Consider the following 47,953-nt stretch of genomic DNA (forward strand, 5'->3'; position numbering starts at 1 on the left):
ATCGTTGGTATTGACGTAGATTACGAAGTTGTTCGTGATGGAATGTTAATGGTTGCTGTAAGTGGTACAGCTGTACGTATATAAGCAAATAAAAAAATGGTTCCCCCCTTGAAATTTATACTTTGAGGGGAGATCCTAGTTCTGTTGCAGATTTTAAAGAATAAAAAGAGATGTTGATAAATTATTAGACAGTGACTAATGATTTATGTAATTCATTATACGTCGAAAAAACACAGTTTGAGTGTGAACTGTGTTTTTTTATATAGAGGCCCCATCACTATCAAGCTAAAATTTTTTAGTGCCTCCAGAACGAAATTTTGTATTAACTTGTAACAAAAAGTTCATTTTTAGTTTTAGGTTAATTCTGAATCCTTAAGTTGATAGGTATGTGGCGGTACACTAATACGGTACAACTTTTTATAAACGGTTGTAAGATTCTACGTTTTTGACCATTCTGTACAACGATAACTTTGGTTTATTAATTTCACCTGTAATCTGGTAGCCTATCCTCTGATACAATTTAATGGCAAGTTGGTTCTCTTTCTTTACCGTCAGAGAGCATTTGGAAAAGCCTTGCAGGGAAGCTTGTTCCTCGGCAAACTCAAGTAGTCTGGTACCTATCCCTAGTCCTCGACTTTCCGGCAATAAGGCAATTGTTCCGATGTGAAACTCGTCATCTTCTCCCTCCTTCAAGGTAAACATGGAATAAAGCATTTTGATATTCAGAATGTTATAAACAACAAAGTCCAGCTTTCGGAATGAAAGCAGCTGTTTAAAAGTGGACCAGGCAAGACGATTTAAAACGGGTATGGGATAGCAAGTAATCATCCCTAAAGTTTTCCCGTCCATTTGAGCTTCATAAGCGTATTGATGACTAAAACGGTTGTTCCCCTGCCGCCATAGCGTACAAAATGTCCCTTCGACTGTGTTCTTCTCCTCAGATCCTGCAAGTGGAAACGCCATGTATTCCAATGCCATTACATTTAACTGGGCGCCGACCATGGATTGATGAACAGCCTTTACAATAGAGATTTGATTCATTTCCCAGTCCTCCTTTTTGCTTTCTATATTATTGATATTAATTATCATGGATTTGAATCAGTTCACTTCCCTCTCAACTCATCCTTAGCTTTGAAACCATAATAAAATGTATTTAAAACAAGCTCTGCAGCAGATTTTTTAGCCACATTTCCTTCATGTACCTGTTCCCAAGTATGGAAAAGCAGAGCATAAAGCGTATTCAAAATCCATTCGCTGCTAACCGTTTGCTGAAAGTAACCTCTTTGTTGTAACAGCTCAATAATGCGTCGTAAGGGTTCCCTCAGCTTCTCTTCTGCTTCACCTAATTCTTTGTTGTTAAATACAGTTGCATCATGACCTAGAAAATAGATTTTGTCACCTAAAGGAATTAACGCTTCAATGAGCTCCGGGATATAGTTTTCGCTTCTTTCCTCATCCAGTGGAATCTGGTTTACGGTATCACTTACCAGTTGGATAGCCCGATGGCCCAAGAACAGCATCAATTTCTCCCTGCTTTCGACGTAGCGATGGAGTGTAGCAATTCCAATTCCCGCATATTCCGCAATTTCATTCATCGAAGCAGTAGGATTTTCAACAAGTAATATAGTAGCCGAATCAAGAATTGCATTAAATCTCGCTTCCTTCAACGCTGACAAGTCTTTCTTCATCGTCAATCTCTCCCTTTTTCTGTATAAATTCGTCATTTTTTGATAGATAAATGTATCATTTGATATTATAATAAACATTCTGAAACAAAGTGTCCAGCTGTTGAATGTAGCTTTTCAAAAAGAATTATATTACTGAAACTGATAGTACTTTGAATGTTTCATTTTTAGTATTTCATAATTTAGATAACGATGAAGAAATTAAATTCTTTAATGTAATAAATACAAAATCCAAAGGAAATGGTACGAGTTACTTTCAGCATAAAGTTATCGGTTTACTTTAAAATTCACTTCCGGGTATTTGGTCATCAGCCTTTTAAGGGCTGAGCCGTCATCCTTCTGTTTTACATACTGATCAAAAAATGCCAGGCTGAATTCGTTGATAATACGATGAACCTCCTTTAGATTTTCACCTGGGCTCTGCAACACAGGGGAAAACAAATGTAAATCAGTGAAGCTTGTATGATCCGTATGAGGAATGACCATTGACATACCACCACCAGCTAATCCACGTCCATATCGCTCCCTCACTTTATAGGGATCTGCTTCATCAGGCTCTTCTGCACTCATGAGCAGAAATGGTTTTCCAATCCCACTTTCAGGTAAAGTTTCCCCATACAATGCGCCATCCATATTAATAGCTGCTTTGACACGAGAATCTTTTGCAAGTATTTGTGCTGCGGTAGCTCCACCGTAAGAGTGCCCAAACATTCCAATTCGCGAGGTATCGATCCTTCCTGTAAAGAAGCCGGCTTTATCGTTTTGGTTAAGTTTCTCGATCTGATTAAGCACAAAGGTAACATCTTCCTCCCATAATTTTATGTGGCTATCCCCTTCATCAGTTAAATTGACGGGCTGTACGTAAGCAGTTCGACCATCTGGAAAGACAGTAGCTGCAGCATCAAAGGTATGATCGATACTTAGAACAATATACCCTTGACTAGCCAACTCCTCAACTTCAAACGTGTTTTGATTACGAAAACCATTAAAACCATGAGAGAAAAGTAGTATGGGATAATGATTCTCTGAGTCTGACAGTTGTAAATCCATAAACGAATGAGATTTTACCAATCCCATGTGGCTGAATGCAAATGCAGGAATGGACAATGTTTTTTCCAATCCCTTGGAGAGCCCATTTATGTTACGAATATAAGGTTCTGGATCCCCCTTGCTTTTTTCAGCTGCAGGATACCAAATTTGCACCATCAGTTCGCGCCGATCGGTTGGATTTTTCGAATATGGTTCATTTCTCTGATGATCAATCCAATGATATACCTTCGTACCGATCCTATGTGGCCCAGTTGGTTCTTCAAATGAAAATACTGGCATAAGTAAGGGTAGCGCTACTGCTACAGACAAATAGATGCACAACAACAAAGTCTTAACTATGAGTATCCCCCAGCTTCTAAAGTCCTTTTTCCGCCCAGCTAATAAATAGCATAAAATTAAGATAACTGGGGATACATATGCTGGAATCATCTGCCATCTAAAACCTTCTGCTAATAGCTGCACTGTAACCATTACAACGGCAACCAAAGTAGCTAATTTAGACCACTTTTTCGTTTCCCCGCCTACTAACAGTACCCAACTCAATAGACTAAAATTTACAACTATCAAAACAACTTCCCAGAAATTCATTGGCCTATCTCCTTTGAATGCATTTTACTTCTAATTAAAGAGGTAGTTTTCAGCCTGAACAAAAGCAGATGAAACACCTATATAGTTGTACCGATTATGCTTAGTAATCGTTTCATCCACTCTACTTCTTTCTTCAAATTAAAAACTTAAAATGCCCAGCTACCCTTACAAAAAATTGGCTCTACAGTTCCATCTGGTAGAATACCGTCGATGTCCATCTCACTGCTGCCAATCATAAAGTCCTCATGTGTTACTGAAATATTTGCACCTAACGTTTCAAGCTGATCGTTTTCTAAATCTCTTCCACCCTCTAAGCAAGTTGGATAAGCTTTACCAATCGCTAAATGGTTCGATGCATTTTCATCAAACAATGTATTAAAATATAAAATTTCCGATGCTGAAATTGGCGATTTATGTGGCACAAGTGCTATCTCACCTAAATAGCAAGAGCCTTCATCCACATTAATAAGCTCCTGTAATAAATCATTTCCTATCTGTGCTTCAGCTTTAACAATTTTTCCTGCTTCAAATGTCAGTTTAAAGCCATCGATAATATTCCCTTGATAAACTAATGGCTTTGTATTGCTTACATAGCCATTTACACCTTGTTTCATCGGTAACGTATAAACCTCTTCTGTCGGCATATTGGCCATAAAGATAGTATCATCTGGCGTTTTACCACCTCCAGTAATCCATTTATGCTGTGGTGCTAATGCAATTGTTAAATCAGTACCGGGCGCTGTATAGTGAATCTTCATATATTTTTTATTGTTCAGTAGGACCGCACGAGATTCTAAATTTTCTACATGTTCACGCCATTTTTCAATAGCATTACCTTCACCAATACGAACAGCTTTAAAAATAGCCTCCCATAATGCTGGTACTTGATCCCCAGGTGCTAAATCCGGGAACACCTTCGATGCCCACTTTGATGAAGGAACTGCTACCATCGACCAAGCTATTGAATCCTTCATTACGGCGTTGCGATTGTTTCTCAGAGCAGCTCCTGCTACCTTTTGATAGGTAGCTAGACGATCAGATGAAATACCTGCAAATTTATCAGGATCTGTAGCATCTATCATTAATAGTGCTCCTTTACGTTCGATCAGCTCATCATTCATTTTGACTATCCACTCTGGGAAGCGATTAAATTCTTCATCTGAGGCATGATCAAAGTAAGCACGTTCCATTTCCTCATCCGAAAAATTAACATGAACACGCCCTGCCCCAGCCTTATAAGCCTCTTTCACAACTATACGGGCGAAATCCAATGCATCCACTGATGTATTGACTAATAAGTATTGCCCTGGTTGAATATTGACACCGATTTTCACCGTAAGTTCTGCATACGCTTGTAATTTTTCTTCAAAAGTCATATTAATTACCTCGCTTTTATCAAATTGGTTTTGAATTCCCCTCACTAACTTGCTTTTATACCATACTTTCTGAACAGGTTTTCCCGGATTTTCTCTTGTCTATTTTTTTATGTTTTTCATCAAGACATGATAACAACTAATGGTTTTTTTCTACTACTCATATATTTACTTTCTAAACTTTGATTCAATTAATATTGGTTTATTTTTCAAAAAATCTAATCGAAAGGTATCAAACACTACATAAAGTTATAGAGTTTTTTATTGTGAAAGCTCACTCATTTCTTCCTAATCTTTTCAATGCTGCTGCACCTAAAGGCTTTCCATCAATGTGGCGTTTAATATTCTTAATCACTCCTTTCTCCTTATAAAGTTATTTTTGATAGATAAATGTATCATTTGATACAAGAATAAACCATTTAAAACGAATTATCAAGCCGTAAAATTAAATTTTTAAAAAATTCGGTGAAAAACCTATATGAAAATGGATTCTATCAAAGGGAGTGATAACGAAAAGATTTTTACGCACACATGGATACGAAATTACTGCTCAAAAATACCCCCTTACATTTATCTGCGAGGGGGTTTTCTTTTTATTCATTTTGCAAATAAACAAACGTGTTTCCGATTTACCAATTTTTTTATGTTTACTTTATATTTATATATCTTACAGAGGTAACACCACATACCTATCAAGTTAAGAGTTTAATTTTCCCCCAAAACGAGAAAAATGAACCGGATTTTTATGAATAATTATGAAGAGATAGAATTTTCGTTTTGGGGATATTTCAGAAGTTTAGCTTGATGGGTATGTGAATCTCCCCCTATAACAAATATTTTTTAGTAAATGTTAAAAATTTTACGAGAGTGTAAATTTTTAACATTTTATTTTTTCTCAATTGTATAATTTCATTTCCGAATTATACTTAATTCGTAATCCCAAAATTAGGAAATGATCTTTAAGATAGGCCATCTATCTTAAATGTTTACTTAGAGGAGTGATGTAAGAAATCAATGAAGGTAATATGTTTCTAGATTAATCAGGAAGAAAACTGATATTTCGTATGTAAGTAATAATGAATTTGAACGAAAGGACTGATCTATATGAACAGAAAAAAGAATTGTAGATTCCAAAAAACTATAAAGGTGTTTGCAACATCCGCTATTTTAGCAACCACGTTAGTTGCACCTATTATTTCAAACAATTTAGATGTGCATGCAGAAACTGCACAAACTGCAACTCAATTTGAACAAAGAGAGTTTGACCTTCCAGGTACAGGAAGTTTTTGGGATGAAGCAAAAAGAGAAAAAAGAAGTGAGCAAAAAAATTATATGCCAACAGGCATATATGTGAAACCTAATGAACAGGTTACAATTACAGTATCAGGAACGCAAAAGATTAGAGCCATTATTGGGACACATCAATACGATAAAGAATGGGGAAAAGAAATTGATCTTTCACCTGGCTCTAATACCATCTCTTCACCAAACGGTGGCGTATTAGGGTTAGATAATTTTCAAAGCACAGGAACAGTTAAGGTGCAAGTAACACAAGGCGGTAGTCCTATTCCTTTCTTTGTATTAGGGAAACACACAAAAGCAGACTGGATTGCCATGATGAACAACTATCCAAATGCACATGCGGTACAATTAAAATCAGAACGAGCTGTACTAACTGTAACTCGTGATAGTGCCAATAAATATATTGTAAATCAAGATCCTGTGCCCCTATTAACTAAATACGATGATATGATTAAAGCGCAAGACAAGTTAGCAGGGCTATCTGAAACAGATCCTAATCCTTTACATCGTTCAACACGCCGTATTTGGGCCTTTGTAGAAAATCCTAATGCACAAAGTTGGGGCATGTATGCAAGTTGGGATGGAGCCGTTTTTACGACTGCTGGTGAAGCAATCAAAAGTACTTTGGATGTCAATGAGTTTGGATGGGGACAAATGCATGAAGCGGGACATGCACGACAACAATATCCATGGACGTGGAATGATTTAAGAGGTATGGGTGAAGTAACTAATAATCTATATTCATTAGCTGCATTCAAGAAAATATACCCAAATATACCAACACGATTAGATACAGAGGGAGATTATAATAGAGCTTTTGCGTATTTAAAACAAACGAATAAAGAATATAAAAATATTGACGACCTGTTTGTAAAACTTGTTATGTTGTGGCAGCTTCATTTGGCATATGGGGATGATTTTTATCCAAATCTCCACAAATTATATCGCGAAATACCAGAGGATCAACTTCCTAAAACAGACGAAGATAAAATACAAACATTTATTTATAATACATCGAAAATAGCAAAACAAAATGTACTGCCATTCTTTGATAAATGGGGATTGAAAGCAACACAAGAAACGAGACAAAAAATAGAAGCTTTAAACTACCCAACATTAATTGCACCTATATGGGAAGCGACGGATGCTAAACCTGTTAAACCACTTGCTGAATTGTCCAAAAAAATAATGAAGGCAAGTGCAAATAGCGAGGAATCAACGGGCTCAGCTAGTAAGGCGATAGATGGAAAAACAGATACATTTTGGCATAGTACTTGGACACCAAATCAATATCCGTACAATTTGACACTAGAGCTTGGTGATACACGTACCATCTCACAATTGGGATATCTCCCAAGACAAGACGGATCAGAAAATGGCCGTATTTTAACTTACAATATTTATACAAGTGTAGATGGCGTTTCGTATAACAAAATATCATCAGGAACATGGGAAAATAATAGTAATAAGAAAACAGCAACATTTACCCCAGTTACTGCAAAGTATGTAAAAGTGGAAGTAACGAAAGGACAGAATGGATTTGCTTCAGCAGCTGAAGTAGATATTTTAGGATATTGATTATTTTCACTTGTAAATGAGTATATGATCACAGGGTTGATTTTGAAATATTTCGAGAATCTGCCCTGTGATATTTTTTACGTATTTCATGTTCTATTTTTACTTTATAATTTCTGATAGGAAATTAAGTGAATAAGTTACAGTTAGTATCAATAAAATAAAAGTTTATAATGATTCTTCAAAAATTTATTCCTCAAAAAAACAGGATAAAAAATAAACAGCAGAACTAGTCCACTGTTTACTTTGTCACACCTTCATGTAATTTTTCTGTATAATCCTTTACATCCTTCCAGCTATCTTTCGCTGTATGTAAATCTTCTTTTATAAACGTAAACTCTTCCGGACTAATTCCTTTTACGTTTTGTAGTAAATTCTTATATTTTGCACCTACTGTATACCATTGATTTGATATATTTTGCAGTGCTGTAATCGCTGCATCAATTGTTTCTGTCATGTTTGTTGTTTTATTTTTTACATCAGCCAAAATTACGACTTCTGCTTGTGCTCCTGAAATTCTATCTTTTAAATTAGCTATTTCTCTTTCTGCATTTGCGATATCTTTTTTCGCAACCGCAATCATCGGCCCGCCAGCAAGACATGTTATTAGCGCTACGCAAAGTACGCCACCAGCAATGACCATATCATTACTCTTTTTAATCGAATCGTTATATGTATTTATTTGTTGCTCTAGAGCTGGAATACCAGCATTCGTACTTGCCAATATCGCTGTTAATTGATTTGTATCCTCTTTAAAACTATTTGTATCTTTCGCCATTCTATCGCGAAAAGCTTTCAAATTCCCTAATAATACATCTACCTCATTTTGATTCTTTACAATATCCGCATACAACTTTTCTAAATCCACTTTTAATTTACCGCTATCCTTTTGATCAACCGCTAGTAACATGTCATTATAATACGTTTGAAAAGTATTGTTGTACTCGATAATATTTTGATCCGTTTTCATAATTTGAGGCTTCATATTATTTAACCAATATGCCGCGTTAATTTTTGCATCTCTTTGGTGCTGAATCATATTCCCTTTAAGCTCACCATTAATCGAACTTATTTTACTCAAATCAGTCTCTTGCTGATTTTGAATTAATTTTGCATACGAGTCCATTGCAAATATGCTCGATGTCGTTTGTGCCATTACATCTTGGAATCCTGCTGGTCCGAGAGAATAATCTTTCGCATTTTCTTGTAGTGTTTTTGTATTCTGTTCTGCTGCAAAAGGATGTAAAGGAAGTACGTTACTCGTTGCCACCCCAGCAATCATTACCGCTAAAAGACATTTTTTATAAAATCGTTTCTGCATATTTTTCACCTATTCTCTTTATAAGGATATCAAAAGCTCCTGCTCACAATTGAACAGGAGCTTCAACTCATTCATCAATACTTAACGCTCTAACGATTCGTATTCGATTATGCTTTTTTCGTATCTACTACTTTAATATCCTCAGCATAAATCTTTTCTGCATAGTCTTTAATATTTTTCCAGCTATCTTTAGCGATATTCAAATCTTCTTTAATGAAAACAAGGTCATTTGGACTAATTGAATCTACATTTTGAAGTAATGAATTGTATTTTGATCCCATTGTATACCATTGATTTGAAATATTTTGCAATGCTGTAATTGCAGTATCAATTGTATTTGTTAAATACTCAGTTTGTGTTTTAATGTTCGTTAACCCAGCTACTTCTAATTGAGCAGTTGTAACTTGCCCTGTTATTTTTTGAATTTCTGCCTGTGCATTATCAAGTTCTTTCTTCGCTAATACGATTCCAGCTGTACCACCGCCTACAGCTGCTGCACCACCTGCTATTAATGCGACTCCTAGCGGCGTTCCTGCACCTGTAGCGATAACTACTGCACCACCGATAATGGCAATTGGTCCTAGAGCTGTCGCAACAGATGAACCGATAATAATTGCATTATATTTACTAATTGCTTCATTATACGTTGTAATTTGATTTTGCAGAAGCGGAATTCCAGCATCTTGACTAGCTAAAATAGATGTAATTTGATTCGCATCTCCCTTGAAATTTTGCGTATCCGATGTCATTTTATTTCGGAACTTCTTCAAGTCGTCTACTAACTGATCTACTTGCGCTTTATTTTCATTAATACTACTTGATAATCTAGTTAAACCTTTCGTAAGAGTTGCTTTATCCTTTGTATCAACCGCAGTAACTAAAGTATCATAATAGTTTTGGAATTTCGTATTGTAATTAATAATGTTTTGATTCGTTGAAATAAGCTGTGGTTTTAATACATCTAACCATTGCTTCGCATTTCCTCTAGCTGTATCCTGGTGCTGAATCACTTTTCCTTTTAAAGCCGCATCAACAGACGATACATTACCAAAGTTAACATTACCCTGTTTAATAATTGTTAAAGCATACAGATCCATTACTAAAGCGTTTGAACCTGTTCTTTCCATTGCATCTTTTAGACCTTCTGGGCCTAATGAGTATTCTTCATAGTCGTTATAAGCTTTTGCTACCGCATGAACTGGAGCTTGTTTCACTGTACTTTCAGCTGCATACGTATGGGCCGGCATAATATTCCCTGCTGTAAATACTGCCATAAGTGCTGATAGAGCCATTACTTTATAAGGTTTTTTTGTCATTTTTCTTCTCTCCCTATATCGCTAATTATTTTTCTGTTTAATGTACTTCCACGTTTGTAACGTAATCTTCAAATTGATTCGTTTGTTTATTCATTTCATCACTTACTTTTTTAATTTGATTGAAATGTTTTTGAAGTAAACTACTGTCTGTATACGTACCTGCTTCAACATTTGTTTGAATTTGGATCATATTATTGTTTAAAACTTTCCAATCCGTTAATAACGTTTCTAAAGTTGAGATTTGACGATCAATTAGTTCTGTAAAGCTACTTACTTGATCTTCAACGAATGTAATTTGAGTCGCCTCCGCTTCAGTTTGTGATAACTTTTGAATAAGTGGTAGTAGCTCTTTTTGCTTTTGTTGAATACGAAGAGCTGCTTCCCTCGTTTGACTATCTGCAGCATTTACAATTTCATTACTTAAAGTACCGATAGAAACGAAATCGATAGTTTTCGTTTGTGCAGTTTGATTTGTGATTGTAAATACTTGTTTACCGATATTAATAGAACCTTTAATGATTTCTTGAGGTCTATTCAAAATATTAGTAAGCTCAGCTTGAATTTCCCCTTGAATTCTTTTAATGTCTTCTCTTAATTTCACAATATCTCCACTTGATCCTTGCATTGTTTTTATTGCTTCATCAGCTTTAATTGATAAGTTGTTACTATCTTTATCCAATACGGTTTTAAATCGATTTAATTCTAATAAATCTTGTTCCATACTCTCTTGAATGCTTTGTACTTGCAATTGTAATTTGCCATATGCGCTTGTAAAATCTGCTTTTGCTTGCTGATCTTCATTTACGTTTCCTGCTAGTTCATAGAGCTTACTATAATAGCTATTAAACCTAGCACTATATCTCATCATCTCTTGATTTAAGTCAATTAGCTTCGGATTATATTCATCAATCCACTCTCGTACATTCGCCTTTGCAAACTTTTGATGATTCGTTAAGCTACTCATCGCGTTCACCTTAATGTCTGGTTGTTGTAAAATCACTAATCCGTATGCTTGTATAAGCGGTGACTGTGATCCTAACATTCTAATTGAATTGGATAATGTATTTGGAGCAATTACATTTTGCGCATATACTGTCTTCACTTCTGTTTGCCCCTCCTTAGCGTAAGCGCTTACAGGAATGAAGCAACTCGTAGATACTGCTGTAACCAATAACCCTGTAATTAAAGTCTTTTTCACTTTAACTCCTCCTATGTATTAGCAACTATTACTATCGCATTTTATTATTCTATTTTCTTACACATAATTTGAGATGGTTAAAATAGAGAACATTCTCACCGTGATTCATTTACGAACCAACTCTCTCAAATTGTATTTCTACAGTACTTACTTATCGTTATAAAACATTTCACAACTTTTCATATGAGTTTAGTATGAATAACATTGCATAAATTTTCTATCACATCGCATTTTCCACATTCACACAGTGAATATATTACATAAAAATATTATTCATTTTAAACTATTTAATGTACGAAAGTATGAAATTTCATTTTGTTTTCATATAAGTTTTGTACTGTAAGGTCATTTAAACACAGCTATTTATCACCGTAAAGAAGTATTTTCATTCCCTTTATTTTCAAGACCTTATGTCCTTATCTCAAAATAAAATCTAATTCACTTTCCCGATGAAAATATCCATATATAACAACAAAAAACACCGCTTGCTCACAATTGATAAAATTATATTAAAATATTTTTTAACCTCATATGCAATTATGCATAGCATATACACAAAAAGGATAGCTTCAATTTCCTGAAGCTATCCTTTAAAAATTTCCTTACTTTTTCAAATGATATGGTACTGTCGTAATAACAACATTTCTTTTATAGAGTAAATACGCACGTATGAGTAAACTAGATTGATTATGAAGAATGTTATGCCAACCTTTTTTCGGAATGAACTGTGGTATAACGACCGTAACTCGGTAATTTGATTCACTAGCTTTATATTGCACTGTATCAATGAACTTTGTTAGCGGCTGAATAATACTTCTATAATGAGAATGTAATGTAACAAGCCTTACTTCAGGCTGCCACTTCTTCCATTTCTCTTCAAATTTCTTTTCCTCTTCTCTATCAAAAGCAACATATACAGCAATAACTTGATCTGCCGAAAGAGCCTTCGCATAGTTCAATGAATTTTCTACTACGTGAGTCATACCAGCTACTGGAACGACAATTACATTTCCCTTAATTGGAACAAGTGGTTCACAAGTTTTTAAACTTAACTGATCACCTACCGCATCATAGTGCTTCTTAATTCTGTGGAATAAGAATATAATTGCAGGTAAGAAAATAAGTATCGACCAAACTTGTGCGAACTTAGTTAAAAAGAACATGCTCATTACGATAAAACTAATGACTGCGCCAATTAAATTGACCGTTAATCTTAAAGCCCATCCTTCAGGTTTTTCACGAAGCCACTTTAATACCATCCCAGTTTGAGAAAGTGTAAATGGAATAAATACACCTACTGCATATAACGGAATTAAATGTTCTGTTTGACCTTGGAAGGCTACAATTAAAATAATCGATGCGATTCCAAGTATAATAATACCATTTGAGTAACCTAGGCGGTCACCTCTTATTGTAAACATTCTCGGTATGAACTTATCTTTCGCAAGGTTAACTGCTAACAATGGAAATGCAGAATACCCTGTGTTAGCAGCTAAAATTAAGATTAAAGCTGTTGTACCTTGTATGAAATAGTACATGAAATTACGTCCAAATGTTTGTTCAGCAATTTGGGATACCACTGTTACTTCTTTACTCGGTGTAATTCCGTAATAATAAGCTAAAAATACAATTCCTGAAAATAACACAGCAAGTAAAGCTCCCATTGCAAGTAATGTTTTCGCTGCATTGTTTGGTGCAGGGTCCTTAAAGTTTGGAATTGCATTTGAAATCGCCTCAACACCTGTTAATGCAGAACTACCTGATGCAAATGCTCTTAACAGTAAAAACAAACTAATGCCCGCAACCGGCGTTCCGATCGGCGTGTGTAAGGCCTGCGAAACGTGACCAGTCAAAATATTATATATGCCTACACCAATTAATATAAATAGTGCTAAAACAAATAAATAAACCGGATAGGCTAAAACGGATGCTGATTCCGTTACTCCTCTTAAATTTAAAATCGTAATCAATATGACAAATATAACCGCAATAATAACTTTATGCGCATGTAAGCTAGGAAAAGCAGATGTAATCGCATCTGTACCTGCAGATACACTTACCGCAACAGTTAAAATATAATCGACTAATAAGGATCCTCCTGCAATTAAACCTGGATTCATCCCTAAATTTTCTTTTGATACAACATACGCGCCCCCACCATGAGGGTAAGCAAAAATAATTTGACGATAAGATAAAATAAGAGCTGTTAATAATACTAATACTCCAACAGCAATCGGGATGGAATACCAAAATGCTATTGCCCCAAGCCCTGCTAAAGCAATTAAAATTTGCTCTGGACCGTAAGCAACTGATGACAATGCGTCAGAAGATAAAATAGCTAAAGCTTTCGTTTTATTAAGCTTTTGTTCTCCAAGCTCCGTTGATTTTAACGGTCTTCCAATTAAAAATCTTTTAATAGATGAAACCACTGCTGTCCACTCTCCAATAATTTTGTACGAACTTTTCTGCTAGTTACAGCCAGCAAACTATTTCTTCAGAAAACAAAAAATGTCTACAAGCCATAGCGAAATAGACTTGTAGACATTATTTTTTTTGTCGCACAAGCTCCACCTTCCTTCTCAATATAACGCTTACGAGGTTAGCTGTCGGATTCGGGCCTATGAGTAGCCCTACCTTTTTCAAGGATTCACCCCATCGGATTATGTACTAATCCGTAAGAACGGGTCCCCCGCACCATGCGGTTTCAGCGATTTAGAAAATTGAAACTGTGGATTATAATACTCCTTTATTTTCAAAATGTAAACAAAAATTTTAAAAAATAAAAATTTAAAATGATTGCGCATAATCCGCCCGTAAAAATACATAATGAATACTAAAAAATTGATAAAGGAGACCCATATGTCTAAAGAAAAGAAGCCTATTTTTTCTGATTCATATTTAGATGCATTAGCAAATGAAATTAATCAGTTATATGGTAACCGTGAAAAAGAAAGAAATACGACAGAAAGAACGAAAAGAAACGAATAAGTTGTCAAAAATGAAAACAAAAAAGGATAACAACATTTATATGTTGCTATCCTTTGCTCTTTTTCATACCATTTCTTTAGTTAAAATCACTTTTTCATATACATTTAAATTTTGATATACAACCCCTAATAATGGTGCTTCTATAGAAAATTGCTCTGCTAAATCCAGTAAATACCCTTGTAAGTGCTCACCCTCAATAAGCGAACCTTTTTCCATATCGCGCTGCATCGATGACTTCATATCATACGAAATTTGATCAATCGTTTTCATATGTTCCTGGGCAATATTAGCCTTTACTGGAGCTCCTAATCCTCTCATGATTTGTACTGATTCCTCGAACACATTACGGATAAAATCACGGCCACCTTCACTTTCACGAATTGGACCTATTGGCGCACGCATTAACGTTGTAACGCCTGACATGACAGTAATAAACAAATATTTATGCCACATATCTTGCGTAATATTTTCACTTAAAACAAAACTAGACTTCGTACCTGCAAATACTTTAGAAATACGCTTTATTCTCTCTGAATCTTTGGATTTAATTTCTCCAAATACAAGTCTGTTGGCAGCACTAGTTTGTACAATTTCTCCTTGATCGTTTAACGTCGTCTCAATAAAACATAAACCACCAATTACTTTTTCTTCGCCGAATTCCTTTTGTAATCGTGATACATGTGCGATACCATTCAATAATGGAATTATTACTGTATTCTCACCTACAAACGGCTTCAAATCTTGAATTGCCTCGTTTAGATGATACGCTTTTGTTGAGAATAAAATCACATCAAAAGGAGTGGTTCTATCTTCCTTCGTTATCAATTTCGGTTGAAATGAAAAATCTCCATTCACACTACGAATAACAAGTCCTTTTTCCTCTAATTGCTGTTTTCTTTTGCTGCGAACGAGGAATGTAACATCCTCCCCCTTTTCTACTAAACGACCACCAAAAAATCCTCCGACGCCACCAGCGCCTAATACTAAAATACGCATACTACATCCCCCTTCTCATCGTACAATCCTACTAGTTGCAGTATACGTAATATTATACATGTCTCCTGTTAAATAAGCTGAATTTTCATTCTCAATCTAGTGAAAACGAGAGGTTATTTTCAATAAAAATTGGGCATGTTGTTTCTATAGCTTATATGGAAAGGAAACAATGTAAATGGAGGCAATACAAACAATCGAGGAAAAAGATGTAACAACAGCTATATTTCAATTTATATTTCCGTTTTCGTTTAAAACTGGATATGAACAAAGTATGTTCCCTTTCTTACACAAAAATAATTTCCGTCCTTTTCGACTCGATCATCTTGAAGATGAAAATACATATTACGGAAAGTTTCAAGTTTCACATCAAAATATGGAAGCATACTATCTTTCATTTACAAATAAAATTCTTTTTCCACATTCAGAACATCAAAAAGGATTACAGCGCTATTCTAAAGACCTTAATTTAAATGGACATTTAACAACAAATCTTATCTCAGTTCCATTCACAGTACACTCAATCGATGTAACATTATGCCCTTATGAACTTGGATTTTTAACAATTCGAACCGAAGTTAATACTTCTCCTAATATGACACTATCAGAAGCAGTCGAATTCGCAGCTCGCTTCCGTGTACTTGAAACTAGAAATAATACAACTGAGACTATTTGTATTGAATGTAACGGCAATAAGTATTCCCAAGTTGAAAAGTTCATTTTTGGTTATTTATTTCATGGCGTAACAGATTTCTTTGAGAAAAAAAGATTAAGAAGTTCTTACTTTCAAACCTTCCCTTTCTTTGAAGACCAAAGAATGTACGTTCAAACTTTATTATCTATAAAAGAGGATATGGAACTTAATGAAGTGGATGTTTATCGTACTTCCAGTCTTTCCGGGTTAACAAGTGATGGTAAGGCCTATGTGAGTGCAAATAACCTTCCTTATATTCATGATTATTTAAAACAACACGCTTATCAAAGATGGGCTCCAAATCGTTATTTCATAATGGAAGAACATATTTTCACATGTGTAACAAATGAAGGAGAACGTGAAATCGCTAAGCTTGCTAGTCAAATGTACGGGGAATTTTATTACGCTTTATTATTAAATCTATTCCATAAAATTGTTTTATTAAAAATGGCAAACGCCTATGCTGAGCTAAATATTGAGCAAGATACGAATGAAATAGAGAAATTAATTTATTCAATCAATTCGTTCACGGCTAATTATTTTTCTTTAGAACTAGTATCCCAGTCACAAAGTGAAGATATTTTCTTCCGCTTAAGAAAAATTTTTAATATTGAGGTTTTATACTCGAACGCGAAACAAAATCTAGATAGTTTGTTTAAATACCAAGAAAATGTCGCCTCTAAAAAAGATAGCCTCTTATTATTAATTTTAACGCTCTACTCTGTATTAGGCCAAATGTTAGGTTTTACTATGATCGACCTTTTAAGAAACACCGATTCAAACAAAATATCGTCACCTCTTGAATTTTTCGCACTTTTAATAGCGCTCAGTGGCATAGTCATTTCACTTATTTTAGGTGCACAAGGATTATATCAATGGTCTGTACAGGTTAAAAGAAGAAGAGCCTGGGTAAAACAAACTGTACTTTCTGCGGTTAAAGAAAAAGAAGATAAGAATTAAAGAGGATTATTTTTAAATCACTCATATATGATACACTTCAGTAAATGAAATTTCCACTCGCTTTTTTTAAGATATATCGATTTATTGATAAAAAAGAGCCACATTATAAAAAAGTACTCCAAAATAAAATTTGGAGTACTTTTTTATTACACTAATTTAGCTTACTTTCCTGCTTCGATTTTCTCTAATGCAGCAGCTACTTGCTCTTCTGTTAATTCGTGTTGCACGATATAACGATTACGTGGGTGTACACGACATTCATGAGAACATGCACGTAAATGTTTTGCTTCACTTTCTTCAGAACATAAAATCTTCTTATTACATTCTGGATTTGCACAGTTTACATAGCGCTCACAAGGTTCACCTGTAAAGTGATCTTTACCAACGATAACATGTTCTTTTTGGTTTACTGGAACAGCGATACGCTCATCAAACACGTAACATTGTCCATCCCAAAGCTCACCTTGTACTTCTGGATCTTTTCCGTACGTTACAATTCCGCCGTGAAGCTGACTTACATCTTCATAACCTTCACGAACTAACCAACCTGAGAATTTCTCACAACGAATTCCACCTGTACAGTACGTTAAAATCTTTTTACCTTCAAGTGTTTCTTTGTTTTCTCTAATCCAATCTGGTAATTCACGGAATGATTCAATATCAGGTTTAATCGCACCTTTAAAGTGTCCTAAATCAAACTCATAATCATTTCGTGCATCAATAATAACTGTATCTTCTTGTTTCATTGCTTCATAAAAGTCTTTTGGCTCTAAATACTTCCCAGTTATTTCGTGCGGGTTAATGTCATCTTCTAGACGAAGTGTAACTAACTCTGGACGAGGACGTACGTGCATTTTCTTGAATGCATGCCCTTCTTCTTCATCTATTTTAAATACGATGCCATCAAAGCGTGGATCGTTGTTCATTGCTTCCATGTATTTCTCTGTTTGCTCTACAGTTCCAGAACAAGTTCCGTTAATACCTTCTTTTGCTACAAGAATTCTTCCTTTTAATTCAAGTGAATTACAAAATTCTAAATGCTCTTCCGCAAATTCTTCTGGGTTTTCAATTGTTGTGTACATGTAATATAGTAATACTCTGTATGGTTTTGTAGTTGCCAATGTATTTCTACCACCTATCTAATTTTTAAAATCATGTATAAGTTAACGTTCATATCAAAACATATATAATAAGAAAACGAATCCCATTTTCTTTTCTTTATACTATTTTCTATAAGTTAACAAAAATAAAAACAAGATTACACACCAAAACACTATGGTTATGTTGTAATCCCAATATATTATATATCATACAAATCCATTTCCAGCAATTAATATGCTATGTTATCAGCTTTATGTTCACATAAATTTCAAAATTTACCCTTTAATTTATTATGTTTCCCCACGTCATCACACCATAAACTCCCAATTTATTTTACGGTATTACACCATCCATTGCACAAAGGCATATAATTTGCATTAAGGAAACTTTTATGTTCAAATAAAATCGACACTTATTATATCTAAATGTATTGAAATAATGTGTAAGAATAAATACAATAATTTCATCAAGTTAACATTTTAAAGGGGAAAACTACTATGAATAAAGATATAACAAAAGATGAACATCTCCCTTCTGAAAGTACAACTGTACAATCAGCTCACTTAGCTTTAAGTGGAGAAACGAAAGGTTGGAAAAGACTGTTACCATTTTTAGGACCCGCTTTTATCGCGTCCGTTGCTTATATTGATCCTGGCAACTTTGCTACAAATATCGCAGCTGGTTCACAATATGGATATTTACTATTATGGGTTATATTCGCTTCTAACTTAATGGCTGTATTAATCCAAACTTTATCAGCTAAATTAGGAATTGCTACAGGAAACAATTTACCCGAAATAGCTCGTGAAAACTTTCCAAAGCCTGTGTCTATCGGCTTATGGATACAAGGTGAACTCGTTATTATGGCTACAGATTTAGCGGAATTTATTGGAGCTGCATTGGGGCTTTACTTACTATTTGGAATCCCGATGCTACCTGCCGCTTTAATTACTGCAGCCGGATCATTTATTATTCTTGAGTTTCAACGTAGAGGATTTCGTCCACTAGAAGCTATTATTACAGGAATGATTTTCATTGTAGTAATCGCTTTTGGCATTCAAGTTTTTTATGCAAAACCAGAATTAAGTCCCCTTCTTTCAGGACTATTTATTCCAAAATTCCAAGGTGTAGACAGTATATTACTTGCAGCAGGGATTTTAGGTGCGACAGTTATGCCGCATGCAATATACTTACATTCTGCATTAACACAACGCCGCGTGGTCGGGACAAACGACGAACAAAAGAAAAAGATTTTCCGTTTCGAATTTATCGATATTATTATTGCAATGGTCATCGCTGGAGCAATTAATGCAAGTATGTTAATTGTAGCAGCTGCACTATTCTTTAAAAACGGTATGCACGTTGAAGATTTAGATGTTGCTTACACTCAATTTACCAACTTAGTAGGTCCTGTATCGGCTGCATTATTTGGGATTGGACTTTTATCAGCAGGTTTATCCAGCTCTTCTGTCGGTACAATGTCAGGTGATATTATTATGCAAGGATTCATTCGCATGCATATTCCGTTATACTTACGCCGCTTTATTACAATGATTCCACCGCTAGTTATTATTGCTTTAGGTGTAAATCCAACTTACGCTCTCGTTATGAGTCAAGTTGTCTTATCGTTCGGTATTGCATTTGCATTAGTACCACTTATTATGTTTACAAGTAACAAAAAGATAATGGGTGCACTCGTTAACCACCGTATAACAACATTTATCGCTTGGATAATTGCAGCACTCGTTATTGCTTTGAATATTTTCTTACTGTATCAAACGTTTGTAGGGTAATGAAAAAAGGTATTCCAAGTTTAATTTGGAATACCTTTTTTCAATTCATTATTTGTATTAATCCTATAAACTCTTTTTAAAATAAATTATATAATCTATTTCCAGACAATAACTCCATTACAGCTTGAATAATCTTTATTTTCAGATTAAATTATATAATAACAAATACATATGATTGGGAGTGAAGACATGTTTCCTTTATTAAAAACGAAGCGCCTTATTTTAAGAGAACTTACCGAAGAAGATGCACCAGGTATACTACAATGCTTTTCTAATACTGATGTACTGCGCTATTATGGCCAAAAACCATTACAAAATGTAGATCAAGTAAAGCAAATTATTCATAATTTCAAGTTGAGCTACAATGAACGAAACGGTATAAAATGGGGAATCGAATTAAAAGACACGAAAGAGCTCATTGGAACAATTGGTTTTCATGATTGGTCTTCTGAGCATAAACGAGCAAATATAAGTTATGCCCTTCTGCCTGAATACTGGGGAAATGGATATGCTACTGAAGTAATTTCTGAAGTTATATCATATGGTTTCCACACACTTCATTTAAAACGGATCGGAGCCATTGTATTTCTTGAAAATGAAGCTTCCAATAAAGTGCTATTAAAATTAGGGTTTGAAAAAGAAGGGGTTCTAAAAAATTATATGTATCAAGATGATATCCCATATGATACGAATTTTTATGCTTTATTAAAATCGGTTTAATAGAATTTAAGTGTAAAAAACCTTACTTTTAAAAGTAAGGTTTTTTACACTTATTAATTAGTAATATAAGCATTCTTATAAGTATAAACACCACCAAATTGATGTTTTTCAATCCCTTTTACGTAATCCTTTTGTACATAAGCTGAACCAATATGATACAGTGGTGCCACAGCTGCATCTTCTAATAATACCTGCTCGGCTTCTCCCAACGCTTCCCATCGTTTTTCCGGTTCTAGTACAAAATCCGTTTTCGCTTTCTTTATTAATTCATCGTAATGAGAATTAGAGTAACTCATTTTGTTATTCGGATTATCCGTCATAAATAGCTCTAAATAACTAATTGGGTCTTTATAGTCAGGCCCCCAATTTGCCATAGTTATATCGTAATCGCCTGTTTGTTCTAACTGTAATTTTTGCTTAAATGGCTGTTGTTTAATTTGTATCGTTAACCCTTGCAAGTTCTTCTCTAAATCACCTTTTATATATTCCGCCATACGTATTGCGTTATCTTGTTCGAACGTTAAGAACTCTAGATTTGCTTGTTCTACCCCAAGCTCTTTTTTCGCTTCTTCCCAAATCTTTTTCGCATTTTGTAAATCATATGAAGAAAGATCCCCGTTTTCTTTTCTAAAATCTTTACCAGTCTCTTCATTCACATGACCAACTGGTACAAGTCCACTTGCAGGTTTTGCTCCGTTATTAATAAAGTGGGCAACGAAATCATCTTTATTTAACGCTAATGAAATAGATTGACGCACCTTTTTATTTGCTAAAACATTATTTTGTTCATTAAAACGTAGCATAGCAATTCCAGGATCACTCGACATATGTAATTCCTTGTTCCCTTTATACTTGTCTACAACTTGCGAATTAATAGGTACTCGATCTAAATCTCCGGATTCATATAAATTTACGGCTGTCATGGTATCCTTTACGATATGAAAGTTTATTTCGTCTAATTTCACTTTCTTTTGATCCCAATATGTAGCATTCTTCTTTAATCGAAACTCTTGTTCATGCTTCCACTTCTCTAATACAAATGGCCCGTTATATATGAGATTACTAGGTTCCAGTCCATAGTTCTTTCCTTGTTCTTTAAAAAATGATTCATGCTGTGGTAAGTAAATCGGTAACGCTAACAACTGTAAAAAATACGGAATTGGCTGTTCGAGTTCAACTTCTAACGTATAATCATTTATTGCTTTAACCCCAAGTGCATCAAGAGGCATTGTTCCTTTATTAATTTCTTTCGCATTTTTCACATGAAAGAGCATATATGCATATTGTGATGCCGTTTCAGGATTAATTGTACGTTTCCATGCAAACATAAAATCATTTGCTGTTACATTGTCCCCATTTGACCATTTTGCATCTTTACGCAAGTCAAATGTATATTTCTTACCATTTTCACTTCTTTTAAAAGATTTTGCTATGGCTGGAGTAGGCTGATCTTGATCATTTAATACATATAACCCTTCAAATATATTCTGCATAACGTGTGCTGATGTACCATCCATCGTTTTTGCAGTGTCCAGAGAAGGAATTTCTTCTGATACTGTTACATTTAACACTTGTTTTTTAGCCTCTGTATCACTTTTATTAGCTTTATTATTACAAGCTGTTAAAAATAAAGCTGTAACAAGTGCCATTACCATTAAATGGCTCTTTTTTCGCTTCATGAATTGTTCTCCTTAAATATAAAATATTATAAAGCGTAATATATTATAGCAGAAATACTAACAGAAAGATGCGACATTATATTGAATATTTATTCGTTCAAGAAAAAAACTATTTTTTTAAAGGGAACGGATTATCTTGGACTCTTTTCGATTTTTAACGAAAAAAACATATAAAATAATAGGAGCGTAACTTTTCCACAATAAAATCGAAACGAATTGTCGCTTCAATAAATATTTTTCGCTTTAATATATCTAAATATCGATATATCAATTTGATATTTATGGCTCTTTTGCAAAGTTTGAAAAAATTAAGATATCCATTCTGGACTTATCGTTCCGAAATATTTATACTAAATTACATGAATAGAGGTGTTATTAATTGGGTAGAAAAATTAGTTTTAACAAAGAACACGCTTTAAATAAAGCTATGCATTTATTCTGGGAGAAAGGTTATGATGCTACATATATATCAGATCTTATTGAAACGATGGGTATAAGTCGATCTACTCTCTACGATAGCTTTGGAGATAAGGATGCACTATTCAAATTAGTTTTGGAACATTATAAAAATTATGGCTCTCGAAAGAGAAATTTACTTTTTAGTGGTATAAACACAAAAGCATCACTTAAATCCTTTTTTTATCAACATATTGAAAAATGTTATTCAGATGAAATTCCAAAAGGTTGTATGATAACTAATTCTTCACTGCTTATTGGACAAATTGATCCTGCCATAGAAGAAATACTCATAAATGATTTTAATGAACTTGAAAAAGTATTTAAGCAAGTTATCGAAGAAGGAAAAAAGAAAGGAGAAATTTCACAAGAGGTTGATACTGAATTAGTTGCATATTCTTTATTAAGTTTAAATCATAGTTTGAATGTAATGTCTAAATATAAAAAAGAGAAAAATTTAGCCTATCATCTAGTAGATAAGACTATTGCAGACCTATAGTCTTTCTTTTTTAAAGTTTTTGGAACGAACGTACCAAAATAATAATAAAAATAAATAAAAGGAATGATAAAATTGACTAAAAAGACAAATTTTCTAATATTTATTTTAGCAATTAGTTGTGGTTCACTTGCTGTAAATATTTATTATGCACAACCAATTGTACAATTCATTGCAAAAGATCTGAACATTTCTTCTGATTTATCTGGATTGCTCACTACTTTGACACAAATTGGGTATGGATTGGGGTTATTTTTTATCGTCCCAATGGCTGACTTATTTAAAAGTAAGAAAATAATAGGAATTCTTATCGGGTTAACTATTTTTTCATTAATTGGTACGCTAATTTCGACAAACGGAATTATTTTTTTACTATTAACAACTATAATTGGCATTGGGGCCTGCGCAGCTCAAATGTTAGTTCCACTAACAATGAGAATCGTGCCGATTGAAGAGGCAGGTAAATATGTGGGTAAAGTGATGAGTGGTTTATTGATTGGGATTATGATTGCTCGCCCATTATCTATCGGAATAACAGAGTGATTTGGCTGGAGAATGGTATTTCTTTTTTCATTAATAACCCTAGTTACTGTATTACTGTTAATTCTAAAATTTTTACCCAACTATGAAGTTATCTCAACTAGTAACATGACATATCCAAATTTAATAACTTCCATGGTAAAGCTACTAATAAATACTTCTCCTTTACAACAAAGAGCTTTTTATCACGCATGTTTATTTGCTGCATTTAGCCTTTATTGGACAGTTATTCCAATTTTATTAAGGTCAGAGCCATTACATTTTTCAAATAATGAAATTGCATTATTTGGCTTTGCTGCAATTGCTGGAGCTTTATTAACTCCTACTATTGGTACAATAGCAGATAAAGGTTATATTTTTACAATGACTAATGTATCAATGGCACTCGTACTATTATCGATCGTACTATTATTCTTTGTTCAAGACCATTCACTATTTAGCATAATTTTAATTCTTATCTCATGTATCTGCATTGATATTGGTGTAGCAGGAAATTTATTATTAGGCCAAAAAATTATCTTTGGTTTGAATCCCGAGATAAGAAACAGACTTAATGGATTATATATGACTATTTTCTTTTTGGGAGGAGCCTTTGGTTCATGGATTGGAAGTTACACTTACTATAAATTTAATAGTGAAGTAACTTTACTCATTGGAGCTGCTTTACCTTTAATTGCCTTAATAGTTCATTTAATAAACAATAATACAATAAGTTTATTAAAAACCAAAAATAAATACATGTCCTAACTATCAATGTCCTCTAAAACTAGCGTCAACATCTAATTTTTTGGGTAGTATTAGCATTATCACTTCTGTTGCAAAGTAAAAAAAAATATAGTGAGGTTTACAAATTAGAAATAGGCTGTGGAGAAAATTCTCTCCACAGCCTAAAAAAGTTATCTTTGTAAACCTCGTTTATAACGACTTGCTTCAAATATAATACGCTCTTCATCTAATGTTTTACATTCACCATTCCAAACGACACGTTTTCCGTTAATAATTACATCGCTTATATCTTTTCCACTAGCTGTATACACAAGATGTGATAACACTTCATCTGCCGGTTGTAAATGTGGCTTCTTAGATGGATCAATCGTAATAAAATCGGCACACTTACCAACTTCAAGTGATCCCGTTTGTTTCATCCCAATGACTTCAGCAGCTCCTTTTGTCGCAAGAGAAAGAGCTGTTTCAACTGGTAATGCTGTTGCATCTTGGTGTATACCTTTTTGCAATAAAGTTGCTATACGCATTTCTTCAAACATATCTAAATTATTGTTAGACGCAACACTATCTGTTGCAATCCCTACTTTTATTCCGGCTTCTAGCATCGCTTTTACATTCGCTATACCAGAACCTAATTTTAAATTACTATTTGGATTATGAGCTACTCGAACATCATGCTCCGCTAAAAATGTACGCTCATCGTCATTTAATACTACACCGTGTGCAATAACTGTTGGGCGTTTAAACAATCCGCAGCTTGCTGCATATTCTACTGGACGTTTTCCGTACTGCGCTTCAATATCACGTACTTCACGCTCTGTTTCAGAAAGGTGGATATGAACCATCGTTTGATTCTCTACTGCAATACGTGCGCACTCTTCTAACAATTCTGTACTACATGTATATGGACTATGCGGTGCAACCATCGTAGTTAACATGCCACTTTCTTTATAATAACGCTTCACATATTTCTCAGCTTCTTCAATCGCTTTCTTTTCATCGTCTTTCGTTCCAAAGCTAAATAAAGTTCTTGAAACAGCAGCTCGCATTCCGCTATTTAATACCGTTTCCATAATAGCATCTTGATCTACTCCAATTGGATTAAACATGTCAGAAAATGATGTTGTACCACTTTTCACCATTTCAAGTAATCCTAATTCCGTACTAGCGACCGCAAGCTCTGGAGTAAATTGACTTTCAAGTGGCCAAATTCTCGTCTCAAGCCATGGCTGTAATAACATATCATCGCCAATACCTCTTAGGAGACTCATTACTACGTGTGTATGTGTATTGACAAGACCAGGTAAAACCCACTTTCCTTTCATGTCAATTACTTCATCTACTTCAAAATCATTAGCGAATTCCCCGCTATTTACATCTATAATTTGATCATTTTCTACGATAATATATCCATTTTCTATCACTTCATTTTGTTCATTCATCGTTACGATTGTAGCGTTTACATAAGTTGTTTTCAAAAGTATTTCCCCTTTCAACTCTATGAAGTTCCCTTTAATAAGTTACCACCATTATAGTAACTTATTAAAGATTAAGAGTCAAAAGATAATTTTAATTCTTTCGTTATCTTTTCCTTCAAAATACTATATTGTTTTTCATTTGTATCTGCAAATGCTTCTTCTCGATTTGATTCTGTATCCATATAATTCAGTTTTTCATTGAATTGGCTCCAAGTAAAATCATATCTTTCCTCATCTACTATATTGTAAAAATGCCACACTTCCCCTATCTTTGTCTTTCGTATCTCACCTCCACAAAAATCCTGAATAATCAGAGCTGTAACACCACATTGTCCCTTTGCTGGATTTTCAATTTTCCACTTTGAACTTGTTTCAATCGACCATGATTTTATTAGTGCTTCATATATTCTTTTTTCCTTTACATCATCCATTCTAATCTTCCCCTACTATTAATAGTTTTACACATCATATTTCAAAAGGGGCAGTAAACGACCCTTAAAAACCGTTGATGGTGTCTCCCCGATTAGCTTTGCTCCCATCTTTAAGTAATACCCTTTCGCATTCGGATCACTATCAATCGTAAAACTTTTCAATCCCAGTTCATTTGCCTTTTCTATTACATACTCCCAAAGTATTTTCCCGTAGCCTTTCCCTTTGTAACGAGGATGAATGTACAGGAAATCGAGAGCTTTATCATTACGTAAAAATGAAAAAAAACCAATCTTCGTATTATTATTTTCTAAAACATATACAAAATTATTTTTTATGTACTATTCTGTAATTGTTAAATCTTCCTTACAAGAAAGTATGAATTCTTCACTATAATTCCACGTTGCTTTTGAATGTAGTGCGAGTTCACTTAATTCATTTGCTTCAATAAATAACGCTTCTCTTATCTTCATGATTCTTTCTCCTCACCTTCGAGATGTAAACTATTAAAATGATTCGAAAAGTAATTAAAAAAACCTTTTATTTTCATAAATTTAAAATTACTTTTATGAATCTTTATTATAATCAGTACGGTTTGTAATAATTTATTTAAAGAAAAAGAACGCCATCCCTAAAAGTTGGCGTTCTCTTCTTCTAAAATTTAATCTTCAAACTCACTCATTCGTTTTACTATTTCTTACGATACACACCTATACAGTTTCTACTACCGCTTCAAGCATTGTTCCATTTTTAGCATAGTTCGTATGCCAAGAAAAAGCTTTTTCTAAAATATGAGGAGTTTGTCCTCCTCTTGCTTTTGCTTCTTCATAATAAGCTCGTAGCTGGTCACGATACATTGGATGTGCGCAATTCTCAATAATAAGTTCCACTCTTTCTCTTGGCGCAAGTCCTCTTAAGTCAGCATACCCCTGTTCAGTGACGATAACATCTACATCATGTTCTGTATGGTCTACATGTGAAACGAAAGGAACGATGCTTGAAATGTTCCCACCTTTCGCAATCGATTTAGTAACAAAGATAGCTAGGCGTGCATTTCTTGCAAAATCACCAGACCCACCAATACCATTCATCATTTTTGTACCTAAAACGTGAGTAGAGTTAACATTTCCATATATGTCTAATTCTAAAGCAGTATTAATTGAGATTAATCCAAGACGACGAATGATTTCAGGATGATTGGAAATCTCTTGCGGACGCATCATTAATTTGTCACGATATTTTTCAAAGTTAGAAAATACTTGTTGCATTTTCTCTTCAGAAAGCGTGATAGAACAACAAGAAGCAAAATTGACTTTCCCAGCATCCATAAGATCAAAGACTGCATCTTGTAAAACCTCAGAATACACTTCTAAATCTTCAAACTCTGAATCTAACATTCCGTGCAATACTGCGTTAGCAACTGAACCAATTCCTGATTGTAACGGCGCTAAACGATTTGTTAATCGACCTACTTTGACTTCTTCTCGAAGAAATTCTATTAAATGCTGTGCCATAACAACAGTTTCTTCATCCGGAGGAACAATTGTCGATGGTGAATCCAGTTGATTCGTAAACACAATTCCCTTCACTTTTTCAGGATCAATTGGAATACCGATTGTTCCAATTCGGTCATCCGTTTTCACAAGCGGAATTGGAAGCCTCTCTCCTTGTTTACCTGGTTCATATAAATCATGCAGCCCTTCTAATTGCGCGGATTGAGCCATGTTCATTTCAATAATAATAGACTTAGCATTTAAGGAAAATGCTAAGGAATTTCCAATTGAAGTGGTTGGAATAATCATTCCGTCCTCTGTAATCGCAACCGCTTCCACAATAGCAAAATCTATATCCAGAACGTCAGCGCGGAGTAACTCTGCTGTATGAGACAAATGTTGATCCACAAATAAAAAATCTCCGTTATTAATTCCTTTTCTCATAGTTGCGTCAGCTTGGAAAGGTAATCTTTTCCCTAAAATTCCTGCCTCAGCAAATAATTTGTCTACATCCGAACCTAAGGAAGCTCCAGTATAAACATTTACTTTAAAAGATTCATCATTCTTAACTCGGTTTACAAGCGCAAATGGGACTGCTTTTACATCACCTGCACGTGTAAACCCACTTAAGCCTAAAGTCATTCCACTTTGAATCCATGAAGCTGCTTCTTCAGGTGTAACGACCCGATCTTTTAGACGTTGATCTCTGATTCTATCTAAATTATTCTCCATATGTAATCCCTCTCCCATTGAATATTCATAATTATTTTACACTTTAACACTATCAAAATAGGGATTTCAGTATACAATGCCGAAAATTCAGATAAAGCAGCAAATCTAGGTTCTAAAGCAGCAAAATCTAGAATCCTAGAAGCTTACGAAAATAACTGGCGTACGATTGACTAACTGGTACCCTCTCACCATTATCCATCGAAAGTACAAAAGTAGAATGGGTATCAGGATAAATCGCTTTAATATGATTAACATTTACAATAAACGAACGGTGACATCTAATAAATGAATCTTTCGGAAGCAAGTACTCGAATTCTTGCAGAGAGTATTTATGTGTTCCTGATAACTCTTCTGAATTCACATACGTCTTTTTATCTTTAGCCTCTAAATACATAACCTTTGAAAAAGGAACCGGAATCCAGCCGTCTGTTGTTTTTAAAGTAACGACTGATTTTCCATCCGTTAAAGCTGGATAAATTGCCGTCACGCACCCTTCTAGATTTCCATTATTTGAAAATGGAACAGCCATTCCATGATAAGGGATACCAAAAACATCCCGATTCATAAACTCAGAGACTTTTTGCTCCGTAACCATTGCTTTATGGGCAATCGTTCCTTCCTTTATAGGATCCCCGACACTAATCTTTAAATCAATTCTTTTACTTGGCCGATAGTAAATATATTCTTTCGTATTCGAAAGGGCAATTGAAATTTCATCTGAAAATAATTCCCCAACAACATCTAGTAGTAAACCTAATGTTTTATCTTCCATCCTATTAACACCTCATTTACTATTATACTACTATTATAAATAGGTATCTGTTGCTTTATAAAAAGTTTGACTATAAATTCACTACAACTGTACGCTATGATAAATTTCAACTCCTTCAAATCAATACTGTTAAAATGAAATTTATTAGCTATTACTTCGTCACCTCAAAGAACCCTCACTTCCATATAAGCGAGGGTTCTTCTTGTACAATATTTCTTTACTTTTTTACTGATTCTAGTAACTTCTTAACAAAATAAATTGAATTATGTGAAGCAGATACACAATTATCTTCGAACACTTGCATGCCAGACGCTTCTTCTGTATCTGTTATTGATCTCACTGCTAAAAACGGAATTGCATTTGCATAACATACGTGAGCTATACTTGCAGTTTCCATATCTACACAAAGTGGATTGTATTTAGAGACTATTTCTGTACGACCACTCTCACTTATAAACGCTTCTCCAGTAACAACTTTTCCAAAATAAACATTTTGAACGAATTGATTGTTCTCGACCACTTCTCTGCTTAATTCAAGAAGGTTTCTATCTGTTCTAAAATATACACTTTCCATCCAAGGATGATATTCAGTTAATATCCCTTCATCAACATCATGATATGCTATTTCTGTTGAAATTACCGTATCTCCAATTTTCAATACTTTGTCGATTGCCCCTGCAACACCTGTAACAATAATATGTGTCACATTGAATTTATCGATTAATATTTGAGTTGCAATAGCTGCATTAACTTTACATACACCACAATATAAGGCAACAACTTCTACATTTTCATATTTCCCACTGTGAAATGTTAACATCGCAAGGTTCGTTATTTCCTTATTAGACATTTCTTCAATAAAAGGCGTAATTTCATCTTCTGATGGACCAATAATTCCAAATCTCATACATTCATCTCCTTACTTACACAGAGCTTTCTATCTGTTTAATTATATAGAATAAGATTTATTTTTTATTAAGTAAAGTTAATTTTAAAATTTTTTGCCCATATTTCTGCAAAATAGATAAGCCCAAACTGCAAACAGTTTGGGCTTATCTTGCTTATTTATTATGTGTATCTAACCACGAAATTAAATCTTTAAATACTTCATCCCTATTTACTTCATGAAACATTTCATGTCTACCATTTTCATATAAACGTAGCGTCACATCTTTCACACCACATTTTTTATAGTTTTCATATACTTCTTTTACACCTTTCCCCATATCGCCAACAGGATCACGATCACCAGAGAATATATGTATTGGAAGGTTTTTTGGCGTCTTCTTGTACTCTTCTAGTTTATTTACTTCTAATACACCAGAAAATAATTCTCGATAAAAACTCGTCGTACAAATGAAGCCACATAACGGATCCGCAATATATTTATCAACTTGATTATTATCTGAAGATAACCAATCGAATTTTGTACGATTTGGTTTAAAGTTCGAATTAAAGTTTCCGAAAGATAAAAAATTCAGCATTGGACTTTTCGTTTTTGCCCCACGCAATTTCATTTCTACTGTCGCTACTTTATGACCAATAACTCCTAAAAAACCTGGATTTCCACCTGTTCCTGAAATCAGAAACCCATCATATAGTTCGCCTCTAAGTTGTACAGCACGTCTTGATAAAAAAGAACCCATACTATGTCCAAGTAAAAACAAAGGACTTGACTGCTCTTCTTTTATCCTTTCTGAAACAAAGATAACATCAGATACAACCTGATTCCAGCCTATATTTGGTTCAAAATGACCATAGTCTTCTTCTTTTTTTACTGTTTTCCCATGTCCTTTATGATCATGCGCATAAACACCATACCCTGCTTCCAATAAAGCAGCTACAAATTCTGTATACACCCCTGCATGCTCTGTCATGCCATGTGCAATTTGAATAATTCCTTTCGGATTTCCTTCTGGTAACCACTTACGCAAATAAATTTCCGATCCATCCAATGCCGTAACGAAACTTTCCTGTACGTTCATTTCGTCAGCCCCCAAATCTATTATGTATACCTTTAAGAAAAATGAATATCCATTCAATTTTCTTATTTTATATTATATGTAATTGCTTTCATTATGACAAATGATGTATTTTTCAGACTTGCTTTCAAACTGATCTCTTGACGAATCTAAAATAAAATTATATAGTTACTTACATAAAGTAACTATATAATTATTAGGAGGTTTCTACTATGATGCCATCATTATTTTTAGCACATGGTTCACCTATGCTTGCTATTCAAGATACAGTTTATACACGCTTTTTAAAAACACTTGGAGAAATATACAAACCGAAAGCAATTGTTATTTTTACCGCTCACTGGGAAAGTGACGTATTAACTATCTCTTCATCAGATAACGAATATGAAACAATTTATGATTTTGGCGGTTTTCCTCCTGAGTTATACGAAATTAAATATCGAGCGAAAGGCTCTTCTAGCATTGCATCTATGTTAGAAACAAAATTTAAAAATAAAGGTATTCCAGTTCATCATAATATGACGAGAGGGTTAGATCATGGATCATGGACACTTCTGCATCGTATGTATCCAGAAGCAAATATTCCAGTCGTACAAATATCAGTAAATCCATTCCTTCCTGCAAAAGAACAATTTGAAATTGGAGAAGCACTAAAAGGACTTGGACAAGAAGATATTTTAGTAATCGGTAGTGGCGTTACCGTTCATAACTTACGAGCACTGAAATGGAATCAAACTACACCTGAAAAATGGGCAATCGAATTTGATGATTGGATTATTAAACATATGCAGCATAACGATAAAGATGCATTGTTTAATTGGGGGGAAAATGCTCCTCATGCACAATTAGCTGTACCAAGAGCTGAGCATTTTGTTCCTTTGTTTATTGCGATGGGAAGTGGTGAAAATAACGGTGAAGTCATTCACCGTAGTTACGAGCTTGGTACATTAAGTTATCTTTGTCTTCAATTTTAAAGAAAAAGGATGAAGCGCATGTTGCTTCATCCTTTTTTCATTCACTTAGTTAACTAGCTTCCAAACGTTGTTTCTCTGATACCTCTTCGTTCTTATTATGAAAATAAACCCAAATACACGCAATAAATAATAGTGATGATGTAGAGAGGAAAACATATTGGAAGCCTGCATGGGCTGCAATTTGTCCCCCGAGCACTGGACCAATCATATTTCCTAAAAATTGAAATGACTGATTATATCCAAATATTCGTCCCGTAACATGGGTTGGTGTATGTTGTTTTAGTAGAGTTTGTACTGAAGGTAATAATCCTGCTTGTGCGATACCTAATAAAAATCGAAGAATTAATAGTTGCCAAGCTGAGGTTACAAATGCTTGCGGGATAAAAATAATTCCTGCTGCAAACAACGCTACAACTAACGTTTTTTGAGGACCGATATGATCTGATAATCTTCCTAGTCTTGGTGCTGCCAAAATAACTGCTAATCCTGTCGCTGACATAACTGCACCCGCAATTGTTTCAATATGTGCAGTATGAGGACCAACTAAATTTTTCACGTACAATGTAACAATTGGTTGAACTGACATATTAGCAAGTTGAATAATAAATGTCGTTACAAATAAACTAATAATTAAATGCTTCGCTGGAACCATCGTCCATACTTTTTTCGGTTGTGCTTTTTTTGCTTGAGTGGAGTGATTTTCTTCATGTAGAAAGAAAAAAACGATGAGAAAGGAAAGGAATAAAAAAGCTCCTGTAACAAGAAAGACGTGACGCATTCCAATTAACTCAGACAAATACCCTCCAAGTAACGGGCCAAGTAACGAACCGCTCACACCACCAGTTGAAATTGTGGAAATCGCCCAACCTGAATGCTCTTTCGGAGTTTCTGCTGCAATAAATGTCATCGCCGTTGAAAGGAAACCAGATACTGCTCCCATCAAAAATCTTAGTGCGACTAGTTGATACACATCCGTTACAAAACCCATAAGCGTCATAATAACCGCCATACCAAGGCTAGCACGAATAAGCATCAATTTCCGTCCATGTATATCACCAAGCTTTCCCCATATTGGTGATACAATCGCACCCATTAAAAATGTTATACCAAATGCAAGTCCCGACCACTGTGCAATACTAGAGGTGCCAGTTACTCCTAATTCCTCAATATAAAAAGATAAGAAAGGAATTACTAAACTCATACCGGCTGCAGTGGTAAAACAACCTAGCCAACAAATCATTAAATTTCGTTTCCAGCTGGCCATTTTCACACCTTCTTTCTTTAGATACCCATTCTACACCCTTTCTTATAAAAAGTTTAGTAATTTGCTTTATATGCAAGATTTACTACAAAACCCGCTATTTTCTAGTAAAAACCACTATATCTCTACATCATTTTCATAATAAAACCAACTCCCCTAGATGAAGTTGGTTACTGATCCATTATCGGTATTAAACGTGCATTACAACATCGCTCATAAAACTCAACCGGACCCCCTTGTCCAATAATCGCATATTCATATCCATCTTGCTTCATATTATATAAACAATGATGCAATAATTCTTTTCCTACACCTTTCACACGATTTTGTTTCGCTATGCCCATTGGACCAAACAACCCTTTCTTTCCTCTTACTACATCGTAACAGGCGAAGCCAATTATCACTTCTTCCTGCTGTGCAATATAGATAGGTAACTTTTCGTTATATGTCCGAAATCCATAAGCAACCGACTGTAACCACCGTTCACCAAATTCATCCGCAACAAATCGTGATAACTTATCAAAATCAGCAGGACTAGCTCTTCTTACATTACAAAATAATGTATTATAAGTAGGTTTAAAACTATTTAAATCAACCGCTAAGTCTCTCTGTGCAGCCGTAATACGTAATATATCTTCTTGCATTTGTGTATGTATAATTTTATTAATATCTGTATCTACACGAAATAATGCATATATAACATGCCCTTCATTGATTAATACTTGTTGAAATCGTTCCATACGTTTCTTCGCTATTTGTAAAATTTCTATCGCGTTATAAGATAATTTATATTGCCCTATTTTTTTATACTCTTGATTATGTAAATCGAATCGTTTTCGTAACGAAAGTTTTTCTAAAAAATCCGGACCCACTTTATGAAACAAATACATATATAACTCAGCACAAACTCCTGTACCTTCTTTACACATACCTATAAACAGATGGACCGGGTGAATTATGTTACACTCACTCTCTTCCGCTGCAATCTCCAATATTTTATGCACACGTTTTGTAATTTGAAAATCCTCCATCTGTATTCCCCTCCTCTATCAATTCACTACCAAACCGTATCCATAAATAATTGAAACGATTATCCCAACCACCAATATACCTGGAAGTAAATTCGCCACTTTAATTTTAATAAATCCGAGTAAGTTTAATCCGATTGCAGATATCATAATACCGCCCGTAGCCGTCATTTCCACTATAAATTGATTCATTAATTCTTTCGGGACGTAACTATTAATTTGTGTTGCAAAAACTGCAATACCACCCTCATATAAAATAACTGGAATCGCCGAAAATACTACCCCAATCCCTAAAGTTGTCGTTAATATAATAGAAATGAATCCATCAATAATCGCCTTTGTAAATAAAATATCATGATTTCCGCGAATCCCACTGTCCAACGCGCCAAGTATCCCCATCGCACCAATTGCAAAAATTAAAGTAGCTGTTACAAACCCTTCTGATATGCTTCCTTTCCCCTTCGATCCAACTTTATTTTCTAGCCAATCCCCTAAATGTTTTAACTTTTCTTCTAATTGTAACCATTCTCCAATTACCGTACCAATCACTAAACTTAGTATGACAACAAGAAAATTTTCACTTTTTAATGCCATTTGAAGCCCCAGTACAGTAACCGCTAAACCGATTGCATGCATTATCGTCCCTTTCATACTTTCTGGAATTGCACTAAATAATTTACCAAGTAAAGTACCAAATATAATACAAATTCCATTTACAACTGCTCCTAATATAACCATTTCTCATTCTTCACCCTTCGAATTCTTTATTTCTATATTTTGGTTTATACATTGATTTACAGGTTATCTATATGTTAACTTAATATTGAGAATATTAACAAATGTTTTCCACTACATAACCCGCTATTTTTTTGCAACTCTAATTACCTTTAATAGATTCAGTGTTAATTTAATTGCGGGATAATATTAAAAGGGAAGGTATATATGAAAACTTTACTAAAACGCTTTTTGTTAATAGCCTTTTTCATTACACCGATTGTTTTATTGATCAATTACTCTTTTATTTCAAAAGCAAAAGACAAACCCGATTTGCAAAACAAATCTAGTAAAACCGCTTCAAAAAGCGAAAAGAAAATAGAAGACCAAGAAATCACACTCACCTTTTCTGGTGACACAATGTTCGATTGGCAATTACGTCCTGTAATCGAAAAAAACGGGGCTGATTATCCATTCCAGCATGTTAAAGAAGAAATAACAAAAGCTGATATTTCTTTCGTTAATTTAGAGTCAGCATTTACAACGAGAGAAAAGAAAGCTCCTGGACAACTATTTTGGATTAAAAGTGATCCATCCACACTACAAGCGATAAAAAACACTGGATATGACATCGTAAATATCGGAAATAACCATACACTTGATTATGGGCAAGACGGATTATTAGACACGATTTCTCACGTAGAAAAATTAAAGTTCCCTTACATTGGAGCCGGAAAAAATGCAAAAGATGCATATACAGCACGTGAAATGACCGTAAAAGGGAAAAAGTTCAAATTTCTTTCCTTCGTTCGATTTATGCCTGATACGAATTGGGTAGCTGGTGACAATAAACCTGGTGTTGCGAACGGATATGATTTAAATCTCGTAACAAAAACAATTAAAGAACAAAAGCAAGATGCAGACTATTTAATTGTCTATATGCATTGGGGCGTTGAAAAATCAAATCGTCCGGTAGAATACCAAAAGCAATATGTACCTAAAATGGTTGAAGCAGGAGCTAACGCGATTGTCGGAAGCCATCCACATTGGTTACAAGGGTTTGAGTATTATGATAAAGTTCCTATCGCTTACTCACTAGGAAACTTTTTATTCCCGAGTTATGTAAATGGAAAAAGCGCTGAAACTGGCGTATTAACTTTAACTTTTAAAGGAAAGGATGTCCAAATGTCATTCAATCCTTACATCATTCGTAACAACCAAGTTTCCCCTGTAAATGAGGAAGAAAAGAAAAAAGCTCTTCAATATTTACAATCAATTTCAACTGATGTAGAAATTAATGATGCAGGGAAAATAAAAAACAAACGAAACTAGACAGCTCAAGATCTATTTCTCTGTAATATACTTTACAGAATAGGTGATAAACATGCTGAAAGACTTATTAGAAAATGTAAATTTATTAGAGAACATTTATAAAATGTCTATAGCAATTCTGCTTTTATGTTCAATTTTCTCTGTTAGATTCCTAAAAAAAATAAAGCGTGAGAGACAGCTATCTCCCTTTGAATTTACAATGTATGTAATCATTCGTATTGCGATACTTTTTTGGTTAGCTAGCTTTATTCTTCTTGAATTTAATGAGTACCTAGTTTAACTATAAAAAAGATAGAACAAGCGTTATATTTCCCCGCTTGTATCTATCTTTTTTATTTAGATGCTAGCTCTTTCCTTCTATTAAATTAGCAAATCAAACAAAACAGGATTTTTATTAAGCTCCATAAATTGAATATTATTTTCTTTAAAGCGAGTAATTAATTGCTCATAATCTTCTTTATGCTTTAACTCTACACCGACTAACGCTGGACCATTTTCTTTATTATGTTTCTTAATGTATTCAAAACGAGTAATATCATCTTCTGGCCCTAATCCTTTATCAAGAAATTCTCTTAGCGCACCTGAACGTTGCGGGAATTCAATGATGAAGTAATGTTTTAGTCCTTCATAAATGAGCGAACGTTCTTTCATTTCTTGCATTCTATCAATATCATTATTTCCACCACTTAGCGTACATACAACTGTTTTACCTTTTATTTCATCTTTGTATAAATCAAGCGCTGCAATAGATAGTGCACCAGCAGGCTCAGCTACAATTGCATTTTTCTTATAGAGTTCTAAAATCGTCGTACAAACCTTTCCCTCTGGTACTAAAACGATGTCATCAATTACATCTTTACAAGTTTCAAATGTTAACTTTCCTACCTTTTTAACAGCCGCCCCATCAACAAAACTATCTATTTTCTCCAATGCGACATTATCATTTTGAAGAAAAGCCTCTTTCATAGATGCAGCTCCCATTGGCTCTACACCAATGACGTTTGTAGCAGGACTAACACCTTTAACATATGTACCAACACCTGATGCTAATCCACCACCACCGATTGCTGTAAAGATATAATCAACCGACTTCTCCATATCATGCATAATTTCAACTGCCACTGTCCCTTGACCTGCAATGACATACGGATCATCAAACGGATGAACAAACGTCATCCTGTTTTCTTCACAATAACGCTGCGCTTCTAAAAAAGAGCTATCAAATGTATCACCAACTAATACAATCTCTGCGAAATCACCACCGAAAAATTGCACTTGTGATACTTTTTGCTTCGGTGTTGTTGTAGGCATAAATATTTTTGACGGAATCTTCAATAAATTACACGTATAAGCAACTCCTTGCGCGTGATTACCAGCGCTTGCACAAACAACACCATTTCGTAACTTTTCTTTCGGTAAACTTTGAATCAAATTGTACGCACCACGAATTTTGAAAGAGCGAATTAATTGTAAGTCTTCTCGTTTTACATAAACGTCACAATCATATTTCTCAGATAAAACTGTATCCCGTTGTAACGGTGTTTTAATAACGATATCCTTCATGCAATTATGAGCCATTAAGATATCTTCAATTTTCACTCTCTCCTTTACCTTTTGCACCATTTTTTATCATCCTTATCTCTTTTAAATTGGCTCAATCAAAATGCGGGATTTTCAGAACAGCCCCTGTATTCGCCGATGTTACCATTTGTGCATAACGTCCAAGCCATCCAGTTTTCACTTTCGGTTCTGGTCGTTTCCATTCTTTTTTACGCTTTTCTAACTCCTCATCACTCACTCTTACTTCTAGCAAGCGTTCTTCAACATCAATACATACAATATCTCCTTGTTCAAGAAGTGCAATCGTTCCACCAGCTGCTGCTTCTGGTGAAATATGTCCCACTGAGATTCCACGTGAAGCTCCAGAGAAACGTCCATCCGTTAATAATGCAACCTCAGCACCTAATCCCATTCCAGCAATTGCTGATGTTGGTGCTAACATTTCTGGCATACCGGGTCCACCTCTTGGCCCCTCATAACGAATGACAACTACATCTCCTTTTTTCACTTTCCCAAGCATAATGCCAGCAAGTGCCTCATCTTGTGAATTAAAAATAACGCAAGGTCCCTCAAAGCGCTTTACTTCAGTTGCTCCGCTTTTAATAACTGCTCCATCTTTAGCAAGATTTCCTTTTAATATACGTAAACCTCCCTCTTCACTATGAGGGTTTTCGAGAGAGTGAATAACCTCCTTATCTTTAATCTCTGCCTCAGCAATATTTTCTCTTAATGTTTGCCCAGTAGCAGTGATTCGATCAAGATGAAGTACTCCTTCTTTCCGGCTCATCTCTTTCAAAATTGCACTAATCCCGCCTGCACGATCAATATCTTCCATATGCCAATTTGAGGCTGGACTTACTTTACATAAATGCGGAACACGTCTTGAAACAGCATCAATACGGCTCATATCATAATCTAACCCCGCCTCTTGTGCGAGTGCTAGCGTGTGTAATACCGTATTCGTTGATCCACCCATCGCCATATCAAGTGCAAATGCATCGTCAATTGCTTCTTCTGTTACAATATCGCGCGGCTTAATATCTCTTTCAATTAAAATTTTCAATTTTTCTGCTGCTTGTTTGATTAACTCTTCACGTCTCGGATCAATTGCTAAAATACTCCCGTTACCAGGAAGAGCTAAACCTAACACTTCACATAAACAATTCATAGAGTTTGCGGTAAACATACCCGAACAAGAACCACAAGATGGACAACCATGATCTTCAATATCTTTTAATTCTTCTTCTGAAATTTTCCCAGATTGATAAGCTCCTACCCCTTCAAAAACAGAGCTTAAATCAACAACTTCTCCTTTTGACGTTTTTCCAGCCGCCATCGGGCCGCCTGAAACAAACACAGTCGGAATGTTAATACGAAGAGCTGCCATCATCATACCTGGTGTAATTTTGTCACAGTTTGGGATACAAATCATGCCGTCAAACCAGTGTGCATTTACAACCGTTTCTACTGAATCTGCAATAATTTCACGACTCGGAAGAGAATAACGCATACCGATATGTCCCATCGCAATACCATCGTCAACTCCAATTGTATTGAATTCAAATGGTACCATACCTGCCGCACGAACGGCTTCTTTTACAAGCTTCCCAAACTCGTTCAAGTGTTTATGCCCTGGAATAATTTCAATAAAAGAATTACAAATTGCTATAAAAGGTTTATCAAAATCTTCATCTTTCAAACCAGTTGCTTTTAATAAACTACGGTGCGGAGCTTTATCAAAACCTTTTTTAATCATGTCACTTCTCATCTTGTCAAATCCCCTCTTACATATTTTTCATTTATACGCTCTTACTCTATTTCTTTACTAATTCTTTCGGTGTATGAATCCAGCTCATCATTTCACGAAGCTCTGCTCCCACTTTTTCTAATTGATGATTTTGTTCTGCTTTTCTCATTGCATTATACGTCGGACGCCCTGCTTGATTTTCTAAAATCCATTTCTTTGCAAATTCACCTTGCTGAATTTCTGTAAGAACACGCTTCATTTCCTTCTTCGTTTCATCTGTAACAATTCTCGATCCTGTTACATAATCTCCAAATTCTGCCGTATCTGAAATGGAATGACGCATATTCGTTAATCCACCTTCGTACATTAAGTCGACAATTAGCTTTAATTCATGCAAACATTCAAAGTATGCAATTTCAGGACGATACCCACCTTCCGTTAACGTTTCGAATCCAGCCTTCACAAGTGCAGTTACCCCGCCGCAAAGTACAGCTTGCTCTCCAAATAAGTCCGTTTCGGTTTCTTCTTGAAATGTCGTTTCAATTACACCTGCACGTGTACAACCTACACCTTTTGCATACGCTAATGCTACATGTAGCGCTGTTCCCGTTGCCTCTTGATGCACTGCGACTAATGCCGGAACACCATTTCCTTCTTGATATACACGGCGAACGAGATGACCTGGACTTTTCGGCGCAACCATTGCTACATCTACGTAACTTGGCGGATTAATTTGGCCGAAGTGAATATTAAATCCATGTGAGAAAAGTAACATTTGTCCTTCGCGGAGATTCTCTTCTACTTCTGCTTTATATACATGTGCTTGCTGTTCATCTGGCAATAACATTTGTACAACTTGTGCGGTTCGAACCGCTTCTGAAACAGACATCACTTCAAACCCATCTGCTTTCGCTACTTCAAAAGACTTACCCGGACGAACACCAACTACAACTTCCACACCAGAATCACGTAAATTTTGTGCTTGCGCATGACCTTGTGATCCATAACCAACTACCGCAACAGTTTTCCCTTTTAATAGCTCTATATTTGCATCTTGCTCATAATACGTTTTCATATCCTATACACTCCTTATAATTTGTTTACTTGCAGTACATTGATTAACTTTTTTAACTGACCGACGAGTAATGTTGCTTCTTGTTCTGTACAAACTGCTGTTAACTCCATTTCATTTTCATTTAAATTTAATGAAGAAATATAATAACCACGCCGAGCAAAAATTCCACTTATGCGCAATAAGACATTTGGATCGTTATGAATAACTAATGAAAAAGTATGACTCATTCTTCCCACCTCTTCATAATCATTTCGTTATTCCCTTTGTTTGGCGGGACCATCGGAAAGACGTTCTCACCCTCTTCTACACAGAAGTCAACTACTACAGGACCTTCATGAGCGAAAGCTTCTAACATCACTTTTTTCGCCTCTGATGAATTTGTTGCTCTTAATCCCCTCACTCCATACGCCTCCGCTACTTTTACAAAGTCAGGCGATCCAATTTTTGATTCTGACAATCGGTTTTCATAAAACATCTCTTGCCACTGCCTTACCATCCCTAAAAATTTGTTGTTTATGATAAATACTTTTACAGGGATATTATTTTCAGCAATTGTTTGCAATTCTTGAATGTTCATTTGAAAAGAAGCATCGCCCGCAATACAAATGACAAGTTCTTCTTTTTTAGCTAGCTGAGCACCAATTGCTGCTGGAAACCCAAACCCCATCGTTCCTAATCCTCCAGAGGTAAGGAACGTCCGAGGTTTTCTTGCTTTATAGAAGTGAGCAGCCCACATTTGATGCTGTCCTACTTCTGTTGTGACAATCGCTTCACCATTCGTTAATTCACTTACTAAGTTGATCACATGCTGTGGTTTTAACTCAGATTCTTTTTGCTTATAAGAAAGTGGATATTCTTCTTTCCATGTCTTTACTTTCTGAAGCCATTCATCTGTTTGTGTATAAATAGACATATGTAACAGCATGTGTAACACTTTTTTCACATCACCAACGATCGGATGCTCCACAGTTACATTTTTATGAAACTCAGAAGGATCAATATCAATATGTACTTTTTTCGAGTGTGGAGAAAAAAGTTCTAATTTCCCTGTTACACGATCATCAAAGCGAACACCTAATGCAAGTAATAAATCACATTCTGTTACGGCCATATTAGCAGCGTATGTCCCATGCATTCCGAGCATCCCTAAAAACAGTGGGTCTCCCGGTGGATATGCACCCAGTCCCATTAAAGTTGAAACGACTGGAATACGGTTCTCCCTTGCGAATTCGAAGAGTTCGTCGGATCCACCTGAATGAATGACACCTCCCCCTATATAAAGAAGTGGGCGCTTTGATTTTGAAATTGCTTTAGCCACCTCTCTAAGTTTCATGCTGTCTGGTACAAGTTCTGGTTTGTACCCTGGAATATCAACTTCTTCATTAAAGAAACTTGTTACTTTTGCATTTTGAACATCTTTTGGAATATCGATTAATACTGGTCCCGGTCGCCCGCTTTCGGCGATGTAGAAAGCTTCTTGTACAATTCGTGATACATGATTTACATCACGAACTTGGTAATTATGCTTCGTAACAGGTACTGTAATTCCGACAACATCCGCTTCTTGAAATCCATCTTTACCAATTAGAGGCGTTGCAACTTGCCCGGTAATGACAACTAAAGGAATCGAATCCATATAAGCGTCTGCTAAGCCCGTAACTAAATTTGTCGCCCCTGGGCCAGAGGTAGCAAAGACTACCCCTACCTTTCCAGAAGCTCTCGCATATCCTTCGGCCGCATGAATGGCAGCTTGTTCATGACGAGTTAACACATGTTTCAAACCACTTTCGTATAACGCATCGTATACTGGCAAAATCGCTCCGCCTGGATAGCCGAAAATGGTCGTTACACCTAATTTCTTCAAACATTGAATCACGTGCCCAGCGCCCATCACTTCTTCACACTGTAACTTCTCATATGCTGTATACTGTTCCTCCATTTCAATTAACTCCTCTCCTTATTTACGCTAAGCTTTCCGCCAGTCCTGGGACACGTACTCCTCTTTCTCTCGTTAATTTTTTAAACTCTTCGGTCAATTGTTTCGTTACACTTCCTGGTTTCCCATCTCCAATTTCTCTCGAATCTACTTTTACAACCGGAATTAACTCTGCTGCAGTTCCTGTTAAAAATACTTCATCCGCTACATATACGTCATGGCGAGTGAATGGTCTTTCCTCACACGGAATACTCATTCGCTCACATAGCTCGATAACACTATTTCTCGTAATACCTTCTAATGCTCCTAAATAGGATGGTGGGGTTAACACTTTTCCATCTTTCACAACGAAAACATTATCACCAGAACCTTCACAAACATATCCTTGTTGATTTAACATAAGAGCCTCTAACACTCCTGCTTGTGCCGCTTCAATTTTTACAAGTACGTTATTTAAATAATTCATTGACTTAATACGTGGATCTAACGCGTCTGGCGTATTACGTCTTGATGCAACAGATACAACACTTAGCCCATTATCATAAAATTCTTGTGGGAATAACTTTAATTGTTCTGCAATGATAATTACGCTCGGCTTCACACAACTTCTCGGATCGAGCCCTAAGTCACCTTTTCCTCTTGAGACAATTAAGCGAATGTAAGCATCAGCGTATTCATTTTTTTGGAGTGTATGTAAAACTGCTTCTTCCATTTCTTCTACCGTCATTGGAATTGTTAGTAAAATAGATTTCGCGGATTCATATAATCGTTTCACATGTTCTTTTAAACAAAATACATTTCCGCCGTAACTACGAATCCCTTCAAATACACCGTCTCCGTATAAAAAACCGTGATCATATACTGAAACAACTGCCTTTTCTTTTTCTACAAATTCCCCATTCATGTAAATGTACTGGTTTCCCATCTCACATCGCTCCTCTTTTTTTCTCTATTTTTGCAATCTATTTCTACATCGATTGCTGAGATGAGTATTTTTAACAGAATATTCAGTATATAAACATTAAAAATATACTCGTCTCAACAATCGATTACTTACATACTTGTAGCAATCCATTGCTGAGACGAGGGAATCGTGGTACCACTCAGCTTCCTCATACTTCTCACGAAATATAAGCTCTGCAAGTCCAATTAGACTTTTGTTTTTCTATCGGGAACAACCCCGCTACTTTTTACTAGTTTTCAAAAGTAGTGCTCCAAGGTGATTTTCAATGAGTGAATTGTTACCACCCTCACAGCCTCGGGGCAGCTCTCTGAAACAATCTTTATCATTTACTCTCCTCTTCTACGCATTCTCTTCTTCTATTTTTTAAAATAAAAACTCTCGCCTCAGCAATCNNGATTGCTGAGGCGAGAGTTTCGCGTTACCACTCAGCTTCCTTATATTTCTCACGAAATATAAGCTTTGTAGGTCCAATCAGACCTCCGTCCTTTTACCGGAGACGATGCCGCCGCCCTCTACTCAGTTTCCCTTTCGCAAGCGATGCTCCGAGGTGATCTTCAATGATTCGATTGTTACTACCCTCACAGCCTTGGAGTAGCTCTCTGAAACGATCATAATCATCTACTTTCCTCTTCTTTGCATATACAACATATAAAGTTAGAAAATTCTTAATTAACTTTTATTTGTTACACGTATTATAGGACGTTGTTCTTTTCGTTGTCAATATGTTTTTTAAAAAAATTAAAATTCTATTTGTTTTTTCTCAAAACAAAATTGGAATGAACTGCTTACATACACTCATATATTACTTAAGTATGTTTGCATTACTACATAAAGAAACACTTATAAAGTTTATGAGGAGATGAGAAAACTATGTTAAAAGGGAAAGTAGCGTTAGTTACAGGAGCAAGCCGAGGAATTGGACGTGCTATCGCAAAACGTTTAGCAAACGACGGTGCATTAGTTGCTGTTCATTATGGTAATCGAAAAGAAGACGCTGAAGAAACTGTTCATGAAATTCGATCAGATGGTGGCCAAGCTTTTTCTATCGGTGCAAATCTAGAATCATTACACGGTGCAGAAAACCTTTATAACACTTTAGATACTGAATTACAAAAGCGCACTGGTGAAACACAATTTGATATTTTAATAAACAACGCTGGCATTGGTCCTGGTGCTTTTATTGAAGAAACGACTGAACAATTTTTTGATAGAATGTTTTCAATAAATGCGAAAGCACCATTCTTTATCATTCAACAAGCACTACCACGTTTACGTGACAATAGCCGAATTATTAATATTTCATCAGCTGCCACCCGCATTTCTTTACCTGATTTTGTTGCATACAGTATGACGAAAGGCGCTATTAATACAATGACTTTTACTCTTGCAAAACAGCTCGGAACACGAGGAATAACGGTGAATGCAATACTTCCAGGGTTTATTAAAACAGATATGAATGCAGAACTCTTGAGCGACCCAATGATGAAGCAGTATGCTACTACTATTTCCGCTTTCAATCGCTTAGGTGAAGTAGAAGACATCGCCGATACTGCTGCATTCCTTGCTTCTCCAGACAGCCGCTGGGTTACTGGACAATTAATTGATGTTAGCGGAGGATCTTGTTTATAAAAAACATATATTTTCAAATCTTTTTTATTGCGCAATAAAACAATTTATATAATACTATATAAAACATATACATTTAGGAGGATTACAGCAATGTCCGAAAAAACATACGAACTAGCAACTTTCGCCGGTGGTTGCTTTTGGTGCATGGTAAAGCCATTTGATGAACTTCCTGGTATTCATAAAGTGCTTTCCGGCTATGCAGGTGGTCATTTAGAAAATCCAACATACGAACAAGTAAAGGCTGGAACATCTGGCCATTTAGAAGTCGTTCAAATCACATTCGACCCTTCTATTTTTCCTTATCAGAAATTACTAGACTTATATTGGCCACAAATCGATCCAACTGATGATGGCGGACAATTCTTTGACCGTGGTCCATCTTATCGTACCGCTATTTTTTATCATAACGAAACACAAAAAGAACTTGCTGAAAACTCAAAACAATCCCTTGCAGAAAGCGGTATGTTTAAAGAACCAATCGTAACTGAAATTCGTCCAGCTGCACCTTTTTATGAAGCTGAAGAATACCATCAACATTTCTATAAAAAGAATCCAGAAAAATATGCTACTGAGCAAAAGGAATCTGGTCGTGAAGACTTTATTAAAGAAAATTGGCAAAAAAAATAATAAAAACGCATCGTGCTTTCTTTTAAAAGTACGATGCGTTTTTATCTTTGAAACAGGTACCATACAATTACAAAACAAATCGCTGTTAACGTCCAAAGTATTAACTCGTTTTTCACTCTATTCTTTTTCTTAGTCATTTCATTCCCTCCTAATAACTATTGAACATATTCAAGTTGTTCTTTGTTTAATTGACCACTTAATGAAAGTAAATACATCCTTACATATCCTTATAATAACTACCTATTATTCCGATTACAATTGAAATTACTAACATCTTTCCAAAATTAAGCGAAGTTGTATATCTTATGTAGAGAATGATATATACAAGTAAAAATTCTGGTGAAAAAAGCAAATACTTTTTGAGTATTCCTTCTCCTCTCCTTATGCTTTTTTTGCAAACTAGGTCGTCTATTTAACATTGAGATAAAACTTGTTCAAAAATGTCATATAAACTCTCATTGTAACGAAAAAGAATAAGAATCCATAAAAAAAGGATTCTTATTCAGCAGATTTAAGCTTGATCATTTTCTATATACCCTATTCCATAATTACGCCTGAAATAAAAGAATACTACCAGTGATTTATTAGAAATTAAACGGTCTTATTCCCCATCAACAAATATTTAGATTGGTAAAATATTAGGATCTGGCAGTCGAATACTGTTCCAGCTACTTACATCACATTGGCCAAATTCATTATTACCTACCGCGACCACCGTGCCGTCTGATTTAAGACCGACCGTATGTGCACAACCAGCCGCTATCGCTACAATATCTCGCCACTCACTTACATTACATTGACCATACTCATTCCAGCCCACTGCCACCACGGTACCATCCGATTTAAGACCGATTGTATGATTCGTACCAGCTGCTATCACTACAATACCTCTCCAATCACTTACGTCACACTGGTTATGTTTATCTTGCCCCACTGCCATCACTGTGCCGTCTCGTTTAAGACCAACAGTATGAAGATAACCCGCCGTAATCGCTACAATACCTCTCCAACTGCTTACATTGCATTGTCCATATCGATTATTCCCCACAGTCGTCACTGTGCCATCCAATTTCAGACCGACTGTATGCCAGTCACCCGCTGTGACTGCCACAATATCACACCAGCTGCTTACATTGCATTCTCCTTCTTTATTTCGGCCCACTGCTACTACCGTGCCATCCGATTTCAGACCAATGGTACGACGCCACCCCGCCGCTACCGATACAATATTATGCCAATCGTTTACATCACATTGTTCATGCTTATTCCACCCAACCGCTACCACAGTACTGTCACATGTAAGACCGATTGTATGAGCATTACCCGTGTTCGTCGCCATATGAACATTGCCTGCTGCAATTGCTTCAATATCTCGCCAGCCACTTACATTGCATTCTCCTTCTTTACTCCGGCCCACCGCTACTACCGTGCCATCCGATTTAAGACCAACAGTATGACAACGCCCCGCCGCTATCGTATCTTTTGGCCAGCGCTTCAATTTTTCTTTTGGTAAAATGTAATCCATGTTTTACCTCCTTGCATATAAGCAACTGTATCATAATAGGTATTTTTATCAAATTTCATTATAAATCTACATTTACAAAGAAAGCTTATTTTACTTTTCCCAAAATAAAAACCTCCAGTTTAAATGAAGTGAACCCCGAAA

At 35.3% G+C, this 47,953-nt stretch carries 39 protein-coding genes, 3 pseudogenes, 1 riboswitch and 2 other annotated features; of the genes and pseudogenes, 13 read left to right on the forward strand and 29 right to left on the reverse strand.

Annotated elements, in window-relative coordinates; genetic code table 11:
* The coding region (locus COK05_RS28895; protein ID WP_141539297.1) for a heavy metal-binding domain-containing protein at positions 1-84 on the forward strand (84 nt) is incomplete at its 5' end.
* A gap of 333 nt (positions 85-417) precedes the next feature.
* On the opposite strand, the gene COK05_RS28900 is transcribed toward COK05_RS28895, so the two are convergent.
* From COK05_RS28900 to COK05_RS28915, 4 genes are all read right to left on the reverse strand, one after another.
* Positions 418-1,041, reverse strand: a complete 624-nt coding sequence (locus COK05_RS28900) for a GNAT family N-acetyltransferase (protein WP_098615264.1) — start codon at positions 1,039-1,041, stop codon at positions 418-420.
* 62 nt (positions 1,042-1,103) lie between these two features.
* Positions 1,104-1,688, reverse strand: coding sequence for a TetR/AcrR family transcriptional regulator (locus COK05_RS28905; protein WP_098615265.1), 585 nt, complete (start codon positions 1,686-1,688; stop codon positions 1,104-1,106).
* Positions 1,689-1,952: 264 nt separating this feature from the next.
* Complete coding sequence (locus tag COK05_RS28910) at positions 1,953-3,323, reverse strand: alpha/beta hydrolase family protein (protein WP_098615266.1); 1,371 nt, start codon at positions 3,321-3,323, stop codon at positions 1,953-1,955.
* A gap of 146 nt (positions 3,324-3,469) precedes the next feature.
* Positions 3,470-4,699 (reverse strand): aminopeptidase, encoded by a 1,230-nt coding sequence (locus tag COK05_RS28915; protein WP_098615267.1) that lies wholly within the window; start codon positions 4,697-4,699, stop codon positions 3,470-3,472.
* A 1,101-nt stretch (positions 4,700-5,800) separates the two neighbouring features.
* On the opposite strand from COK05_RS28915, the gene COK05_RS28920 reads away from it, so the two are divergent.
* On the forward strand, positions 5,801-7,576 hold the full coding sequence (locus COK05_RS28920) for a M60 family metallopeptidase (RefSeq protein ID WP_098615268.1): 1,776 nt from the start codon (positions 5,801-5,803) through the stop codon (positions 7,574-7,576).
* Between the two features lie 238 nt (positions 7,577-7,814).
* On the opposite strand, the gene nheC is transcribed toward COK05_RS28920, so the two are convergent.
* From nheC to COK05_RS28940, 4 genes are all read right to left on the reverse strand, one after another.
* Positions 7,815-8,894: a non-hemolytic enterotoxin subunit C gene (nheC, locus tag COK05_RS28925; protein ID WP_098615269.1), complete on the reverse strand. Its 1,080-nt coding sequence runs from the start codon at positions 8,892-8,894 to the stop codon at positions 7,815-7,817.
* Between the two features lie 107 nt (positions 8,895-9,001).
* A complete protein-coding gene (gene nheB, locus COK05_RS28930; protein WP_098615270.1) occupies positions 9,002-10,210 on the reverse strand; it encodes a non-hemolytic enterotoxin NHE subunit B in 1,209 nt (402 codons plus the stop codon).
* A 37-nt stretch (positions 10,211-10,247) separates the two neighbouring features.
* Positions 10,248-11,408: a non-hemolytic enterotoxin NHE subunit A gene (gene nheA / locus COK05_RS28935; RefSeq protein WP_098615271.1), complete on the reverse strand. Its 1,161-nt coding sequence runs from the start codon at positions 11,406-11,408 to the stop codon at positions 10,248-10,250.
* Between the two features lie 602 nt (positions 11,409-12,010).
* Positions 12,011-13,837, reverse strand: a complete 1,827-nt coding sequence (locus tag COK05_RS28940; protein ID WP_098615272.1) for an APC family permease — start codon at positions 13,835-13,837, stop codon at positions 12,011-12,013.
* A gap of 144 nt (positions 13,838-13,981) precedes the next feature.
* Positions 13,982-14,128: riboswitch (cyclic di-AMP (ydaO/yuaA leader) on the reverse strand.
* Positions 14,129-14,267: 139 nt separating this feature from the next.
* Here COK05_RS28940 and COK05_RS31955 point away from each other — a divergent pair.
* Positions 14,268-14,396: a hypothetical protein gene (locus COK05_RS31955; protein ID WP_255290363.1), complete on the forward strand. Its 129-nt coding sequence runs from the start codon at positions 14,268-14,270 to the stop codon at positions 14,394-14,396.
* Between the two features lie 63 nt (positions 14,397-14,459).
* On the opposite strand, the gene panE is transcribed toward COK05_RS31955, so the two are convergent.
* A complete protein-coding gene (gene panE / locus COK05_RS28945) occupies positions 14,460-15,392 on the reverse strand; it encodes a 2-dehydropantoate 2-reductase (RefSeq protein WP_098615273.1) in 933 nt (310 codons plus the stop codon).
* A 175-nt stretch (positions 15,393-15,567) separates the two neighbouring features.
* Here panE and COK05_RS28950 point away from each other — a divergent pair, with 175 nt between their 5' ends.
* Positions 15,568-17,043: a hypothetical protein gene (locus COK05_RS28950; RefSeq protein ID WP_098615274.1), complete on the forward strand. Its 1,476-nt coding sequence runs from the start codon at positions 15,568-15,570 to the stop codon at positions 17,041-17,043.
* Between the two features lie 161 nt (positions 17,044-17,204).
* Here the strand turns inward: COK05_RS28950 and trhO are convergent, their stop codons facing one another.
* On the reverse strand, positions 17,205-18,164 hold the full coding sequence (trhO, locus tag COK05_RS28955) for an oxygen-dependent tRNA uridine(34) hydroxylase TrhO (RefSeq protein ID WP_098615275.1): 960 nt from the start codon (positions 18,162-18,164) through the stop codon (positions 17,205-17,207).
* Positions 18,165-18,641: 477 nt separating this feature from the next.
* Between trhO and COK05_RS28960 the strand changes: the two genes are divergently transcribed.
* Together COK05_RS28960 and COK05_RS28965 are read left to right on the forward strand one after the other, a co-directional pair.
* Complete coding sequence (locus COK05_RS28960) at positions 18,642-19,937, forward strand: Nramp family divalent metal transporter (RefSeq protein ID WP_098615276.1); 1,296 nt, start codon at positions 18,642-18,644, stop codon at positions 19,935-19,937.
* A gap of 189 nt (positions 19,938-20,126) precedes the next feature.
* Positions 20,127-20,657: a GNAT family N-acetyltransferase gene (locus COK05_RS28965; RefSeq protein WP_098615277.1), complete on the forward strand. Its 531-nt coding sequence runs from the start codon at positions 20,127-20,129 to the stop codon at positions 20,655-20,657.
* A gap of 53 nt (positions 20,658-20,710) precedes the next feature.
* Here the strand turns inward: COK05_RS28965 and COK05_RS28970 are convergent, their stop codons facing one another.
* Entirely contained in the window at positions 20,711-22,336 is a 1,626-nt protein-coding gene (locus tag COK05_RS28970; RefSeq protein WP_098615278.1) for a peptide ABC transporter substrate-binding protein, read from the reverse strand.
* 379 nt (positions 22,337-22,715) lie between these two features.
* Between COK05_RS28970 and COK05_RS28975 the strand changes: the two genes are divergently transcribed.
* Both COK05_RS28975 and COK05_RS28980 read left to right on the forward strand, forming a co-directional pair.
* The gene (locus tag COK05_RS28975) at positions 22,716-23,291 is read left to right on the forward strand and encodes a TetR/AcrR family transcriptional regulator (RefSeq protein WP_098615279.1); all 576 of its coding nucleotides are present in this window, start codon (positions 22,716-22,718) and stop codon (positions 23,289-23,291) included.
* 63 nt (positions 23,292-23,354) lie between these two features.
* A pseudogene (locus tag COK05_RS28980) lies at positions 23,355-24,575 on the forward strand (MFS transporter).
* A gap of 149 nt (positions 24,576-24,724) precedes the next feature.
* Here the strand turns inward: COK05_RS28980 and COK05_RS28985 are convergent.
* From COK05_RS28985 to COK05_RS29015, 7 genes and pseudogenes are all read right to left on the reverse strand, one after another.
* Positions 24,725-26,050 carry a bifunctional S-methyl-5'-thioadenosine deaminase/S-adenosylhomocysteine deaminase gene (locus COK05_RS28985; protein WP_141539295.1) on the reverse strand — a complete coding sequence of 442 codons (1,326 nt, stop codon included), beginning with the start codon at positions 26,048-26,050 and terminating at the stop codon, positions 24,725-24,727.
* A gap of 53 nt (positions 26,051-26,103) precedes the next feature.
* Positions 26,104-26,463, reverse strand: a complete 360-nt coding sequence (locus COK05_RS28990) for a YunG family protein (protein ID WP_098615281.1) — start codon at positions 26,461-26,463, stop codon at positions 26,104-26,106.
* A gap of 27 nt (positions 26,464-26,490) precedes the next feature.
* Positions 26,491-26,934 (reverse strand): annotated as a pseudogene (locus COK05_RS28995) (GNAT family N-acetyltransferase).
* A 237-nt stretch (positions 26,935-27,171) separates the two neighbouring features.
* Positions 27,172-28,686 carry an acetyl-CoA hydrolase/transferase family protein gene (locus COK05_RS29000; RefSeq protein WP_098615282.1) on the reverse strand — a complete coding sequence of 505 codons (1,515 nt, stop codon included), beginning with the start codon at positions 28,684-28,686 and terminating at the stop codon, positions 27,172-27,174.
* Between the two features lie 127 nt (positions 28,687-28,813).
* Complete coding sequence (locus COK05_RS29005) at positions 28,814-29,458, reverse strand: LytTR family DNA-binding domain-containing protein (RefSeq protein WP_098615283.1); 645 nt, start codon at positions 29,456-29,458, stop codon at positions 28,814-28,816.
* Between the two features lie 217 nt (positions 29,459-29,675).
* Positions 29,676-30,365 carry a 5'-methylthioadenosine/adenosylhomocysteine nucleosidase gene (locus tag COK05_RS29010; protein ID WP_098615284.1) on the reverse strand — a complete coding sequence of 230 codons (690 nt, stop codon included), beginning with the start codon at positions 30,363-30,365 and terminating at the stop codon, positions 29,676-29,678.
* A gap of 154 nt (positions 30,366-30,519) precedes the next feature.
* Positions 30,520-31,443, reverse strand: coding sequence for an alpha/beta hydrolase (locus COK05_RS29015; RefSeq protein ID WP_098615285.1), 924 nt, complete (start codon positions 31,441-31,443; stop codon positions 30,520-30,522).
* Positions 31,444-31,652: 209 nt separating this feature from the next.
* Between COK05_RS29015 and COK05_RS29020 the strand changes: the two genes are divergently transcribed.
* Positions 31,653-32,414 (forward strand): DODA-type extradiol aromatic ring-opening family dioxygenase, encoded by a 762-nt coding sequence (locus COK05_RS29020; protein ID WP_098615286.1) that lies wholly within the window; start codon positions 31,653-31,655, stop codon positions 32,412-32,414.
* Between the two features lie 49 nt (positions 32,415-32,463).
* Here the strand turns inward: COK05_RS29020 and COK05_RS29025 are convergent, their stop codons facing one another.
* From COK05_RS29025 to COK05_RS29035, 3 genes are all read right to left on the reverse strand, one after another.
* The gene (locus COK05_RS29025; protein ID WP_098615287.1) at positions 32,464-33,678 is read right to left on the reverse strand and encodes a multidrug efflux MFS transporter; all 1,215 of its coding nucleotides are present in this window, start codon (positions 33,676-33,678) and stop codon (positions 32,464-32,466) included.
* Positions 33,679-33,845: 167 nt separating this feature from the next.
* Positions 33,846-34,706: a GNAT family N-acetyltransferase gene (locus tag COK05_RS29030; RefSeq protein ID WP_098615288.1), complete on the reverse strand. Its 861-nt coding sequence runs from the start codon at positions 34,704-34,706 to the stop codon at positions 33,846-33,848.
* Between the two features lie 18 nt (positions 34,707-34,724).
* Positions 34,725-35,441: a DUF554 domain-containing protein gene (locus COK05_RS29035; RefSeq protein WP_098615289.1), complete on the reverse strand. Its 717-nt coding sequence runs from the start codon at positions 35,439-35,441 to the stop codon at positions 34,725-34,727.
* 204 nt (positions 35,442-35,645) lie between these two features.
* On the opposite strand from COK05_RS29035, the gene COK05_RS29040 reads away from it, so the two are divergent.
* On the forward strand, positions 35,646-36,749 hold the full coding sequence (locus COK05_RS29040) for a CapA family protein (RefSeq protein WP_098615290.1): 1,104 nt from the start codon (positions 35,646-35,648) through the stop codon (positions 36,747-36,749).
* Positions 36,750-36,801: 52 nt separating this feature from the next.
* The gene (locus COK05_RS29045; protein ID WP_098615291.1) at positions 36,802-37,029 is read left to right on the forward strand and encodes a hypothetical protein; all 228 of its coding nucleotides are present in this window, start codon (positions 36,802-36,804) and stop codon (positions 37,027-37,029) included.
* A gap of 80 nt (positions 37,030-37,109) precedes the next feature.
* Here the strand turns inward: COK05_RS29045 and ilvA are convergent, their stop codons facing one another.
* The 6 genes from ilvA to ilvE are packed head-to-tail and all read right to left on the reverse strand — an operon-like array spanning position 37,110 to position 43,992.
* Complete coding sequence (gene ilvA, locus COK05_RS29050; RefSeq protein WP_098615292.1) at positions 37,110-38,372, reverse strand: threonine ammonia-lyase IlvA; 1,263 nt, start codon at positions 38,370-38,372, stop codon at positions 37,110-37,112.
* 31 nt (positions 38,373-38,403) lie between these two features.
* Entirely contained in the window at positions 38,404-40,077 is a 1,674-nt protein-coding gene (ilvD, locus tag COK05_RS29055; RefSeq protein ID WP_098615293.1) for a dihydroxy-acid dehydratase, read from the reverse strand.
* A gap of 46 nt (positions 40,078-40,123) precedes the next feature.
* The gene (ilvC, locus tag COK05_RS29060; protein ID WP_098615294.1) at positions 40,124-41,131 is read right to left on the reverse strand and encodes a ketol-acid reductoisomerase; all 1,008 of its coding nucleotides are present in this window, start codon (positions 41,129-41,131) and stop codon (positions 40,124-40,126) included.
* Between the two features lie 14 nt (positions 41,132-41,145).
* Positions 41,146-41,358: an ACT domain-containing protein gene (locus COK05_RS29065; RefSeq protein ID WP_141539296.1), complete on the reverse strand. Its 213-nt coding sequence runs from the start codon at positions 41,356-41,358 to the stop codon at positions 41,146-41,148.
* Entirely contained in the window at positions 41,355-43,070 is a 1,716-nt protein-coding gene (ilvB, locus tag COK05_RS29070; protein WP_098615296.1) for an acetolactate synthase large subunit, read from the reverse strand. The genes COK05_RS29065 and ilvB overlap by 4 nt, the downstream gene beginning before the upstream one ends.
* Before the next feature lie 22 nt (positions 43,071-43,092).
* Complete coding sequence (gene ilvE, locus COK05_RS29075; protein ID WP_098615297.1) at positions 43,093-43,992, reverse strand: branched-chain-amino-acid transaminase; 900 nt, start codon at positions 43,990-43,992, stop codon at positions 43,093-43,095.
* A gap of 150 nt (positions 43,993-44,142) precedes the next feature.
* Positions 44,143-44,382 (reverse strand) — a binding site (T-box leader).
* A 46-nt stretch (positions 44,383-44,428) separates the two neighbouring features.
* Positions 44,429-44,674: a binding site (T-box leader), on the reverse strand.
* Between the two features lie 227 nt (positions 44,675-44,901).
* Here ilvE and COK05_RS29080 point away from each other — a divergent pair.
* Both COK05_RS29080 and msrA read left to right on the forward strand, forming a co-directional pair.
* On the forward strand, positions 44,902-45,660 hold the full coding sequence (locus tag COK05_RS29080; protein WP_098615298.1) for an SDR family oxidoreductase: 759 nt from the start codon (positions 44,902-44,904) through the stop codon (positions 45,658-45,660).
* A gap of 90 nt (positions 45,661-45,750) precedes the next feature.
* A complete protein-coding gene (gene msrA / locus COK05_RS29085; RefSeq protein ID WP_098615299.1) occupies positions 45,751-46,287 on the forward strand; it encodes a peptide-methionine (S)-S-oxide reductase MsrA in 537 nt (178 codons plus the stop codon).
* 168 nt (positions 46,288-46,455) lie between these two features.
* On the opposite strand, the pseudogene COK05_RS29095 reads toward msrA, so the two are convergent.
* Together COK05_RS29095 and COK05_RS29100 are read right to left on the reverse strand one after the other, a co-directional pair.
* Positions 46,456-46,654, reverse strand: a pseudogene (locus COK05_RS29095) (hypothetical protein).
* 255 nt (positions 46,655-46,909) lie between these two features.
* On the reverse strand, positions 46,910-47,812 hold the full coding sequence (locus tag COK05_RS29100; protein ID WP_098615301.1) for an RCC1 domain-containing protein: 903 nt from the start codon (positions 47,810-47,812) through the stop codon (positions 46,910-46,912).
* Between the last annotated feature and the right edge of the window lie 141 nt (positions 47,813-47,953).

This window comes from Bacillus cereus (genome assembly GCF_002567495.1).
Classification (GTDB): Bacteria; Bacillota; Bacilli; order Bacillales; family Bacillaceae_G; genus Bacillus_A; species Bacillus_A cereus_AQ.

What these genes read in the sequence shown, in the direction of transcription:
- COK05_RS28910 (WP_098615266.1), bottom strand. Translation starts at nt 3,323, where the DNA reads ATGAATTTCTGGGAAGTTGTTTTGATAGTTGTAAATTTTAGTCTATTG.
- COK05_RS29030 (WP_098615288.1), bottom strand. Translation starts at nt 34,706, where the DNA reads ATGGAGGATTTTCAAATTACAAAACGTGTGCATAAAATATTGGAGATT.
- COK05_RS28915 (WP_098615267.1), bottom strand. Translation starts at nt 4,699, where the DNA reads ATGACTTTTGAAGAAAAATTACAAGCGTATGCAGAACTTACGGTGAAA.
- COK05_RS29065 (WP_141539296.1), bottom strand. Translation starts at nt 41,358, where the DNA reads ATGAGTCATACTTTTTCATTAGTTATTCATAACGATCCAAATGTCTTA.
- COK05_RS28950 (WP_098615274.1), top strand. Translation starts at nt 15,568, where the DNA reads ATGGAGGCAATACAAACAATCGAGGAAAAAGATGTAACAACAGCTATA.
- COK05_RS29045 (WP_098615291.1), top strand. Translation starts at nt 36,802, where the DNA reads ATGCTGAAAGACTTATTAGAAAATGTAAATTTATTAGAGAACATTTAT.
- COK05_RS29000 (WP_098615282.1), bottom strand. Translation starts at nt 28,686, where the DNA reads ATGGAGAATAATTTAGATAGAATCAGAGATCAACGTCTAAAAGATCGG.
- ilvC (WP_098615294.1), bottom strand. Translation starts at nt 41,131, where the DNA reads ATGAAAACGTATTATGAGCAAGATGCAAATATAGAGCTATTAAAAGGG.
- COK05_RS28920 (WP_098615268.1), top strand. Translation starts at nt 5,801, where the DNA reads ATGAACAGAAAAAAGAATTGTAGATTCCAAAAAACTATAAAGGTGTTT.
- COK05_RS29100 (WP_098615301.1), bottom strand. Translation starts at nt 47,812, where the DNA reads ATGGATTACATTTTACCAAAAGAAAAATTGAAGCGCTGGCCAAAAGAT.
- nheB (WP_098615270.1), bottom strand. Translation starts at nt 10,210, where the DNA reads ATGACAAAAAAACCTTATAAAGTAATGGCTCTATCAGCACTTATGGCA.
- COK05_RS29025 (WP_098615287.1), bottom strand. Translation starts at nt 33,678, where the DNA reads ATGGCCAGCTGGAAACGAAATTTAATGATTTGTTGGCTAGGTTGTTTT.
- ilvD (WP_098615293.1), bottom strand. Translation starts at nt 40,077, where the DNA reads ATGAGAAGTGACATGATTAAAAAAGGTTTTGATAAAGCTCCGCACCGT.
- nheC (WP_098615269.1), bottom strand. Translation starts at nt 8,894, where the DNA reads ATGCAGAAACGATTTTATAAAAAATGTCTTTTAGCGGTAATGATTGCT.
- COK05_RS29020 (WP_098615286.1), top strand. Translation starts at nt 31,653, where the DNA reads ATGATGCCATCATTATTTTTAGCACATGGTTCACCTATGCTTGCTATT.
- COK05_RS29080 (WP_098615298.1), top strand. Translation starts at nt 44,902, where the DNA reads ATGTTAAAAGGGAAAGTAGCGTTAGTTACAGGAGCAAGCCGAGGAATT.
- COK05_RS28900 (WP_098615264.1), bottom strand. Translation starts at nt 1,041, where the DNA reads ATGAATCAAATCTCTATTGTAAAGGCTGTTCATCAATCCATGGTCGGC.
- panE (WP_098615273.1), bottom strand. Translation starts at nt 15,392, where the DNA reads ATGCGTATTTTAGTATTAGGCGCTGGTGGCGTCGGAGGATTTTTTGGT.
- msrA (WP_098615299.1), top strand. Translation starts at nt 45,751, where the DNA reads ATGTCCGAAAAAACATACGAACTAGCAACTTTCGCCGGTGGTTGCTTT.
- COK05_RS31955 (WP_255290363.1), top strand. Translation starts at nt 14,268, where the DNA reads ATGTCTAAAGAAAAGAAGCCTATTTTTTCTGATTCATATTTAGATGCA.
- COK05_RS28990 (WP_098615281.1), bottom strand. Translation starts at nt 26,463, where the DNA reads ATGGATGATGTAAAGGAAAAAAGAATATATGAAGCACTAATAAAATCA.
- ilvB (WP_098615296.1), bottom strand. Translation starts at nt 43,070, where the DNA reads ATGGAGGAACAGTATACAGCATATGAGAAGTTACAGTGTGAAGAAGTG.
- COK05_RS29005 (WP_098615283.1), bottom strand. Translation starts at nt 29,458, where the DNA reads ATGGAAGATAAAACATTAGGTTTACTACTAGATGTTGTTGGGGAATTA.
- ilvA (WP_098615292.1), bottom strand. Translation starts at nt 38,372, where the DNA reads ATGGTGCAAAAGGTAAAGGAGAGAGTGAAAATTGAAGATATCTTAATG.
- COK05_RS29035 (WP_098615289.1), bottom strand. Translation starts at nt 35,441, where the DNA reads ATGGTTATATTAGGAGCAGTTGTAAATGGAATTTGTATTATATTTGGT.
- COK05_RS28960 (WP_098615276.1), top strand. Translation starts at nt 18,642, where the DNA reads ATGAATAAAGATATAACAAAAGATGAACATCTCCCTTCTGAAAGTACA.
- ilvE (WP_098615297.1), bottom strand. Translation starts at nt 43,992, where the DNA reads ATGGGAAACCAGTACATTTACATGAATGGGGAATTTGTAGAAAAAGAA.
- COK05_RS29015 (WP_098615285.1), bottom strand. Translation starts at nt 31,443, where the DNA reads ATGAACGTACAGGAAAGTTTCGTTACGGCATTGGATGGATCGGAAATT.
- COK05_RS28905 (WP_098615265.1), bottom strand. Translation starts at nt 1,688, where the DNA reads ATGAAGAAAGACTTGTCAGCGTTGAAGGAAGCGAGATTTAATGCAATT.
- COK05_RS28965 (WP_098615277.1), top strand. Translation starts at nt 20,127, where the DNA reads ATGTTTCCTTTATTAAAAACGAAGCGCCTTATTTTAAGAGAACTTACC.
- COK05_RS29010 (WP_098615284.1), bottom strand. Translation starts at nt 30,365, where the DNA reads ATGAGATTTGGAATTATTGGTCCATCAGAAGATGAAATTACGCCTTTT.
- COK05_RS29040 (WP_098615290.1), top strand. Translation starts at nt 35,646, where the DNA reads ATGAAAACTTTACTAAAACGCTTTTTGTTAATAGCCTTTTTCATTACA.
- COK05_RS28970 (WP_098615278.1), bottom strand. Translation starts at nt 22,336, where the DNA reads ATGAAGCGAAAAAAGAGCCATTTAATGGTAATGGCACTTGTTACAGCT.